Raw genomic sequence first — 57,671 nt, forward strand, 5'->3', positions numbered from 1 at the left:
TGCCGCGCGACGGCCTGTGCGTGTCCAGCCAGGTCGGCTGCGCCGTTGGCTGCCAGTTCTGCATGACGGGCCGCGACGGCTTGATCCGGCAAGTCACCAGTGGCGAAATCGTGGCGCAGGTAGTCCTGGCGCGCACCATGCGCCCCGTGAAAAAAGTCGTCTTCATGGGCATGGGCGAACCGGCGCATAACCTGAACAATGTGATGGAAGCGATCGAGCTGCTGGGCACCGAGGGCAATATCGGCCACAAGAACCTGGTGTTTTCCACGGTGGGCGACCCGCGCGCCTTCGAGCGCCTGCCGCAAGGGAGAGTCAAGCCGGCACTGGCGCTGTCGCTGCATACCACCAAGCCGGAGCTGCGCGAGCAGTTGCTGCCGCGCGCGCCCAGGCTGTCGCCGCGCGAACTGGTGGACTTTGGCGAGTCGTATGCGCGCCTGACCGGCTACCCGGTGCAGTATCAATGGACCCTGATGGAGGGCATCAACGATGGTGACGATGAAATGGACGGCATCGTGGCGCTCTTGCAGGGCAAGTACGCCGTGCTCAACATGATCCCGTATAACACCATCGATGACTTGCCGTTCAAGCGTCCCAGCTGGGAAAAGGCGCGCGCCATCGCCGCCGCCCTGCATGCGCGCGGCGTGCTGACCAAATTGCGCGATTCGGCCGGGCAGGACGTGGAGGGCGGCTGCGGGCAGTTAAGGGCGCGTGAAGCCAAGGGCAAGAAAGTGATCGAGATACACGCAGCGTAAAACCGGGGTCAGCGGCGTAGGTCGGATTAGCGGGAACCGCGTAATCCGACATTGCGAGGCCAACAATGGTGTCGGATTACGCTCCGCTAATCCGACCTACCCGGCTCACACCCCACCGAGCAAATCGTTTTCATTCAGGATCGCAAACGCGATCTCGGGGTGCGCGGCCAGGCAGCGCCGCACGGCGGCCGGGATGGCGGCGCGCGTCTTGCGGCACAGGCCCGGTTGCTCCAGCAGGCGGATCTGGAAGCCGCGCACGGTGCGCACTTCGCCGCCGCCCGGCGCGATCTGCAATTGCACGCCCAGGTTGCTCTTTAGTAGTAGTTGCAGCTTTTGCAACTGCGCATAGGTGGCGATGCCCTCGATGTGCGCCAGCAAACGCTTTTCTTCCGTCAGGTTCAGGCGCAGGATGGACAGATCCGCCTGCGCATCGTCGAGCAGGCGCTCGCGTTCGCAGTCGCACAGCTGCGGCGGACACTCTTTGCGGACTTCAAAATCGACGATGCGCATGCTGGTGTTCCAGTGACATTCCAATGGCGATGCCGGATGAATCCAGTATCATCCGCCACCTGGCGCCTGTCAATCAGCGCGGACTGACGATCAGGCGCCAGCGGATGGCACCTTGCTCGCTGCTGTGCTGATGGTGGTTTTGCGGTGGCATGATGTGGCCTTCCGTCGACACGATCTCGTGCGCGCAGCCGTCGCAGCGGTAGATGCCCGAGTACGGCACGGCTTCTCCGGGCGAGGTCAGTTCATCGAAACGCGGGTGCATCGAGCGGGCCACGTAGCTGGGGTTTTTGTAGTCGGCCATGGAATCGTCGGTAAGTGGAAAATGTCCCCATTCTGGCACACAATCGTGTACGGCCTTGACCGCGTGTCTTGGTGCGCGCGCGGCCCTGTGTTGTAATGTTGCTCATTCCATTTGAACACGCAAGGCCATGAGAACCCGCATCAAGATCTGCTGCATCGCTTCCATCGACGAAGCGCAACTGGCCATTGCCGCCGGCGCCGACGCGCTGGGCCTGGTGGCGGCCATGCCGTCCGGCCCCGGTCCGATTCCCGACGCGTGCATCGCGCAGATCGCCGCCTGGACGCCGCCACCCGTGGCCACGTTTCTGCTGACGTCCGAGACGACGGCGCAAGCCATCGCCGAACACGTGCGCGCCACGCAGCCATCGACCGTGCAGATCGTCGGGCATATCGACCCGCGTGAAGTCGAGGAACTGGCGCGCCTGCTGCCGCATGTGCGGCGCGTGCAGGTGATCCATGTGGAAGGGCCCGAGGCTTTGGCGCTGATTCCCGCCTACGCACCCCATGTGCATGCCTTTTTGCTCGATTCCGGTCGCCCTGGCGCGCCGGTCCCGGAGCTGGGAGGCACGGGCCGCACGCACGACTGGTCCGTCAGTGCGCGCTTCGTGCGCGCCAGTCCCCGTCCCGTATTCCTCGCCGGCGGCCTCGATGCCAACAACGTGATGGAGGCGCTGCGCCAGGTGCGGCCCTACGGCATCGACCTGTGCTCGCGCGTGCGCACCGATGGCAAGCTCGATGTCATGAAGCTGGCCCTGCTGATGGCGGCCGTGCGCGACGTGGATGCGGCGCTGTATGCGGAAGGTTAATCCGTCGTTGCCAATGCGTTCATCTCGCGCACAAACGCTTCCGTAAACGCGGCCACCATGCCGCTGGCCGCGCGCGGCGAGATCAGGCCGACGACGGAATGCGACTCCTCGTCGGGCAGCGCAATGAAACGCACGCCGGGCGGCGCCACCAGGCGCATGCTGTCGGGGACGATGGCGATGCCCATGTTGGCCTCGATCAGGTTCAGCTGCGAGGTCTTGCGCGACAGGGCGCGCGCCGCCTTCGGAAAGAAACCCTGCGCCAGGCACAGGCCCGCCACCAGGTAGCTGAGGCCGCCGCGGTCCTTGTGCGGGATCGAGACGAACGCCTCGTCGCGCAGGGCGGCGATCGTCGTGCGCTGCAGCGCGGCCAGCGGCGAGGCCGACGACACGGCCACTACCAGCTTTTCCGTAAACAGTTCGCGCACGACGATATTGGCATGCTTGCGCAGGGTGGGCAGGCGCACCAGGCCCAGGTCGGCGCGGCCTTCCTCGATGTCAGCCGCCTGATTTTCCGACGAGCCTTTCGACACGTCGAGCGTAACACCGGGAAACTGCGCCAGCAGGCGGTTCAGCACGGCGCCGATGGCGGGCGTGAGGGTGACGGAGCTCGAATGCAGCAGGCGGATGATGCCTTGCGCTCCTTGTCCCACGTGGCGCGTCTGGCGCACGGTTTCATCGATGTCTTCGAGGATGCGCTTGGCCCGTTCATAAAATATCTGTCCCGCGGGCGTCAGTTCGATATGGCGCGCGTCGCGCGTCAGCAGCAAGGCTTGTACTTCGGTTTCCAGCTCCTTGATCTGCCGGCTCAGGGCTGACTGCGCGATATACAGCTTTTCCGCCGCGCGCGAGTAGCTGCCCGCATCGACGACTTCGACAAAATAGCGGAACTGTCTGATGGAAATCAATCGTATGCCTTTTCGAGATCGCTGACTGCCTGATTTGATATTGGCCTTGCCCCGGCGTTCAGGCTACAGTGGATTGCTCTGCTGTCACTGCAAAGGAAAGACCATGCTGGAATTGATCGGGGTGCTGGGACTGCTCGTCAGTATTATCGCAAAACTGATTTTCGTCCAGATCGGCGCGGCGGGAAATGGCAAGGAAGATTAATAGGCGAGGCTTGCCACGTAGGGGGCTGGCAAGGGTAAAGCCTGCCAGCGGCAGGCTGGCGCGGCCCCGTTCCATTCGGCCAGTTGCAGGCCGCAGTACTTGAGCGCCGCCTCGCGCGCCGTCCACGCCTGCGCCAGCCGCCGCGGGCGCTGTGCATCGGGGCAGGCGGCCAGTTCCTCGGCCACCTGCGGCCCCAGGTAATCGCGCGCCAGATTCGCCCAGTCGGGAACGTCCTGCACGCGCATCACGTCGATGCCGACGGCGCCGTGCAGGTGGATGGCAGCCAGCGACATGCCTTCGTCATGGGTCAATGACAAACCTGCCACGCGACCGGCCAGCAGCAAACGGGGAGGAGCACCCGGCGTCGACTCCACCGAAATCGATTCGATATCCACCTTCAGCCACTGCGCCGCCGCTGTCCGCAAGGCGGCGCGGATGCGCTGGCGGGCCTCCAAGCGCGGCAGGACGGCGGCGACGCCGATCACCAGCATGCCTTCGCCCGACCACAGCACGGTGGCATCCATCAGCTGCGATCAGCTACGCAAAGGTGCCGCCGGGCAGCCGGCCCAGTTGCTGCCGGCGGGGATATGCTCACCTTTCATCACCAGGGTCAACGGTCCCAGGCGCGCATTGTCGCCTACCTTGGCGCTGTACAGCACGGAGCTGCGCGGGCCCATGTAGACGCGCCGGCCGATGTCCACGTGGTCGATCTTCATCACGCGGTCTTCGAACAGATGCGTCTGCGGGCAGGTCAGCGCATTCAATTCGCTGTAGTCGCCGATATGCACGCAGTCGAATTCCGTAATGTCCGTCGTGTCCATATAGACGCCGCGGCCGATCTTGCAGCCGAACAGGCGGAAAGCCAGCGGCAGCCACGGCGTGCCGCGCAGGTAGCGCATGAAGTTGGGCACGGCGATGCCTTCGTACAGATTGGTCACGCCTTCGGAAATCCACACGAACGGCGTCCACATGGGCGCCGCGTGCTTGCGGTAGCGTCCCAGCAGCAGCCACTTGAACAGCACCACCACTAAAAAGTTACCGATGCCGTAGGCGATGCCGGCAATGGCCAGGTCGCCCACCACTTCGCCCCAGCGCCCGGCGCCGGCGATCGGCATCACGTCCAGCACCAGGGTGTAGCCGACGGCGATCACCACCGCGTGCGGCGCGACGATGCGGAACGCTTCGATCAGGCTGCGGCCCAGGCGGCGCAGGATGGACGGCTTGAAGGTCAGGTGCTCGGCAAAACCGCTGACCTGTTCGCGCGCAGGCAGGTGCATCGGGGGAGAACCGAGCCAGGTATCGCCGCTGTGCATCTGCTCATTGCGCGGCGCATGCGTATGCACGCCGATCAGCACGTGCTCGGGCAGGGTGGTGCCGTCCGGGATATAGCTACCGTTGCCGACAAAGCTGCGGTGCGAGATGACGGTGGGGCGCATGGTCATCCAGCCGCCGTCGATCTGCTCGTCGCCCAGCATGACGGCATCGGCGATGAAGGTGTCGTCGCCCAGGGTCAGCATGTCGGGCACTACGCCCAGCGCCGTGGAAATCTCGGCGCCCTTGCCCACCTTGGCGCCCAGCAGACGGTACCAGTACGGTGCGTACACGGTGGCGTAAATGCCGTGCAACACGTTCAGGCTCGATTCCTGGATATGGCTGACCAGCCACTTGGCGCAATAAATATTGCTGTGCACGGGCGAGCTGCCCGGCTTCAAGCGGGGCAGTGCGCCCCAGCGGATGGCGGCCGACAGCAGGGCCGTCAGCACGATCAGCACGGCGCTGGCGGGGAAGGCCAGCAGGAAGTAGCGGGCCAGCTGGGTCGTCACGTCGCGGCCCTGCAGCCACGGCATCATTTCGCGTTCGTCGAACCAGTCGATCAGCACGAAGCTGGGGAAGACGGGCATGAAGAACAGCACGGCGATGAGAACCATGCCGAAGCAGAAGAACAGGGTTTCGCCCGTCAGGCGCAGGCGCGAGACGGCGGGGCGCGGCGGCTGGCTGGCCCGGTCGTAGGGGCCGATGTCGCGCGCGGGCGAACCGGTCCAGACCCTGCCCGCCGGCACGCTCACGCCATCGGCCAGCGCGGATTGTCCCTCCAGGTGGCCGAAGGCGCCTACGCTGGTATTGCCTTCCAAAATCGCGTAAGAGCTGATGCAGGCATCGTCGCCGATGCTGATCTGGCCCAGCAGCAAACGGCCCCGTTCCACGCGGGCGTTTTCAAAATTGACGGCATTGCCGACGCTGACGTTGTCGCCGATGGACAGCAGGTCGGGCGCGCGCAGGGTCATCGAGCCGATGACCACTTCCTTGCCCACTTTCGCGCCCAGCGCACGAAGCCACCAGCTGTTCAGCGACGAGCCGCTGAGCAGATACGCGGGCGCCGATTCGACCAGGCGGTCGGCCAGCCACCAGCGGTAGTAGGTGACGCCCCACAGCGGATAGCTGCCCGGTTTCAAACGCCCGGCAATCAGCCACTTGCCGGCAATCGCGATGGCAAATTCGGCCAGGGTGGCGAGCAAGAACACGACTATCGAGGCGGCGATGGCGCGCGGCACGGTATCTCCCGTGTCGCCCGTGAAGAAGTGGTAGGTGAAAAACGGCGCCATCCACTGCGCCATGCGCAGGGTGACGAGGCCCGGCACGGCCGCCGCCTGCGCCGCGCCGCACAGCCAGCGCTTCATGGCCGATGGCGGCGTCCACTCCGCTTCCGGCGTGGCCAGCGCGGGCGCTTCATTCAGCACGGCGGCGATCTTGCCGATCTGGCGATTGTGATAAATGTCGCGCACCGTCATGTGGGCGTAAGCTGGATTGGCGCGCAGGCTTGACGCCAGGCGCGCGGCCAGGAAGGAGTGGCCACCGAGGTCGCTGAAGAAGTCAAACTGGCGCCGTATCGGCTGGCCCGGGAACAGTGTCGCCAGCGCCGTGAACAGGGCCGCTTCGGCCGGCGTTTCCGGCACGTCCGATTCGCCCGCCTCGCCGGCCGGCGGCGTCGAGAGCGGCATGGCCTTCAGCGCTTTTCTGTCGATCTTGCCGGAGGTGAGGCGCGGCATCAGCGGCAGCAATTCGAAGCGGCCCGGCACCATGTAGGGCGGCAGATGCAGGTTCAGGGCCGCGCGCAGGGTCTTCGCCACCAGGGCATCGTCGGGTGCATCGTCGCTGCCGACGATGTAGGCCACCAGCTGGTCGATGCCATCATCCTTGCGCAGCAAGACGGCCACCGTGCCCACGCCGGCCTGCTGCGCCAGCACGGCCTCGATCTCGCCCAGCTCCACGCGAAAGCCGCGTATCTTCACCTGATCGTCGGCGCGCCCCAGGCACAGCACCTGGCCATCAAGATCGATGCGCGCCAGGTCGCCCGTGCGGTACAGGCGCGCGTCATCCTCGCTGGTCGCCCACGGATTGGGCAGGAATTTTTCCAGCGTCAGGTCGGGCCGGCCCAGATAACCTTCGGCCAGGCCGGGGCCGATGATGCACAGCTCCCCCGTCTCGCCGCGCGGCAGCAGAACCAGCGGACGGTTTTCTCCCGGCTCGGCTACCTGCAGCACCAGCAAGCCATAGTTGGGCAGCGGCGTGCCGATGGTGACGGGTTCACCGGGCCGCAGGCGCGCCAGGCTGCACGAGACGGTCGCTTCCGTGGGGCCATAGGTGTTGAACATGGCGCGGCCCGGGCGCGACCAGCGCTCGACCAGGGACTCGGGGCACATCTCGCCGCCCAGGTTGATCAGGCGCAGGCTCGGTACTTCCTCGGCGAACAGGGCCAGCAGGGTCGGCACGGCATGCAGCACGGTGACGTGGTTGGCTGCCAGTGCGCGCGGCAAGGCTTCCGGGTCGCCCGAGATTTCCTTCGGCCCCAGCCACAGGGTGGCGCCCACCAGGTAGGCGATCCAGATTTCCTCGAACGACATGTCGAAGGCGACGGAAAAGCCCTGGTAGACGGTGTCGGCTTGCGCCACTTCCAGCACGGCGTTTTCGCTGCGCAGGAAGTGGCAGATGCTGCGCTGATTGATCAATATGCCCTTGGGTTTGCCCGTGGAACCCGACGTGTAGATCACATATGCGGGGTGTTCGGGCAGGACGGTTGCGCGCGCGGGCAGCAGTTCGCCCGGTGCGGCGGGGGCCAGCAGGCTTTCCGCCGTCCAAACGGGGCGCACGATGCCAGCATCAAACAGGCGCGGCGCGAACTGCGCGCAGCTGACGACGCCAAAGCCGTTGGCATCATCCAGGCATACCTGCAGGCGTTCCACTGGCGTGTCTTCATCGACGGGCAGCCAGGCGGCGCCCGCCTTGGCGATGGCAGCCTGCATCAGCAGCAGAGGGGCGCCGCGCGGCAGCCACAGACCCACGATGTCGCCGGGCTTGACGCCGGCCGCCACCAGGCGCGACGCGGCCAGGCCAGCCTGCGCATCGAGTTCCGCATACGTGATGCGGCGCTCGCCGTCGATCAGGGCGATTTGTCCGGGACAGCGGCGGGCCGTTGCCTCCAGCAGGTCGGCCAGCACTTCCTCGCGCAGCAGATCCGGTCGCGGCGGGCCGTACAGGATGTCGGCGTGGGTGGAAGGGGTGCCTGGGCTGACTGCGGTGAAATCGTTCATGGATAACGCTTATCTGTAATGCGGTGTAAGGAATCTGACGGGCTGCGCATGGCGCGCGGCACAGTTGATACCTTACAGCACGCCAGACATTTCAGCGTTGTAGAACGGGTAATTTTTCGGGGCTTTCGGCAATTATGTGACTGCAGGATCAACTGCCATGGTTACGGAAGGTAAAACGGGGAAACATGGCGCCGATTTGCGCCACCGTGCTCGCCGCCGGATAGCCGTGCAGGGGGCGGCCTGCCAGTGCCATATCCAGGCAGCCTTCGGCGCGGAACTGCTGCAGCACGTAGTTGTCGACGCCTTTCGCGGCCAGGGTGGTGGCCAGGGCCAGCAGCTGTTCGTCCGGCAGCAAGTCCGGGTGGGTGGTGGTGCGGCATTCGTAGGCCACGCCGCTGGCGAGGATGGCGTCCAGGCAGGCGCGCGCGGGGTCGCCGCTGCCGGCCACGCGGGTCACATGACGATAGTCGGCAAACGGCGCCTTGATGTCGAAGCCCACCCAATCGACCAGGGGCAGCACTTCCTGCAGGCGCTGCGGATAGATGCAGGCCGTGTGCAGGCCGACGCCGAAACCCAGTTCCCTGACGTCGAGCATGGCACGCGCCAGCGCCGGGTCCATGCACGCCTCGCCGCCGCTGAAGACGACGGCGTCGACCAGGCCCACGCGGCGGCGCAGCCAGGTCAGTACGTCCTGCCACGGCATGGTGCCCTGCGGCGTGCGTGCCTGCAAATGCGGATTATGGCAATAGCCGCAACGCCAGGGGCAGCCCTGCACAAAGACCACGGCGGCCAGCTTGCCCGGGTAGTCGGTGGCGGAAAAGGGCGTCAGGCCGCCCACTTTCAACTCAGCCACGGCAGGCGGGCTGGCCAACCCGGGCGCTCGCTTCCATGAAGTACTGGCGCTCGTGGAATTCGCCCTGCTTGCCGATGTTGAACGAGGCGACGGGGCGGTGGTAGCCCATTACGCGCGTCCAGATTTCGCAGCGCTGGCGTTCGGTGTCGAGCAGGGTGATGGCGGGAGTGAAGTCGGGACGTGCGTTCATGTTGTTTCCTCAAGTGATGGAACAGGGTGGGCGTGCTTGCGGGCGATCAGTTCCGCGTCGCAGATGGGGCAGAATTCATGTTTGCCGGCCAGGTAGCCGTGGCGCGGGCAGATGGAAAACGTGGGCGTGACCGTGATGTAGGGCAGCGAAAAGCGGCTCAGCGCGCGTTTTACCAGTTCGCGGCAGGCATTCGCGTCCGACAGCGCTTCCGTCATGTACAGGTGCAGCACCGTGCCGCCCGTGTACTTGCGCTGCAGCGCGTCCTGCAATTCTAGCGCCTCGAACGGGTCGTCCGTATGGCCCACGGGCAGTTGCGACGAGTTCGTGTAATACGGGTTGTCGACGGTGCCGGCCTGCAGGATGGCCGGATAGCGCTTGCGGTCTTCGCGGGCAAAGCGGTAGGTGGTGCCCTCGGCCGGCGTCGCTTCCAGGTTGTACATATGTCCCGTCTCTTCCTGGAATGCCACCATGCGCGCGCGCACGTGGTCGAGCAGGCGTATCGCCAGCGCATGGCCCTCGGCGGACGTGATGTCCCAGGCGTCGCCGCTGAAATTGCGGATCATTTCATTAATGCCGTTCACGCCCAGCGTGGAAAAGTGATTGCGCAGCGTGCCCAGGTAGCGCTTCGTGTAGGGGAACAAGCCTTGCTGCATCAGTTCTTCGATGGTGCGGCGCTTGATTTCCAGGCTGGTCTTGCCCAGCTCCAGCAGGCGGTCCAGGTCGGCCATCAGTGCCGCTTCGTCGCCGCGCCACAGGTGGCCCAGGCGCGCGCAGTTGATGGTCACCACGCCCAGGGAGCCAGTCTGCTCGGCGGAACCGAACAGGCCATTGCCCCGTTTCAGCAGTTCGCGCAAGTCCAGCTGCAAGCGGCAGCACATGGAGCGGATCATGTTCGGCTTGAGTTCCGAATTGATGAAATTCTGGAAGTAGGGCAGGCCGTAGCGGGCCGTCATCTCGAACAGGCGTTCCGCATTTTCGCTATGCCAGTCGAAATCCTCGGTGATGTTGTAGGTGGGGATGGGAAAGGTGAAGACGCGGCCCTTGGCGTCGCCCGCCATCATGATCTCGATGTAGGCGCGGTTGATCATGTCCATCTCCGCCTGCAGCTCGCCATAGCTGAAGTCCATCTCCTGGCCGGCGATGACGGGAATCTGCTCGCGCAGGTCGTCCGGGCAGACCCAGTCGAAGGTGAGGTTGGTAAACGGCGTCTGCGTGCCCCAGCGCGATGGCACGTTGAGGTTGAAGATCAGCTCCTGCATGTACTGGCGCACGTCTTCGTAGCGCAGGCTGTCCTTGCGGATGTAGGGCGCCATGTAGGTGTCGAAGGAGCTGAACGCCTGCGCGCCGGCCCATTCGTTTTGCAGGGTGCCGAGGAAATTGACGATCTGGCCGATGGCGCTCGACATGTGTTTCGGCGGGCCCGATTCGATCTTGCCCGGCACGCCATTCAAGCCTTCATGCAGCAGGGTGCGCAGCGACCAGCCGGCGCAATAGCCGGCCAGCATGTCGAGGTCGTGGATGTGCAGCGCCGCTTCGCGGTGCGCCGCGCCCACTTCCGGCGGATACACCTGGTCCAGCCAGTAGTTGGCGATGACCTTGCCCGACACATTGAGGATCAGGCCACCCAGTGAGTAACCCTGGTTGGCGTTGGCGTTGACGCGCCAGTCGCGCCGCTCCAGGTATTCATTGATGGACGCGGCGACATCGACCTGGCCGCGTGTGGGGGAAACTGCATTCGTCGTCATGAAACCTCCAATAAACACAACATGCGGTGTTTTTATGAAGGTTATCCACTAAATGTAGTGCCGTCAAAGGTGGCGTGCAAGCGATTCGCGGATACTTGATCCAGGTGAAAAAACCACCTCAGCCGGTTTTGTTCCAGCGCGTTTCGCGCAGGATCAGCCAGCTCGCGCAAAAGAACGCGGCGCCGCAGGCGGCGATGCTGGCGACGGAGGCGGGCAGTACGTGGGCCCAGATTTCCAGCGGCGTATAGGTGCTCCAGCTGGCCACGCGCGCGTCGAACGTGACGTAGTTCGCCAGCAGCCAGTAGATGGCCAGCAGGCCCGTGCAGATGGCGGCCTGACGCAGCAGCGGCAGTTGGCGGCGCGCGAACACGGCCAGCAGGAACAGCAGCAGCACGCCCGGATAGGCGCCCAGCACTTCCGGCGACAGCACGGAGATGGTCCCCGCGTCATAGCCATCGGCCGGACCGGCCCACTGCACTTGCAGCGCGGTGAGGAACAGGGTCAGAAGGAAAATCAGCAGCGGTTTGCGGGTCATGGTGGGCAATCGACGAGGGAGGAAAGTGGGGCATTTTACAGCCAGGTCAAGCAAGTTGAAGGCGCGCCAGCCATGCATGCATTCCTTCACCTGCGTCAAGGACTGGGCAGCATGGGCGGGGCTATAGTCTGCACCCTGAGCCGATACAGGACTGTGAACATCATGATGCTTGAAGCAACCACCGCCACCCGCGTGGCCGGACCGCTGGAACTGGTCTGCCCCGCCGGCAGCCTGCCTGCCCTGAAAGCGGCTGTCGACAATGGCGCCGACACCGTTTACCTTGGCTTTCGCGACGCCACCAATGCGCGCAATTTCGCGGGCCTCAATTTCGATGAGAAGGCCATCGCCGAAGGCGTGCGCTACGCCCATCAATATGGACGCAAGGTGCTGCTGGCGCTGAACACCTATCCGCAGCCGCACAACTGGGCCGTGTGGCGCAGTGCCATCGACCGCGCGGCTGAGGCCGGCATCGACGCCATGATCGTCGCCGATCCGGGTCTGATGGCCTACGCGGCCCAGCACCAGCCGCAGCTGCGCCTGCACCTGTCCGTGCAGGGCTCGGCCACCAACTACGAAGCCATCAATTTTTACCATGAACACTTCGGCATCGCCCGCGCCGTGCTGCCGCGCGTGCTGTCGATGGCGCAGGTGGAACAATTGATCAGCAAGACGGAAGTCGAGATCGAAGTGTTCGGTTTCGGCAGCCTGTGCGTGATGGTCGAAGGGCGCTGCGCGCTGTCGTCGTATGCGACGGGCGAGGCGCCGAACACCCACGGCGTGTGCTCGCCGGCCAAGGCCGTGCGCTGGCTGGAAACGCCGGACGGTCTGGAGTCGCGCCTGAACGGCGTGCTGATCGACCGCTACGCACCCGGTGAAAACGCCAGCTACCCCACCCTGTGCAAGGGGCGTTTCGAAGTCAATGACGAAGAGTATTACGCGATCGAGGAACCGGCCAGCTTGAATACCCTGGCGCTGCTGCCGCAACTGATCGCCATGGGCGTGCGCGCCGTGAAAATCGAAGGGCGCCAGCGCAGTCCCGCCTACGTGGCCCAGGTCACGCGCGTGTGGCGCGAAGCGATCGACGCCTGCCGCGAAGGCAATCCGCGCTACGCCGTCAAGCCGGGCTGGATGGCGGCCATGGACAAGCTGGCCGAGGGCCAGCAGCACACTTTAGGCGCCTACCACCGCTCCTGGAAATAGCAAAACCTACTGCGCGTCCCGGGGCGCGGCCTGCGATGCTCACTGTGCTCTAGCACAGCTGCGCTTCTCGGCCTCGCCGCGAGCCGCTCGCTACGGTTTTGTAACTTAAAAAATACTGGAAAAGGCATGCTAAAACTATCGTTGGGCCCCTTGCTGTACTACTGGCCGCGCGCCACCGTCTTCGAGTTTTACCAGCAGATCGCCGGCAGCGCCGTCGATATCGTGTATCTGGGCGAAACCGTGTGCTCGCGCCGGCATGAGCTGCGCCTGGCCGACTGGCTCGATATCGCCGACATGCTGGCCGCTGCCGGCAAAGAGGTGGTGCTGTCGACACAGGCGCTGATCGAGGCGGGCGCCGAACTGGCGACCCTGCGCCGCATCACGGGCAATGGCCGCTATACGGTCGAAGCCAACGACATGGGCGCCGTGCATTGCATGGAAAAGGGCGCGCCCTTCGTCGCCGGCCCCCATTTGAACCTGTTCAATGGCCCCAGCCTGCAACTGCTGGCGCGCCTGGGCGCGCGGCGCTGGGTGATGCCGCTGGAAATGGGGCAGACGGCGCTGGCCGAGATGCAGCGCCAGAAACCGGAAGGGCTGGAGACGGAAGTGTTCGCCTACGGCCGCATGCCGCTGGCGTTTTCCGCGCGCTGTTTCACGGCGCGCAACCGCAACCTGCCGAAGGACGATTGCGGCTACAGCTGCCTGGAGGAGCCGGACGGCTTGCTGCTGCGCACGCGCGACGAGGTGCCCTTCCTCGTACTGAACGGCACGCAGACGCAGTCTGCCCTGGTCTACAACCTGGTGCGCGAACTCGACGCCATGCGCGACATGGGCGTGGCGGTGGCGCGCATCAGCCCGCAGGCCATGCATACGGAACAAGTCATCGCCATCTTCGACCGCGCCCGCCGTGGCCAGGTCAGCGGTGTGGGCGCGCAGGCCCAGCTGGCGGCCTGCCAGCCGGCCGGCGCCTGCGACGGCTACTGGCACGGCCAGCCCGGCATGGAACAGCACGCCGCTCATTGAATGCATCGAAAGGAAGCACCATGCAAGATCAACTGGAAAGATTGCCCATCCCGGCCAAGCCCGCCATGAGCAAGCCCGCCATGTCGTACCGGCTGCCCGAACCGCTGGCCGAATTGCTGTCCAAGCTGCCGCCGTATCCCGCCTCCTGGCTGTTCGTGCAAGGCCTGAACCGCTTGCTGGCACCGCAATTGCCCGACGATGTGCGGCGCAGCCTGGAGGGGCGCAGCCTGCGCCTGCGCCTGATCGACGCGGGCATTGCCTTCGATTTCGAGTGGCAGGGCACGGTGTTCGTGGCCGAGCGCTATGTGGACGTGCCGGACCTGTGCATCGCCGCCAGCGTGCATGACCTGATGCTGCTGGCGCGGCGCCAGGAAGATCCTGACACGCTGTTCTTCAGCCGTCGTTTGAGCCTCGAAGGCGATACGGAGCTGGGTCTGCTGTTCAAGAATACGCTCGACGCCATCGAGCTGCCGCCGTTCGATTTACAGGCGCTGGGACCGCGCCGCGTGCTGGCGCATCTGCGCGACCGGGGCGCGCGGGAAGGCTGAGCGGAGCAGGGGGAGCGAAGAATTGCCGGAGCCGGCGTTCAATGGCGGCAGTGGCCGCAGGCGCCGCTGCAAGACGGCAGTTGTTCCTCGTCGGAGGCCTCGCCCATGAAGCCGGCATCGTTGACGGCGGCCAGCAGGCGCTCCTGTGTGGCCAGCCGTTCGTCAAATTGCACCGTGGCGCCGTGGCGCGCCAGCGAGACGCACACGGTGGCCACGCCCGTGACGGCCTCGAGCGCGCCTGTCAGCCTGTCGGCGCAGCCTTCGTGATCCATCCCGATAATATTCAAGCGTGCTGTCTGCATGGGTTCCTCTTGTTTTTCAGATAAAAAAACAGCGTAGGCGAGCGGTGCGCATGCCGTCCAGAGCAGCACGCAAGATTTATTTTCTATTTGCGGTTTTATTGATCTGGATTAATTTCAACCGCTCCTGGTCAGCCTGAAACAGCTGTCGCTTGATACACAGTTGCCCTATTCCAGTCGACAAGCGTGCTCTGCTGCGCGATACTGTCATTCTGTTAAGAACGCTATGAAAGCGCTGGAAAGGAGGGCCATGCAACGCCGCCCCCTGCTCAAACTTGCCGCCCTGTGGCCGTTGGGCGCGGCCGCCGCCAGCACGTCGCCGCCGCTGCCGCTCGTGTATCCGCGCCATCAGGCATTCAATGATCCGCAGCAAGGCTATGTGACGGCTTTGCTGCAACTGGCGCTGGCGCGTTCGGGCCAGGCGTATGCGTTGCGCCGTTCCGAATTGCGCATGGTGCAGACGCGCGCCATGCAGGAAATAGCCACCGCGTCGGGCAGCGTCGATGTCGTATGGGCCATGACGAGCCGAGAGCGCGAAACGCAATTGCTGCCGGTGCGCATCCCCATCGACCGTGGCCTGATCGGCTGGCGCGTGGCCCTGATCCAGGCGCGTCAGCCGCAGTTGCTGCGCGCTGTGCGCAGCATCGCCGCCCTGGCGCGGCTGTCTGCCGGCCAGATGCGCGACTGGCCCGACTCCGCCATCCTGCAAGCGAATGGCTTGCGGCTCGACACCTCGAGCACCTACGAAGGCCTGTTCCGGCAACTGGCGGCAGGGCGCATCGATTACTTTCCCCGTTCCGTGATCGAGGCGCAAAGCGAGCTGGCCAGCCACGCGCAATTGCCGCTGGCGCTAGACACCCACCTGGTCATCCGCTACCCGGCCGCGCTGTACTTTTTTGTTGGCAAGCAGCGGCCGGAACTGGCACGCCATATTGAAATCGGACTGGAAAGCATGCTCGCCGATGGCAGTTTCGCGCAGCTGTTCCAGCAGCATTTTGGCCGTCTCGCAGATGGCCTGAAGCTGGCCCATCGCTACACGCTGGAACTCGCCAATCCCGACTTGCCGGAAGAGACGCCGCTGGCGCGCAAGGCACTTTGGTATCGTCCAAATCATTACTAGTGGTTTTGTTGATCGGTGTCAAACTACCGCTTCAATCGTGCGCAGGATGTTTGATGAAACGCAAGGCTAGTTCAATAGAACACCTGTTGACACTTGTAAAATTTTCACCGAACATGATTCCTCGTAACAACATTTCCCCGGTACGGGCCTTCAGGGCCGGTGCTGCGTGGACTCCTGTACGCCCGTTCATCCGCCAGCGCCTGCCAGCCCGAGAACGGGTAACCAACCGTCTCTTTTCGAAGGTTTGCTCATGCTCGATTCGATCGCGTCGGTATTGCACCAGGTGCCAGAACTGGCCTTGTTCCTGGCGTTGGCCCTGGGCTATGCGCTAGGGCAGATACGCTTCGGTCCCATCCAGCTGGGCGGTGTGTGCGGCACCCTGATCGCCGCGCTGCTGATCGGCCAGCTGGGCATCACCCTGGACGCCAGCGTCAAAAATGTCTTCTTCATGCTGTTCATCTTTGCCCTCGGCTATGCGGGCGGTCCCCAGTTCTTTGCCAACCTGAATGCCAAAGGCTTGCGCTTGGGCATACTCTGCCTGATCGAAGTGGTGGTGGTACTGGCGCTGGTGCTGCTGGCCACGCGTTTCCTGGGCCTGGACCAGGGCACGGCGGCCGGCATGATGGCGGGTGCGGCGACGGAATCGGCCGTCGTCGGCACGGCTACGGATGCCATCTCGAAACTGGCGCTGCCGGCGGCGCGCATCGCCGAGCTGCAAGCCAACGTGGTCACCGCGTATTCCATCACCTATATTTTCGGCCTGATCGCCATCGTCATCGTCACCAGCCAGATTTTCCCGCTGTTGTTGCGGGTCAACCTGCGCGAGGAAGCGGACAAGCTGTGGGAAAAGATGGGCGGCGCGCAGGCCGAAGGCGACGGGGTGCAGGCCACGCCGGAAATGGTGGGCCGCGCCTACCGCATCAGCCGCGGTGCAGGACGCCGCCTCGATGCCTTGCAGCACATTTTTGCGGGCCGCGCCAGCATCACGCGCGTGCGCCGGCACGGCAAGGTGCTGACCCTGGAACCGGCACTGCGCCTGCGCGCCAACGATGAAGTGCTGGTGATCGGCCACCGTCCCGCGCTGGTGGCGGCCGAAGCCGTCCTGGGCGAAGAATTTGCCGACACGACAGGCTTGAACATGGCCGTCTCGGCCGTCGAAGTGGTGCTGCAGCAGGCGGCCCTCGTGGGCCAGCCCCTGCGCCAGCTGGCCTTGCCCTCCGGCGTGCATGTGGCGGCCGTCGTGCGTGGCGAGCACAGCATGCCGCCCCTGCCGGACCTGGCCCTGCAGCGCGACGACGTGCTGCGCCTGTATGGCACGAAGGACGGGCGCGAGCTGACCACGGCGCTGGCCGCCATCGGCAAGCGCGTACCCACCGGGGACCGCAGCAATATCGTCTACGCCAGCATCGGCATCGTGCTCGGTGTGTATATCGGCGGCTTTACCGCCAGACTGGGCGGCATCCCGTTTTCGCTGGGCACGGGCGGCGGTGCCTTGCTGACGGGTCTGGTGTTTGGCTGGTACCAGGCGCGCAAGCCGGGCATGCAGGGCATCCCCTCCAGCGCGCTCGACATGATGAAGGATATCGGCCTGGCCACCTTCATCGCCTGCGTGGGGCTGGCGTCGGGCCCGCAGGCGATCGACTTGATCCGTCAGTACGGCCTGTCGCTGCCGCTGATGGGCGTGCTCATCGCCGTCGTTCCCGCCTCGCTGTCGTTGCTGGTAGGCCACTTTTTCCTCAAGCTGGAAGCGCCCGTGCTGCTGGGCGCCATCGCCGGCCAGCAGTGCAGCACGCCGGCCCTGTCGGCTGTGCAGAACGCGGCCGGCAACTCGACGCCCTTGCTGGGCTACACGATCACGTATGCGATCTCGAACGTGGTGCTGCCTCTGCTGGGGCCGCTCATCGTGGCCCTTGCCGGCTCCGTCCACGCGTGAAGCACGCAAGAGCACACGCAGTAAAGAATTCCTTCAACACGAAAGGCGGTCTGTATGGAATGGTTGCATGAGTTATTCAAGAAGTCGCCCGAAATTGCCTTGTTTCTCTCCCTGGCAGTGGGTTACTACATCGGCAAGATCAAGTTCGGCTCGTTTCAGCTGGGCGGGGTCGCCGGTTCACTGCTGGTGGCGGTACTCGTCAGCCAGGTAGGCGTGGCCATCGATCCCGGCGTCAAGTCGGTACTGTTCGCCCTGTTCATTTACGCGGTCGGCTACGAAAGCGGGCCGCAGTTCTTCAATTCCCTGGGACGCCAGTCGGTGCGCGAAATCATCCTGGCGGTCGTGCTGGCCGTGACGGCGCTGCTGACGGTGGTCATCATGGCCAAGGTCTTTGGCCTGGACAAGGGCCTGGCGGCCGGCGTGGCGGCGGGCGGCTTGACGCAATCGGCCATCATCGGCACTGCCGGCGATGCGATCACCAAGCTGGGCCTGGCGGCCGACGAGGTGGCGCGCCTGCAGGGCAACGTGGCCGTCGGCTATGCCGTGACGTACGTGTTCGGCTCGTTTGGGGCCATCATCGTCTGCGTCAATATCTTGCCGAAACTCATGGGTCGCACCATCCGCGAAGATGCGATCAAGGCGGAAACGGCGCTGCAGGCGGGCGTGCAGGTGCTGGGACCTGGCCAGACGCCGGCCGCGCCTGACCTGATCGGCCGCATCTACGATGTGGGCCCCGGTGCCGGGCGCTCGGTGGCGGAGATCGAAAGCGCCCATCCGAACACGGCCATCACCATCGAGCGCGTGAAACGCAATGGCCAGATCATCGACGTCAGCCCGGACCTGGTGCTGGCGGCCGACGATATCGTGCTGCTGGTGGGCCGGCGCGAAGCCATGCTCAGCGTCTCTTCCCAGCTGGGCAAGGAATTGCTGGCCGTCGAAGGCATGGAACTGGTGATGCAGCGTCGCGACATGGTGCTGACCAACAAGGCTTACCACAACAAGACGGTGGGCGAGATCCGCAGCGCGACAGCGCCCGGCGTACGTCACGGCATCTTTGTCGTGCAGCTGAGCCGCATGGGCAAGATCTTGCCCATGCAATCGGAAACCGTGGTGCAGACGGGCGACGTGGTGACCATTTATGGCGCCGAGCAAGACGTCAAGCGCGTGGCAGCTGAAGTGGGTTACATGATCGTGCCGAGCGCCAAGACGGACTTCGTCTACATGGGCGCCGGCCTCGTCGTCGGCCTGCTGGTGGGCTTGCTGGTGGCGCGCATCGGCTCGATTCCGCTGACACTGGGCAGCGGCGGCGGCGTGCTGCTGTCGGGCCTGGTATTCGGCTGGTTCCGCGCCAAGCGCCAGACCTTTGGCTACATGCCCAGCGGCGCCGTGCAAATCCTGAAAGACCTGGGCCTGGCCGGTTTTGTTGCCGTCGTCGGCCTCACGTCCGGCCTGCAAGCCGTGCAAACCGTGCGCGAACACGGCCTGACCCTGTTTGGCGTGGGCGTGGTGGTGACCATCTTGCCGATGATCTTGACCATGCTGATCGGCCGGTACATCTTGCGCTATGACAACGTGGCCATCTTTGCGGGCGCCTTGTCCGGCTCGCGCAGCGCCAATCCCGCCTTCGGCGAAGTGTTGAACGCGGCGCAAAACTCGATTCCCACCGTACCGTTTGCCATCACGTATGCCTTGGCCAACGTTTTCCTGACCTTGCTGGGGCCGCTGATTGTGGCCTTCGTCTGAGTCTGCTGTATGTGCAAGAACCTTTGCAAGAACCCTCAAAATTATCAGTCTGATAAGGAGTAGCAAAAATGGATTTCAGTAACCCCGCCAAACTCGCCCTGTTGAGCCCCTTCGAACTGAAGGATGCGCTGATCCAGACGGCCAAGCAAAGCAACCGCCTGATGCTGAACGCGGGCCGCGGCAACCCGAATTTCCTGGCCACTACGCCACGCCACGGCTTCTTCCAGTTCGGCCAGTTCGCCATGACGGAAGCGGAGCGCTCGTATGTCTACATGGATGACGTGGGCGGCTTTCCCACGCGCGAGGGCATCGAGGCGCGCTTTGAAATTTTCGTGCGTAAACACGAAGGCAACCCGGGCGCGCATTTCATCGAGGCGGCCGTGTCGTATGTGCGCGACCAACTGGGCCTGAGCGCGGGCGACTTCATCTATGAAATGTGCGAAGCGATTCTAGGCTGCAACTATCCCGTGCCTGACCGCATGCTGCGCCTGTCCGAGAAAATCGTCGGCCAGTATATCCACCGCGAAATGATCGGCGACCATCCGTTCATCGGCAATTTCGACATGTACGCCGTCGAAGGCGGCACGGCGGCCATGACGTATCTGTTCTCCAGTCTGAAATCGAACCACATCATCCAGGAAGGCGACACCATCGCGCTGGGCATGCCGATCTTCACGCCGTACATCGAGATTCCCCAGCTCAATGACTACAAGCTGAACACCGTGCACATCGATGCGCCGCAATCGAACAATTGGCAATTCACCAAGAAGGAGCTGGACAAGCTGCTGGACCCGAAAGTCAAAGCTTTCTTCCTCGTCAACCCCAGCAATCCGCCTTCCGTCAAGATCGATGACGAGACCCTGGAATACATCGCCAAGATCATCAAGAAGCGCCCGGACCTGATCATCCTCACCGATGACGTGTATGGCACTTTTGCCGACAATTTCGTCTCGCTGTTCGCCATTTGCCCGTTCAACACCATCCTCGTGTATTCGTTCTCGAAATACTTCGGCGCGACGGGCTGGCGCATGGGCGTGGTGGCCACGCATGAAAACAATGTGCTCGACGACAAGATTGCCAAGTTGCCGGAAACCATCAAGAAGCAGCTCGATGCGCGCTATCACTCGATCACCACGGAGCCGCGCCAGCTGAAATTCATCGACCGCCTGGTGGCCGACAGCCGCACGGTGGCGCTGAACCACACGGCCGGCCTGTCCACGCCCGTGCAGGCGCAGATGACCCTGTTCTCGCTGTTCTCGCTGATGGATGAAGAGCAAAAGTACAAGCAGTCGATGAAGCGCATCGTGCTGCGCCGCAAGGAAGCGCTGTACCGCGAACTGGGCTTGCCGATGGTGCACGACGCCAATTCCGTGCGCTACTACCACCTGCTGGACATGGAGTCTTTGGCCGCGCAGATGCATGGCGTGGAGTTTTCGCAGTGGCTGCTGAAAAAACTCAAACCGAACGAAGCCTTGTTCCGCCTGGCCGAGGAAACGGGCGTCATCCTGTTGCCGGGCCGCGGCTTCGGCACCACGCATCCGTCCGGCCGCGTGTCGCTGGCCAACCTGAACGAATACGACTACGCCAACATCGGCCGCGCCATCCGCAACATGGCGTCCGAGTTCTTTGCCGTGTTTGAAAAGGAAAAGGGCGGCAAGAAAGCGAAGAAGTAAGCCGCTAGCCGCTTAGTCTGAGTAAAACGGGCGCCCCGCAAGAGGCGCCCGTTTTTGCATGCCAGCGCCAGTAACCAACAGTGCAGCCTGGAATGGACATCCGTGGATATAATTGCTATTGTGAAAGTATAAACATGGCAACCCCGTGCTTTCCCCTCATTCATTGACTGGACGCTCCATGGGCAGATTGCAAGGACACTTATCATTATTGCTGGCGAGCACGCTGGGCGCGGCCATGCCCGCCCTGGCGGAACCGCTGACATTCAACGAAGCGCTGCAGCAAGCGGCCAAGGCTTCGGGCGCCGTGCAGGGCGCCGCGCTCGACGTGCGCGCAAAAACACTGAAGGCCGAAGCCTTGTCGAATATCGACGGCCCGTCCGTGGACTTGACGGCGTTTCGCGGCCGCTTGTCGACCGATTTGAGCATCGATACGAGCGGCTTGTCCGGCGTGGTGGGCGGTATCGAATCCGTGCTGCCGCCGATTCCCGGTTTGCCCACGCCGCACATTCCCAATTCCCTGAACCGTGAAGTGGTGACGGACCTGACCTCGTTCGGTTTGCTGGGCATGTGGCCCATCTACACGGGCGGGCGCCTCGATGCCGTCAAGGGCCTCGCTTCCAGCCTGACCCTGGCCGCACAGGCCGAGCACACGGAAGCGGAAGAACAGCTGGCCACCCTGGTGGCGCAGCGCTATTTCCAGTTGCTGCTGGCTAAACGCGTGGTGGCCGTGCGGGCCGAAGTGACGGCCGGCGTGACGCAGCACCAGCGCGACGCGGCCAAGCTGGAAAAGGGCGGCCTGATTTCGCGCGCGGAACGCCTGCGCGCCGACGTGGCCCTGGACAGCGCCCGCAGCGAGGAAGCGCAGGCGCGCAGCGACGAGGAAATCGCACAAGTGGCGCTCGACCGCTTGCTTGCCGTCAACTCGCAAGTGCTGCCCAGCACGCCGCTGTTCGTTAACAGCTTGCCGGTCGGCACCTTGCAATCGTTCATCAGCACGGGCATGCGCGAAAATGCGAACTGGAAAAAGATCGACAGCAAGCGCGTGCAGGCCGAGCAAGCCTTGAAGCTGCATGGCAAGGAATATGCGCCCACCGTCTTTGCCATCGGTAATTACAATTTGAATCGCGGCAGCGAAAAGCTCGTGCGGTCGAACTGGGCCATCGGCCTGGTCGTGTCCGTGCCGCTGGTGCACCGCATCAATACGGGCAAGATGATCGCCGCCGCCAAGCTCGACCAGGAGCGCGTGGAAGTGGTGGCGCGCCAGGCCGAGCGCGACATTCCCACCCTGATCGAGAAGAACTGGCGCGCGCTGGAAAACGCCCGTATCCAGTATCTGTCCACAGCCTCGTCGGTGGAACTGGCACGCGAAAATATCCGTTTGCAAACGGTGGCCTTCCAGCAAGGGCAGGTGACGTCGCTGGAAGTGGTCGATGCGCGCCTGAACCTGGCCAAGGTCGAGACCCAGCGCGCGCAGACCGCCTATAACTATGTGATGGGGCTGGCGCAATTGCTGGAAGCGACGGGCGAGACGCAGCGCCTGGGCAGCCTGGCCGCGGCGGCCGATATCCAATTACCTGTGGACAGCAAATAATGAGTACCTCCAAAAAACCATTGGCCATAGTCGCCGGCATCGTTATCCTGGGCTTCGTCGGCTGGGGCTTGTACCAGGCATTCCAGCCGCAGCGCCTGCCTTTGCAGGGGCAGATGGATGCGCAGGAAGTCAATGTCTCGTCGAAAGTGCCGGGCAGGGTGGGCGAGCTGTACGTCAAGCTGGGCCAGACGGTGCCGAAAGGTGAGCTGCTGTTTCAGCTGACGAGCCCGGAAGTGGATGCGAAGATCGCGCAAGCGACGGCCGCCACTCAGGCAGCCGATGCCGTGGCGCAAAAGGCGCAAGCGGGGGCGCGTCCGGAAGAAGTCGCCGCGGCGAAAGCCAATTGGGAACGGGCGCAAACGGGGGCGACCATCGCCAAGACTACCTACACCCGCGTCAACAATATGTACGAGCAAGGCGTGATCGCCCAGCAGAAACGTGACGAGGCGCAAGCGCAATGGCGCGCCGCCGACCAGTTGGCGCAGGCGGCCCGCGCGCAATACGACATGGCGCAAAAAGGCGCCCGTCCGGAAGACAAGACGGCCGCCGCCGCCCAGGCGCGCCAGGTGGGCGCCGTGCTGACGGAAGCGCAGATCGCCCTGGCCGAAACGAAGATCGCCGCGCCGGTGGCGGGCCAGGTCAGCAAGATCCAGATACAGCCCGGCGAACTGGCGCCGCAAGGTTTCCCCGTGATTACTCTGGTTAACCTCGACGATGCCTGGGCCGTGCTGCAGGTGCGCGAAGATGAAATGGCGGCGTTTGGCATGGGCAGCACGCATACGGCCAACGTGCCGGCGCTGAAACAGCAAGTGAGCTTCAAGGTCAGCTCGGTGGCCGTGCTGCCCGATTTTGCCACGTGGCGCGCGGCCCGTCCGGGCGGCACGGATTTGCGCACGTTTGAAATCCGTCTGCGCCCGGCCATCAAGGTCGATGGCTTGCGTCCGGGCATGTCGGTCGTGTTTCCACCGCTCTGATACGCGATGAGCGAAGCGGATAAAGGGCCGGTTTCTACGCTGGCGCGCGAGTGGGCGCGGCTGCGCGGCGATTTTTGGGATCTGGGCATGCTCAGCTGGATTCCTGTCGTGCTGTGCGGCCTGTTGTGGCTGGTGTTTTCCGCCGGCATCGCGCGCGACATGCCCATCGTCGTCATCGATAACGACAACTCCACCCTGTCGCGCCAGCTGACGCGCTGGCTCGACGCTTCGCCCGGCATTGCCGTGGCGGCGAAAGTGGCGTCCAGCGACGAAGCCCTGCACCGCTTGCGCGAACGCACGGCGTTTGGCTATCTGGTCATTCCGAACGATTTCGAACAGAAACTGCTGGGCGGCCGCCAAGCCACTGTGCAATGGCTGTACAACGCGCAGTTTTCCTCGCACGCGGGCGCCTTGCTGCGCGATGTGCGCACGGTCAGCACGACCTTGTCGGCCGGCATCGAGATGACGGCGCGGGTGAAAAAGGGCATGTCGGGCGTGCAGGCGGCGGCCCAGTTCGAACCGATCCGTACGACACTGAACAGTCTATACAATGAAAACACCAGCTATGAAGCGTTTCTGACCCTGGCCCTGATGCCGGCCATGCTGCAGATTTTCATCGTCGTCGCCGTCGTCACGAGCATCGGGCGTGAATTGCGCGACGGCACGGTGCCCCAATGGCTGGCCTCGGCCAATGGCAGCTGGCTGCGTGCCGTCGGCGCCAAGCTGCTGTTTCCCCTCATCGCCTATTGTGCGCTGGCGCTGCTGTACTTGCTGTTCTTCAGCCTGGTGCGGGACTGGGCCGTGGCGGGCAGTTTGCCGGCCTTGCTGCTGAGTATGTTGCTGCTGGTGCTCGCTTACTGTGGCCTGGCCACCCTGCTGATCGCCGCCACCCTGTCGCTGCGCCTGGCCCTGTCGGGCGCGGCCTTCATCACGGCGCCGGCCTTCGCGTTTGCGGGCCAGGCCTTTCCCTTGATGGCCATGCCGGCGCCGGCGCGCGCCTGGGCGGAAGCCTTGCCGCTCACGCATTATCTGCAACTGCAAACGAAATACTGGCTTGCCGGCGCGCCATGGCGCTATGGCGTGCAGGAAATGCTCATTTTGGCTGGCTTTGCCGCCGGCTGCGGCGCCGTGGGTGTATTCCTGCTGGCGCGCCGCGCGAATGCGCCTGCGGCATGGGGGCGCGCATGAACAGTTGCTGGCCCGCCTTTCTCGCCACCTGGCGCGCCATGCTGACGGACAAGGGCGCGCTGACCTTGCTGTTCATCGGCGGCATCATCTATTCGTTTTTCTATCCGCTGCCGTACTCGACGGAAATCGTCCAGCGCGTGCCCGTGGCGGTCGTCGACCAGGACCGCAGCGCCATGTCGCGCCAGTTGACGCGCTTCGCCATGGCCCATCCTTCGTTGCAAGTCGTGGCCGTCACGCCGGACTTGCCCGTCGCGCAAGATTTATTGTGGCGCGACCAGGTCATGGGCGTCTTGATCCTGCCCGACGGCTTGCAGACGGACGTGCTGGCCGGCCGCGCCGCCCATGCGCAAGTGGCGGGCAATGGCTTGTATTTGATGCTGAACAAGGTGGCCCTGAATGGCCTGGCCGAAGTGGTGGGCACCGTGTCGGCAGGGATCGAGCTCAAGCGTCTGGGCGCGGGCACGCCGTCGGCCGTGCAGGCCAGCCAGCAGCGCTCGCCCATCGCGTTTGACGCCGTGCCCTTGTTTAACGTCAAGGAAGGCTATGGCGCGTATGTCGTGCCGGGCGTGGCGACCTTGATCGTGCAGCAGACCTTGCTGATCGGCATGACCATGTTGTTCGGCACCTGGTATCAGCGCAAGAGCTTTCCGATAGCGGGTCAGCGCACGGCGGGCGGCTATGCGGGCATGCTGCTGGCCTTTGCCTGCGTGGCGTTCCTGAACTGCTGCTATTTCTTCGGTTTCGTCTTCTGGTTCCAGGATTACCCCCGTGGCGGCAACTTTGGCGGCATGCTCTTGCTGCTGGTGCTGTTTTCCCTGGCGGAAGCGGCCTTCGGCATGCTGCTGGGCATGCTGTTCCGCACGCGCGAACGGGGCACGCAGCTGATGATCGCCACCTCGATGCCGATTCTGTTCCTGGCGGGCCTGACTTGGCCTGTCTCGTCCATGCCCATCGTGCTGCAATGGTTGCGCTGGCTGCTGCCGTCCACGGCCGGCATCCAGGGTTTTGTCGCGCTCAATCAGATGGGCGCGTCGCTGCATGAAATCCGCCATGAAGTGGCAGGCTTGCTGGCCTTGCTGCTGGCCTGCGTGGCGCTGGGCTGGTGGCGCTGGCGCAAGCTGGACGAAACCATTGTCGATTTGAACAAGGCGTAATGGGAACGATATGCAATAATTTCATTTCCCTCACGTTGTCTGTACATTATGTCAGCCTTTAATTTGTTCCAGCGCCTGTCCCAAGCCCCCACCAAGCCCAAGGCCGCTCCCGCCGCGCGGCAGTTCGACGTGGCGGATTTGTACCAGGGACCCATCGCGCTGGGCGCAGAAGGCGAGGCGCAAGCGCGGCCGTTCGATGAAAAGCTGCGCCAGGCGTATTTCTGGATCGTTAACCACGCCATCATCAGCCCCCATTACGATATCGAGTACAACGATGGCCCGTCGCAGACCTACTCCGTGGGCGACAGCCGCCGCACCCTGAATCTGCCGTCGGCGCAAAGCTATTCCAGTTTTATCTTGCTGCCGCTGCTGACGTTCGCCACGCGCCGCAAATGCCTGTTTGTCGGCGGGCCGGGACGGGGCAAGACGGCCAGCGCCTTGCTGATGGGCGTGTTGGCCGGCTCCACCGTCAAGGAAGTCAAGCGCGCCATGCAGCACGGCCACCCGCAAATGACGGTGGCCGATTTGCTCGGCAATCCGCTGCCGGCGGACCTGGTCAACGCGCAAAGCATGGACGATATCCGCATCGCCTGGCGCGCCTGGCTGGGCATGCGCGTGAAAATCGTCGATGAATACAACCGCATCCCCACGCGCACGCAAAGCGCGTTGCTGACCGTCATGGGCGACAATTACGCTGAAGTGCTGAACCACATTTACGAGTGCCCGGAAGCGGCCTGGTATCTGACGGCCAACGACGACCAGGGCGGCGGTACCTATCAGGTGATCGAGGCGCTGCGCGACCGGGTCGACGTGACCGTGCAGGCGCTGGCCTTCAATCCGCGCTTTTTGAATGAGCTGCTGCTGCGCGTGGAAGAAAACGTGCGCCCCGAAGAGCTGGTGCCGCCCGATATCATCTTCACGGAAGGCGAGGTGGATCAAATAGGCGAGGCGATCCGCCAGGTAGGCATACCGGACGCGGTGCGCCGGCGCCTGGAGTTTTTTGCCAGCCAGTTCGAGCTGTTCGAGACGGCCGGCGGCCAGTTCGAATACATGACCAAGGATACGGCCCGTTTGGCCGGTGCCGACCGGGGCGCCGCGCAGGCGGCCGATAATGGGCGCGACCGCCTGAAAGACCTCGGTTGCCAGACCCTGAATGGCATTTCCGTGCGCACCCTGATGGCGCTCATGATCTATGCCAAGGCCATGGCGTATTTTCGCGGTAACGGTGACGTGGAGCTGGAAGACTTGCGCCAGGTGCTGCCCTTCGTCCTGCATAACAAGCTGCAGCCGGACCCGGACGCGCCATTCTTCGCGCTGCCGGAAAACGCCGCCTACCGCAGCGACAGACTGGGCTGGCTGCGCCGTTTGTTCGATTTGTCGAACGATGAATTCAACCGCCTGGACCTGGACCGCGATGACCCGGTGGGCGTGCTGTCGGCCGAATTCGACCTGGGCCTCGATGGCGTCAGCGAGCGCGAGACCCTGGCGCGCCTGAACCGCATTGAAAAGCTGATCGGCGAACGCACGAAGGGCAGAAAACTGTATGGCCCCCTGTACGACGATTTGCTGAAACTCAAATACCTGCATCAGCGCTATACGAATTACCGCAGCTGGCTGCGTTCGCAATGAGTGTCCTGCATTGTCAAGGCGTCCTGGAAGCGCTGGCGCTACTCAATAGTGAAGCGAGCGACCTGTGTGCGAGCTACGAGTTGCAGCGCCTGCCCGATGCGCCCGATCTCGCCACGGCGCTGGGCTTGCGCGTCGAAGATTATGCCCTGAACGTCATCGAACCCGCACGCGACTTGCCGGCGGCCTTGTGGCACCTCCGTGCGGCGCCGTGCGGGCGCGCGCACCTGGAACAAGTATGCCAGCGCTGGTTTTTCTCGTCGCGGCACATGCAGGTGGCGCCACCCGGGCGCTTCCGCGCGCAGCTGGTGGCCGCGTTCCTGGCGTCGCTCGACGATGCGCTGGGCGGATTTTCCCTGCACGCCGTGACGATGACGCCGCCCTCCGGTTTCTGGTATGCGATTCATTGGGACGAGATCGCGTTCGAACTGGGGGATGAACGCTATCTGCTGCACTTTTCGCACAGCGACTGAGGAGTGGCGATGATTTCTCCCGCCTTTGCCTCGATACTCGCCAGCGGCCGCGCCCAGTTCAATGCGCGCGCGGTGGAAGCGCGCCGGCGCTTTCCCTCGCTCGACATGGCCGCCTTCGGCGCCTTTTTGCACGATGGCGTCGATCCGCTGGTGGTAGCCGTGGCCGCCGCTGCGCCCGAGCGCGTGGGCAGCGCGACCCTGGCCGCCTACGACATGGCCCTGGAGCTGGTGGGCCACGGCCTGGCCGGTCCGGCCGCGAAAAACCCTTTCGTCAATACCGTCTGGCGCGAACTCGCGCCGCGGTTTTCTCCGCTGCTGGCGATGGCCCCCGTCGAGGTACTGGGCATGCTCAGCAACGCCGCCATCCACATAGCCTCCGTGGCCGGTGCGCGGCCCGCGCAGTGGCAGCGCGAGCTGGCTGCCCTGGCAGCGCAGATCGTCACGCTGGCGCAGCTGCGCGCCGTGGGTCAGGTGCTGGCCTGGCGCGCCGGTGTCGCGCATTTCCGCCAGGGCGCGCTGGCCGCCGCCGACACTTTGCCGCCCGCGCTGGCGCTGGCCGCCTTTGGCGAGCCCGGTGCGCAATGGCCGCAGGTGCGTGCGCAGTTGCTGGACTATCCCTGGCGCGGCAATGCCGAGGGCAGGGAGTTCGGTTCCTTTACGGGCCTGGGCGGTGACTTCGGTACGCCGCCGCAGGTGCGCGCCACGGTCGACGGCTTTGTCGTGTGCAGCGGCGAGCGCCATTACCTGCTGGTAGCCGATGCCTATGGCGCCGTGCTGCACAGCGCCACGGCGCAGGAGTTCGAGCAGGCGCAAACGGGCACGCCATCGTCCGTGCGCCTCGATGGCGCGACCGTGCATCTTGGCGCGCGCAGCATCGCGCTCGACCTGCCGGCCGGCGACATTGCGCTTGCCGCGAATGCGCACACGCTGGCCATCACGTCGCCGTGGACGCACGTGATCCGCCTGCTGCCGCTCGCATGAAGAACGCTGCCGACACCACCTTGATCGAGGCCTGGCGCGCCGCCTGGCCCGAGGCGCTGGCCGTGTGGAGCAAATTTACGCGCCTGCGCGACCCCAGCCTGTGCGCCAGCCATGTCGAGGCCAGCAAGCAGGGCTTGTCCGGCAGCTTCGCCATGATCCGCCTGCTGGACCAGAGCGTGGTGGTGGACCTGCCGCTGGTGACGGAACTGGGGCTGGACGACTATGCGCTGGAAATCCTCGCGCATGAAATCGGCCACCACATCCTCGCGCCGGGCAGCGCGAGCGACCAGTTCCGCCTGCTGGCGCGCATGCGCCGCGCCTTGCCGACCCTGGAGCAGCACGCGCCCATGGTGGCCAACCTGTACACGGACCTGTTCATCAACGACCGTTTGCAGCGCCAGGCGAATTTGCGCATGGCCGATATCTACCGCAAGCTGCAGCAGGGGCGCACGGCGCAAGCTGACGCCAAGAACAAGGCCAGCGGCGGCGTATGGACCCTGTACATGCGCATCTATGAAAACCTGTGGCAGCTGGAGAAGGGCGAGCTGGGTGGCGCCAATGTGGATGAGCGCCTGGACACGGACGCCTGGCTGGGCGCGCGCCTGATACGCGTGTATGCGAATGACTGGATGCTGGCGGCGGGCCGTTTCGCCACCTTGCTGCTGCCTTACCTGGTCGAGGATACGGACGCTCTGAACCCGAGTCGCTACCTGCTCGACACGCGCGACGCGGCCCGTGGCTGCCAGACCTATGGCGCGCAGCAGATCGAGGATGACGAGGAGGGCGGCGCCATCCATCCCGTGCACGACAAGCGCATTTCCGGCCTCGATGGCGAGGAGCCGCCGGCCGAGGCGGCTGCCAGATCGGGGGGAGGGCAACTGCGCGAACCGTTCGAGCTGGGTGACATTCTGAAGGCCTCGGGCGTGAACCTGAGCGACCATGAAATCGCCATCCGCTACTACCGCGAGCGGGCCTTGCCGCACCTGGTGGCGTTTCCCAGCCGCCCCGCGCCCGAATCGCAGGAGCCGCAGATGGAAGGGCTGGAAGCGTGGGAGATCGGCGATCCTTTGGCAGACATCGACTGGCTCCAGTCCGTGATGCAGTCGCCGCGCCCTGTGCCGGGCGTGACCACCGTGCGCCGCGTATATGGCCGCGAGCCGGCGCGTGCCATCGACGCCGTGCCCGTCGACCTGGACATGTATGTGGACAGTTCCGGCTCCATGCCGAACCCGCAGGCGCACACCTCGTTCCTGACCCTGGCCGGCGCCGTCATCGCCTTGTCCGCCCTGCGCGCCGGCGCGAAAGTGCAAGTGACCCTGTGGAGCGGCAAGAACGAGGTAATGCAGACGCCAGGTTTTGTGCGCGATGAAGACATGATCCTCGGCGTGCTGACGGAATTCTTTGGCGGCGGCACCTGCTTTCCCATCCACCGCCTGCGCCAGACGTATGCTGCCAAACGCGAACGGCCCGCGCACATTTTGATGATTTCCGACGATGGCATCACCACCATGTTCGACAACGATGAACTGGGCAACAGCGGCTGGGATGTTTCCGCCAAGGCGCTGGCCCAGGGCGGCGCGGGCGGCACCATGGCCTTGAACCTCGAGCGCGACTGGGATGGCGCGGCGGCCAACAAGTGGCTGCAGCAAACCTATGACGATTTAAAGCGCGCACGCCGCGAGCAGGGCTGGGATATCCACGCCGTCGAGCGCTACGAGGACTTGCTGGACTTTGCGCGCGCGTTCAGCCGGCGCCACTATATACAACCATGACATGCAGACTCCCGGACCCCACCTCGAAACCCTGACCCACCGCCTGGCCGACACCCCCGTCGAATTCCTCGCCGAGCCGCGCATCGCCGGTGTCGCCAACGCGCAGGCGGTGGCCGTTGCCGCGCTGGTCAACGACATTTTGCTGCTGCATGGCGCCCGTGCGCCGGCCGCGTCCTTGCAGGGTTTTATCGGCGCGCAGGTGAAGGCGGACCGCAACCGGCTGGCGCTGGCCATGATCCTGTGCTGGCTGCTGGCCGACGACTGGTTCATCGGGCAGCAGCTGCCGCAACCCGCCTTGCTGCAGGTGCTGGGCGAGGCGGCGCGCGAACTGGCCGCCAGTACGCCCGCCCACCAGTTCACGCAAGACCCCGAGCGGCGCGAGGAACTGGCGCGCATCGTGCTGGCGCGCCTGGGCTTTCGGCCGCGCGACGAAAGCGTGGCGCAGTCCACGGACAGGTTGTCCGCCATCAGCGGCACGGAGCGCCGCCGCCTGCTCGAAGCGAGCCGCCTGGCCGAGCAACGCGCGCGCGAAATCCGCGAGGCGCTGGCGAAAAAGGCGGCCGAGGAATCGGCCGACAAGTGGTCGCGCGAATGACGCTCGCTGGCAAACCTGACGTCAATCTGCCGGGCGGCGCCTGGGAATCTGACCGCGACTACTGTCCCACCCTGACGCCGGCGGGCGCGCGCATGCTGGAAAAACTGCGCGGCCATCCTTGCGCGCCCCAGTACCGCAACCGCAGCGGCAACAAGCTGCTGGCCGGGGAGGTCGAAGCGCTGCGCGCCTATGAGCAGGAAGTCATGCAGGCGGTAGTCGCTTGGAGCGCGGCCGCGCCGCCATCCTGGCTGCTCGATTTTCTCAAGGCGACTTACGCCACGGTGCCGTACTACCGCGCCTGCGGTTCGCCGCCTTCTCGCCTGGCGGACGTGGCGCCCATCAGCCGCGCCGAGCTGGCGCACGATATCGCCGCCTTCGTGCCCGACGAGGCGGATCTGGCGCGCATGATTAATTTCCAGACCACGGGCACCACGGGCCACCCGCTGCTGATCGCCTCGCATCCATTGGTGGCGGGGCGCTACCTGGCTTTCCACAAGCGCGCGCTGCGCCGCTTCGGCGTCACCCTGCGCCATGGCGCGGGCCAGGTGGGCGTCATGTTGCTGGGGCACCAGCGCCGCTGCTTCACCTATGTCTCCGTCACGCCGACGATGGACGAATCGGGCCTGGCGAAGATCAATCTGCATCCGGACGACTGGCGTCAACCTGAAGACCGTGCGCGCTATCTCGACGCCATGGCGCCCGAGCTGATCGCGGGCGACCCCATCTCGTTTGCCGAGCTGCTGACCCTGCCCATGACGCACAAGCCGGCCGCGCTGCTGTCGGTCTCGATGATGCTCTTGCCCGGCATGCGCGCGCGCCTGGAACAGCGTTTCGGCTGTCCCGTGCTTGACATCTATTCGCTCAATGAAGTGGGTCCCGTGGCCGTCTACGACGAGCAGGCGGGCGGCCACGTGCTGCTGCAGCACCGGCTGTATGTGGAAATCCTCGATAGTGCGGGCCAGCCCGTGCCGGATGGGACACGCGGCGAAATCACGGTGACGGGCGGTTTTAACTTTTGCCTGCCTCTGGTGCGCTACCGCACGGGCGATTACGCCTCGCTCGTGCATGGCCCGCACGGTCCCGTGCTGGTGGGCCTGGCCGGCCGCAGTCCCGTGCGCTATCGCACGGTCAAGGGCACATGGATCAACAATATCGACATCACGCATGCCCTGAAGCCGCTGGCCATCGCCCTGTACGGCGTGCACCAGCATGGCGATGGCAGCGTCGTGCTGCGCCTGGCGCCGGGCGCCATGCCGCAGGCTGACCGGGCGCGCACCTTGATGGCGCCCTTTTTCGGCGCCATCAAGGTCGAGACTTTGCTGGCGGAAGACAAGATCATTCAATACACCTCGGATTTGCGGGAAGCAGTGGCATGAACCTTTATAAACGCGGCCTCGTGGTGGGCAAATTCTGTCCGCTGCACCTGGGTCATGAATTATTGATACAGCGCGCCACGGACGCGTGCGAGGAACTGCTGGTGGTCAGCTACACCAGGCCTGAATTTCCCGGCCTGGAACCGGCGCGCCGGGAAACCTGGCTGCGCGCGCAGTTCCCGCAGGCCCATATCGTCGTGCTCGACGATGCGCGCCTGGCCGCCCTGTGCGCGGCGCGCGGCGTGCCTGCGCGTGCGCTGCCGCACAACGACGACGAGGGCGACGCGCATCGCCACTTCATGGGTTGGCTGTGCTGGACGGTGCTGGCGCTGCCCGTCGATGCGGTGTTCAGCAGCGAGGATTACGGTCCCGGCTTTGCGCAGGTGCTGGAACGGCAGTACGCGATGGGCGCGGTGGCGCATGTCAGCGTGGATCAGGCGAGAACGCTGGTGCCCGTGTCCGGAACGCGGGTCAGGCAAGACCCGCAGGCCCACAGCGCCTTCCTGTCGCCCGTCGTGCGCGCCGACTTTGTCACGCGGGTGTGCGTGCTGGGGGGCGAATCGAGCGGCAAGACGACCCTGGCCGCCGCGCTGGCAGTGCATTTCGATACCGGCTGGGTGGCCGAGTATGGCCGCGAGCTGTGGGAAAGCCAGGATGGCATTTTGCACTACGACGATCTGCTGAAAATCGGCAGGGAACAGCTCAAGCGTGAAGCTGCCGCTGCCGCACAGGCGCGGCGCTGGCTGTTTTGCGATACCTCGCCCCTGACCACGTATTTTTACTGCGTCGAAATGTTCGGCAGGGCCGAGCAGGAACTGGCGCATCTGGCCGAACATCGTTACGACCTGGTGCTGCTGTGCGCGCCCGACTTTCCCTTCATCCAGGATGGCACGCGCCGCGACGGCGATTTCCGCGCGCGCCAGCATGCGTGGTACAGGGACGAGCTGGCGCGGCGGGGGATCGCGTATGTCGATGTGTCCGGCACGGTCGCAGACAGGGTCGGGCAAGTCGCACAGTTGCTTGCGCGTAGGTCGGATTAGCGTAGCGTAATCCGACAACATTCTTGGCCATGTCCCTGGTGGCGTCGGATTACGCGCTTGCGCGCCTCGGCGGCCCCGCTAATCCGACCTACGCTGTTGTTACAGGGGCCGCACGGGAATGCAGATCTCGCAAGAGAATTCGCCGGTGGCCGGGTCCATTGCCGTGGCGGCGGAAAAGCGCTCGAAGCAGGGGCGCTCGTCCCACTGCAGGCCGCTGGCCGGCAGCCATTCGCGCGTCATGCGCGTCCACGTCTCGGCGATGGCGCTGGACGGCCCTTTGAACTGCGTTACCGCATAGCGCCCGCCGGGCAGGGTGGTGATGCTGGCCCGGCCACCCGCCTGGAATCCATCTGGCAAGGCGACGCAGGCGTCGTAGCGGCATTTGTCCGGCGGCGTGATGCTGGGATCGTCATGGCCGACGCCGTAGCAGGTGGCATCGGCCAGGCCGTGCGACTGCATCCACGGCGCGACGGTGTCGCGCCAGAAGGCGCCGATGGCGGGGCCGTAGGGGCCGATATGGCGCTGGCACGCCACGCTGGCGGGCGGCAGGTCGAGGATGGTAACTTGCATGGGAGTCTCTCTGTAAAATGGATTGGAGTACCCATGGTGCTGGAAGTTCGGCCCGTTTTCCTGATCCGCATTGCGCATGGCCTGATCCGGATTGCTATCTTGCCGGCGCTGGCGCATGGCCGTGAGCATGGACGCGTTTTTCGCGCCAACGCCGGCGCGCCAGGCTGTCGGGGTACAGCCGAATTTCAGTTTGAAGGCGCGCGCAAACGCTTCGCCGGAACCGAAGCCCGTCGCCAGGGCAATGTCCAGTATCGCTTCGTCGGCGCGGCAGGCCAGCCGCAAGGCGGCCGTTTCCAGGCGCCGGCGGCGCGCGTAGTCGCCCAGCGTCTCGCCCATCCATGCGGCGAACACGCGGTGAAAGTGGAAGCGCGAAAAATGCGCGACGTCGGCCAGTTGTGCCAGGTCCAGCGGCGTGTCGAGGTGGCGGTCGATATGATCGAGCACGGCATTCATGCGCCGCGCATATTCGGCGCGAAACTGGCCGCGGAACTGGTCAGATACCGGCTGCTCAGGGGGAGTAGGAGGAGAAGACATGCCGCCGATTATGGCATGAAGTCCCCTCCGTGCGGTTTGCAACAGGGCCTCCGGCCGCGTTCAAGGCCGGTGCCAGCTCGTTGTGCCAGTCGTCGATTTATGCCGGCAGTGATACATGGCCCGCTGGTCGGCTGCACAGTTCCAATAGCCAGGCGATCGAGCGATACGGGCGGCCCGTTTCGGACGAGAGCCCGATCTCGCAAGTGCGGTTGGTCGATACGCCGCAGCCGCAGCCGGCCGGCAGCTCGGCCTCGATCTTGCGCAGCGCGTGGCGGTTCAGTTCAGGCGCCGCGAAGCCCAGGTCGCCGCCGAAACCGCAGCAGCCCACGCTGGCCGGCTGCACGATCTGTTCGGCACAGGCGCTCATCACGGCCCGCAGTTTTTTGTCTGAACCGCTTTTTTGAACCGAGCAATTGATATGCAAGGCAATCGGGCCAGCCTGTTTGACCAGGCTGAGCTTGGGCAGCAAGGCGTCATGCGCAAATTCATGGAAATCGGACACGCTCAGGCGGCCGGCCATCTTTTGTTGCAGGCGCAGGGTGCAGGCGCTGGCATCGGTGACGATACGATAGCGCCCGTTTTCGGAGGCTTCGGCCAGTGCCGCTTCCAGCCGCATGGCGCTGGCATCGGCTTGTTCCGTCATGCCCTTGCTGGCCAACATCTGGCCGCAGCACAGTTGTTCGACGCCGCGCGGTAGCCGTGGCGCGTAGCCGGCGCGCTGCAGCAATGTCTGGATCACCTCGGGCAGCGGCGTTTCGCCGGCCTGATCCGGTCCAAAGATGCGGCTGGCGCAACTGGGGAAATACACCACCGGTTCGCCCGGGCCGGGAGCATGCTGCGTCACTTTGGCGGCGGCGCGCGGCATGCTGCGGCGCCAGGCACCGCCCGACACCGTGGCCAGCGTCCGTTCGCCGACGATGCCGGCGGCGCCATGCCCAAGCCGCAATCCCAGCCGCGCGAGCAGGGCGACGGCACCGAAATGGTCGCCGCTCCAGCGCCCGATACGGCGCGCCGCGCCGCTGTGCCGGCGGCCGCGCAAATCGCGCACCAGGGCGCCGGTATCGATGCCGACCGGGCAGGCGCTGGCGCACAGGCTGCAACCGGCGCAGGTGCCCAGTCCCATGTACACGTAGTCCTCGGCCAGTTTGCCGGGGGCCTCGCCGGCCAGTTCACGCCGCGACATTTCGCGCCAGGCGATGATGCGCTGGCGCGGCGACAGCGTGAGCTGATGCGAGGGACACTTCGGCTCGCAAAAGCCGCATTCTATGCATTTGTCGACCAATGCCGACGCGCTCGGCAGTGGCTTGAGATGCTCAAGATGGGCTGTGGGATTGTCGTTGAGGATGACGCCGGGATTGAGCAAGCCGGCCGGGTCGAAGCTTTGTTTGATGCGGTACATCAGGGCGGTCGCCTCGCGGCCCCATTCCAGCTCGACGAAAGGCGCCATATTGCGTCCGGTGCCATGTTCGGCCTTCAGCGAGCCGTGGTACTTGTTCACTACCAGGTCGCACAGCGCCTCCATCAGGCGGCGGTAGCGCTGCACTTCCTGCGCCTGGCCGAAATCCTGCGTGAATACGAAGTGCAGATTGCCTTCGAGCGCGTGGCCGAAAATGACCGCCTCGTGGTATGCGTACTGGCGCAACAAGGCTTGCAAATCGAGCGTCGCGGCGGCCAGCGAATCGAGCGGGAAGGCGACATCTTCGATGATGACGGTGGTGCCTGTCGCGCGCATCGCCCCCACGCTGGGGAAGATGCCCTTGCGTACGTTCCAGTAGATGTCGCATTGCGCCGGGTCGCCCGAAAAGCGCGCCGGTTCTATCGTGTCAAACGCTTGCAGCGCTGCCAGTGCCGCCGCCACGCCGCGTTCCAGGGCCGCTTCGTCGCCACCGCGTACTTCGATCAGCAGGGCGGCCGCGCCGGTGTCCAGTTGCCGCAGCATCGGCGGCAGGCCGGCCTTGTTCTCGACCGAGCGCAGCGCGGCGCGGTCGAGCAACTCCACCGCTGACACGGCCAGTGGCTTGAGCGCCAGCACGGCGGCGCAGGCGCCGCCGATGTCGGCGAAAAAAACCAGCGCGCTGGCCTTGTGCCGGTGTTCCGGCACGGTGTCGTAGGTGATGCTGGAAATGAAGCCGAGCGTGCCTTCCGAGCCTATCATCAGATGGCACAGGATGTCGATCGGATCGTCGAAGTCGACCAGCGCGTTCAGGCTGTATCCGGTCGTGTTCTTGATCTTGTATTTGCGCCGGATCAGGGCCGCCAGCGCCAGGTTTGCGCGCGTTTCCCGGCCCAGCTGCGCCAGCGTCGACAGCAGTGCGCCGTGACTGGCTTGAAAGGCGGCGACACTGAGCGGGTCGGCGCTGTCGAGGAGGGCGCCATCGGCCAGCATCACGCGCATCGCGCGCAGGGTGCGGTAACTGTTTTGCGAGGTGCCGCAGCACATGCCCGAGGCATTGTTGGCGGCGATGCCGCCGATCTTGCAGGTGGCGATCGAGGCCGGATCGGGGCCGATCTTGCGGCCCAGCGGCGCCAGGCGGCGATTCACTTCGGCGCCTATCATGCCCGGCCCCAGTCGCACGCTCAGCGCGCCGTCGTCCTGCGCATAGGTCGCGAAGCCGTCGCCCAGCAACACCAGGATGCCGTCGCTCACGGCTTGCCCGGACAGGCTGGTGCCGGCGGCGCGGAAGGTCAGGTGCATCTGATGCCGGCGCGCCACCTGCAGCACATGCGCCACGTCGGCCTCGTCTTCCGCCACGACGACCACCTGGGGCAGCATGCGGTAGAAACTGGCGTCGCTGCCCCAGCTCAGGCGGCGCAGTTCATCGGTGATGACGCGCGCGTCCGGCAAGCGTGCACGCAGCGCCGCGATCAAGGCCGGGTTCGGGGTGGTGGATGCGGTGTTCGATCGGTTCATGCTGGCGTACTCCTGTTTATTAGCTTCGGCAAGACAGAAGCCACTACCATCATGGCCTTGCCATGCTCATTGTTATCGCTGACATGCCAGCGCTTCCGTTCCGCACGGGCGTTCAGGACACCCGCTTGCAGCGCAGGGCCAGCAAATTGAGCCAGCGTTCCACGCCTTTCACATCGCTGCTGCACGATGCGTAGTCGGTGACCGTGCGCGCCGCGCGTTCAAGCAGTTGAATGTCCGCCTCGTGCTGGCGCGCCACATGCGGGTCTTCGAGAAACAGCACGCGGCGGCATTGGCGGTTCAGAATCAGCTCGGCAATTTGTGCATCGCCGCCCAGGGGGCCGCTGCGGAAAGGTCGCACCCAGTTGCGGCCGGCCTTTTCTCCCTTGATCTTTTGCGCCAGCTGATTGAGCAAACCGCCTGTGGTGCCGGTGGCGCAGCGCATCGCGAAGCTGTCCAGCAATGCGAAATGCCGCTCCGCCAAGGCCAGCATGCAGCCTTTCATCGCGTCGTGCGCAATCAGGGCGATGCTTTCATTGGCCAGGTCAAAGGTGGAATCGAGCGTCGCATCGGGCGCCGCGCCAACGGCCGCCGCTTCCAGTTCGAGCCACTCCCTGGCGCCGGCCAGGGTCGACAGGAATGGTTTGCCATGGATGACGCATTGACGTTTCAAGGCCAGCGCTTCGGGAAAATTGGACGACGGGTCAAGCGGGTCCATCAGGTAAATCACCGCGTCCAGCGCCTTGGCCGGATCGCTCTCGACGACGCGCGACACGAGCATCATCAGGCCACCTTCGCGGCCATATGGAAAGCGCTCGATCGACGGGTAGTGCGGCAGCAAACCGTGGCTCAGGATGGCGTCGAGGGTTCTGCCCACGACGACGAATTGCGGCTGCAGGTGGTTTTCGATCGCCGCCTGCCCACCCTGGAACAGGCGCACCAGGGCCGAGTCGGCGGCATCCTGATGCGCCCGGTTTGCAGCCAGACCGATTCTGTAGCGGGGGGAACTCAAGGGCATGATGGTTCGGCTTTCAAGGCGGCGCTGCGGGTGGCCCCGCGTCCGGAAAGGGCGCGAGGCCAATCTTTGTCACGGATCAGAGCGTGATGGCTGTTCCCAGTTGCTGCAGAAATTGCGCCAGCCATTGCGGATGCGCGGGCCATGCCGGCGCCGTGACGAAACCGCCATCGGTGACTGCCTGGTCCACTGCAATGTCGGCATAGTCGCCGCCGGCCAGGCGCACTTCCGGCGCGCACGCGGGATACGCCGCAATGCGTTTTCCGCGGATGACATCGGCGGCCACCAGCACTTGCGCGCCATGACAGATGGCCGCGATCGGTTTGTCGGCGGCGGCGAATTGGCGCACGATCTCGATCACGCGCGGGTTCAGGCGCAGATATTCCGGCGCGCGACCACCGGTGATCATCAGGGCGTCGTAGTTGTCCACCTCGACTTCGTCGAAGCTGGCATTGAGCGCAAACAGATGCCCCGGCTTCTCGGTATAGGTCTGGTCGCCCTCGAAGTCGTGAATCGCGGTCTTGATCTTGTCGCCGCTCTTCTTGCCCGGGCAGACGGCATGCACCGTGTGGCCGACCATCTGCAATGCCTGGAACGGCACCATCATTTCATAATCTTCCGCAAAATCGCCGGTCAAAAACAAGATTTTTTTCGCTGCCATGTGTGTCTCCTGGTGAAAGTGCCTGCTCCACGCCGCGTCGGCCGTGCGTTGTCATCCGTCCTGCATGGCAAGACGGTCCTGTACTGCAGACGCGGGGGAGTAGTGGAATTAAGATTTATAGTTGTACAGCAGTGCCGCCAGGACGGCGCCCAGCAGCGGGCCGACGACCGGTACCCAGGCATAGCGCCAATCGCTGTCGCGCTTGCCCGGGATGGGCAGAATCGCGTGCATGATGCGCGGACCGAAGTCGCGCGCCGGGCTCATCGCGTAACCGGTGGTGCCGCCGAGCGACACGCCGATGCCCAGCACCAGCAGGGCGACCGGCAAGGCACTCATGGCGCCCAGTCCGAAGCTCGGCGCCGCCATGTTCAGCACGGCAAACACGAGGACGAAGGTGGCGATCATTTCGGAAGCGAGGCTGCCGAAGGTGCCACGGATCGCCGGGCCGGTGCAAAAGACCGCCAGTTTGGTGTCGCCATCGGAGGTGGCCTCGAAGTGCTTGTAGTAGATGACCCATACCAGAAACGCCCCCATCATGCCACCGAGCATCTGCATGGCGACATAGGCGGGGACATTTGCCCAGGGAAATTTCCCGACCACTGCCAGCGCCACGGTCACCACCGGATTGAGGTGGCCGCCGCTGGCGGTGGCGGTGCACAGCACGGCGACAAAGACCGCCATCGCCCAGCCGATGGCGATCACGATCAGGCCGCTGTTGTGGCCCTTGGTTTTTTGCAGGATGACGTTGGCGACCACGCCATTGCCCAGCAGGACGAGCAAGGTGGTGCCGATGAATTCGGCGAATAAAGGATGCATGTGAAACTTCCAGTGAGGTGGCGGGGATGGGCTTGTGGTCGATCAGACCGCATCGGCCCAGGCTTTGCTGGCGTTGACAGCACGCTGCCATCCCTGTATGTGGCTCTTCACTGTGTTCGCGTCGAGCGCCGGCGTGAAACGGCGGTCCAGTTTCCATTGGTCCTGTATGTCGCTGACATCCTTCCAGTAGCCGACCGCCAGGCCGGCCAGATACGCCGCGCCCAGGGCCGTCGTTTCGGTGATTTGCGGGCGTACCACGTCCACGCCGAGCAGGTCCGACTGGAATTGCATCAACAAATCGTTGGCCACCGCGCCGCCGTCGACGCGCAATTCGGTGATCTTGCCGCCCAAGTCGGCTTCCATGGCCTTCAATACGTCCAGCGACTGGTAGGCGATGCTGTCGAGCGCAGCGCGCGCGATGTGGGCTGACGTGGTGCCGCGCGTCACGCCGAACAGCGTGCCGCGGGCGCGCGGATTCCAATGCGGTGCGCCGAGGCCGGCGAAGGCCGGCACCAGATAGACGCCGTCGCCATGCGGCACCGAGCGTGCCAGCTCCTCGATTTCAGAGGCGCTCTTGATGATGCCGAGCCCGTCGCGCAGCCATTGCACGACCGCGCCGCCGATGAAAATGCTGCCTTCGAGCGCGTAGTTGACTTGATCGCCGATCTGCCACGCGATCGTGGTGACGAGATTGTTCTTCGATTCGATCGGTTTGTCGCCCGTGTTCATCACCAGGAAGCAACCTGTGCCGTAGGTGTTCTTGACCATGCCTGGCTTGGTGCACATCTGGCCGAACAGCGCCGCGTGCTGGTCGCCGGCGATACCGGCCAGTGGCACGGCGGAGGCGAACAAGGTGGTTTTGGTGGTGCCGTAGACGGCGGAAGAAGGATGGACTTCCGGCAGCATGCTGCGCGGGATATCCATCATGGCCAGCAACTCGTCGTCCCATTTCAGCGTGTGGATATTGAACAGCATGGTGCGCGAGGCGTTGGTGACATCGGTGACGTGCAGTCCCTGCTGCGAGAGATTCCAGACTAGCCAGCTGTCGACAGTGCCGAAGGCGAGCTTGCCCTGGTTGGCGCGTTCGCGCGCCCCTGGCACATTGTCGAGTATCCAGCGGATCTTGGTTGCAGAGAAATACGAATCGATCGGCAAACCGGTTTTTTCCCGCACGATGGCTTCGAGGCCGCGGCCTTTCAGTTCATCGCAGAAATCGGCCGTGCGGCGGTCTTGCCAGACGATGGCGTTGTACACCGGGCGGCCCGTCTCGCGGTCCCACACGATGGTCGTTTCGCGCTGGTTGGTGATGCCGATGGCGGCGATCGATGCGCCATTCAGTCCCGCGTGCGTGACGGCTTCGGCGGCGACGCCGGCCTGCGTCGACCAGATATCCTGCGGGTCATGTTCGACCCAACCTGGCTGCGGATATATTTGCGGGAATTCCTTTTGCGCCACCGAGACGATGTTGCCGGCCCGATCAAACAATACTGCGCGTGAGCTTGTCGTTCCCTGATCGAGCGCAAGAATGTATTGGTCCTTCATCGCCATTTTCTGCATGTCTTCTTCTCCGTCTATAGTTGATTTTTTTTGCCGGTCTTTGCCGCGCCGGTCACTCGGTAAAACTGTCATCCCGTGTCCAAGGAGATGGCCCGGGCAAGGCAAAGCTGCCTGGCTCTCAGGCTAATTTTTTCAAGTGCTCATCTCAGGCATCGACATCTGTTTGATCCATTCCTCCAGACGCGCCACATGCCGCGGCTGGCAATACAAGCCGCATTTGGTTCTGCGCCAAAGGATGTCTTCGGCGCAGCGCGCCCATTCCACCTCAAACAGATAGCGCGCTTCCTGTTCGTACACGCCGGGCGTCAGCTCCTCGCCCAGATCCGTCATATTCTTTGCCGTGCCGAGCATGCGCCTGGCGCGGGTGCCGTAACAGCGCGCATAACGTTGCGCCAGCTTGCCCGGCAGCCATGGGTACTGGGCGTGCAGCTGTTGTGCAAAGCGCGCGAAGTCGATGTTCTCAACCAGTGCGTCCGCTTGCTGCAGGTCGCCGCCCGGCAACGGTGCCGAGGCGGTCCAGTCCGGTGCATCGACGCCCAGGCGCGGCTGCAGCATGGCCAGCGCTTCTTCCGACAGTTTCCGGTAAGTGGTGATCTTGCCGCCCCAGATATTGAGGAAGGGGGCGGTGTTCGGGTCGCATTCGAGCAGGTAGTCGCGCGTCACCGCCGAGGCGTTTTGCGCGCTGTCGTCGAGCAGCGGCCGCACCCCGGAATAGGTCCAGACCACGTCGCTCGGTGCAATCTGTTTGGTGAAGTAACGGTTGGCCACCTCGCACAGGTAGCTCACTTCGCCGTCGCTGATCGTCACCTTGCCGGGCGCGCCGGTGTATTCGAGGTCGGTGGTGCCGATCAGGGTGAACTCGTCCTGATAGGGAATGGCGAAGATGATGCGTTTGTCCTGGTTCTGGAAAATATATGCGTAGGGATGATCGAACAGGCGCGGCACGATGATGTGGCTGCCCTTGACCAGTCGCAGGCCGTGCGTATTGCTCACGCCCGAGGCGGCGTTGGCAAATTGCGCGGTCCAGGGGCCGGCGGCGTTGACGATGGCGCGCGCCGTCACCTCGATGCGGCCATGCTGCTCGCTCTCCAGTGTGGCGTGCCAGCCCTGGCCTTCCTGGCGTACCGCCGCGCAGCGGGTGCGGGTCAGGATGTTGGCGCCGCGTTCGCTGGCGTCCAGCGCATTGAGCACCACCAGGCGCGCATCGTCCACCCAGCCGTCGGAGTAGACGAAGCCCTTGCGGAAATCGCCTTTCAGCGGGCCGCCCGCCACGTGCTGGCGCAGCGACACGCCTTGCGAGGCTGGCAGGAAAGCGCGTCGCGCCAGATGGTCATACAGGAACAGTCCGGCACGGATCATCCAGGCCGGCCGTTGTCCGGCGTCGTGCGGCATGACGAAGCGCAGCGGCCACATGATGTGCGGTGCCGTGCGCAACAGCAATTCGCGTTCCTGCAAGGCCTTGCGCACCAGCTTGAATTCGTAATACTCAAGGTAACGCAGGCCGCCGTGTATCAGTTTGGTGCTGGCCGAGGACGTGTGCTGGGCCAGATCGTGCTGCTCGCACAGGATGACGCGCAAACCGCGGCCGGCCGCATCGCGCGCGATACCGACGCCGTTGATGCCGCCGCCGACGATTAAAAGATCACAGTCCTGTTGCGCTAGCTGCTTGATTGTCGATTGCATCATGATCCTGGAGGTGGTGATAGGCCGCTATGGGCTATAAAAAATGCATGGTTTCAGGTGTTTCTCATCCCGCTACGCAGTCGCTGCCATGCGCCTGCCTGCCACTGCCATGGGCGCATCCGGGCGTTCATGCGAACAGGAAGAGAACTGCGCTGAAGTGAAGAATAACGCGCTTTTTTTTTGTTTATTTTACGCACGTTCGAAAATTTAACAACATCTAATTATTCTTTTTTGTTCGTTTCGATTCGTTTTCGCAACACGAGCATATCGACCATGAGCGGCGGCGCATAGGCCAACTGCCCGCCACATGCCTGGAGCATGGGCGTTCGCCGATCATCAAACCCGGCAGGAGCAGCGCAGCAGGCGCCATGGCATAGGCGTGATATCAGGGGAGTCGGGGAGGGGGGATAAAGAGGTTCCGGGCTGGACCTGGGGGCGATCCAGTGCAACCATGGGGACGATGACAGACGCGTCGCTGGCGCTCTGCGTGAACGCCGGCTTGGCTTTACGGCTTGTAAGCACCTGTCCCGGCGGGGTCTGCATGCCTATGCCGGGACAGGCTTTCAGCCTGATTTCAAGCGGAGTCAGGCGGCGTTCAAGGCCTGCTCCAGGTCTTCGCGCAAGTCGTCGATATGCTCGATGCCGACCGACAGGCGCAGCATGTCTTCGGACACGCCGGCCTTGGCCAGTTCCGCCGGATTGAGCTGGCGGTGCGTGGTGGACGCCGGGTGGGTGGCCAGCGACTTGGCGTCGCCGATATTGACCAGGCGCGTGAACAGCTGCAGGGCGTCGAGCACACGGGCGCCGGCAGCGCGCGGATCTTCACCGTCGGCCAGTTTCAGGCCGAACGACAAAATGCCCGAGGCGCGGCCGTTCATGTATTTTTTTACCAGCGCGTGGTCCGGGTGGTCTTCCAGGCCCGCGTAATTGACCCACGCGACTTTCGGATGGTTCTTCAGGTGTTTGGCCAGGGCCAGCGTGTTGTCGCAGATGCGGTCCATGCGCAAGGCCAGGGTCTCGATACCCTGGATCAGCTGGAAGGCGGAGAGGGGCGAAATCGCCGCGCCCATGTTGCGCAGCGGGACGACGCGCGCGCGGCCGATGAAGGCGGCCGGGCCGAACGCTTCCGTGTAGACGACGCCGTGATACGACACATCCGGCTCGTTCAGGCGCTTGAAGCGTTCCTTGTGTTCGGCCCATGGAAATTTGCCGCTGTCGACGATGGCGCCGCCCACGGTGGTGCCGTGGCCGCCCAGGTATTTGGTCAGCGAATGGACGACGATGTCGGCGCCATGTTCGATGGGGCGGAACAGATAGGGGCTGGGCACCGTGTTATCGACGATCAGCGGGATGCCGTGCGCATGCGCGATTTCGGCCAGTTTGGCCACATCGGTGACATTGCCCAGCGGGTTGCCGATCGATTCGCAGAAGATGGCCTTGGTGCGCGCGTCGATCAGGGCGGCGAAGGTCTCGGGCTGGCGCGCGTCGGCGAAGCGCACTTCGATGCCTATCTGCGGCAGGGTGTGGGCAAACAGGTTATAGGTGCCGCCATACAGCTGGCTGGCGGAGATGAAATTGTCGCCCGCCTCCGCGATGGTCTGGATCGCGTAGGTGATGGCCGCCATGCCCGACGCCACGGCCAGCGCGGCCACGCCGCCTTCCAGCGCCGCGACGCGCTTTTCCAGCACGTCCTGCGTGGGGTTCATGATGCGCGTGTAGATATTGCCGGCGACTTTCAGGTCGAACAGGTCGGCGCCATGCTGGGCATTGTCGAAGGCGTAGGCCACCGTCTGGTAGATGGGAACGGCGGCGGCTTTGGTGGTCGGGTCGGGGGTATAGCCGGCATGCACGGCCAGGGTTTCGATTCTCATGTGGTCTCCGGTGTCGATGGTATGCGGTGGTGAAATCCGCAGCCATTGTGCCATGCGCCCGTTAGCCCGTTGCTACGCTTGATAGAATATTAAGTCATAAGCTAGTGCCGTCTTGATCTAAGTCATGCAGCTCCGCCGATCCGATGAAGCGTTCATGCGTGCCATGCTGGGCGCAGGCGAATGCGCCGCCGATGGCGCCGCGGCGCATGGCGGCATCGATGCCCGCACCATCGAGCCAGGCGTGCAAAAAGGCGGCCACGAACGAGTCGCCGGCGCCATTCGTGTCCACCACGGGCAAGTCCAGCTGCGCGCAGGCGAAATGGCGAACGTGGTCGCTGCCCCGTTCCAGCACATACGCGCCATCCGCGCCGGCCATGGCCACGACAAGCTGCGCGCGGCCTTGCGCGACAATCGCGCGCATGACGGCCTCCATGCGCTCGCCCAGCGCGGCCGTGCTGAGGAACACCAGATCGGCGCGCAGGGCAAACACCTTGTGGTGCGGGTTGACGCCATCCCAGTCGTGCAAATCGGTCGACACCGTGGTGCCGCACACCAGCGCATCGTCAAACAGTTCGGCCACCCAGCCCATGATGGAAAAATGCGCGTGGCGCGCCGGTCCCAGGTAGGGTAGATAAAAGGCGGCCGGCATGCGCACGTCTTCCGGATGGCGGCCGTCGTACAGCGACAGCCGGCGCCCCTGCGGGTCGACCAGGTTGACACTGCGCCGCGTGCCCGAGGGTTCGACGAGATGCGAAAAATCGAGACTGGTCTCTTTATAGCGCTGCAGGATGGCCGCGCCTTGCGCATCGTCGCCGATGAAGTCGATGAACTTGCAGCGCAAGCCCAGCGCATGGCAACCGAGCGCCACGCCATTGCCCGTGTGCGCCACATAGTCGCGGATGGGCGGCACGTGCAGCGAATCGGCCACGGGCAATTGCAGGTCCGGGACGCGCACGATGGTGTCGATGCCGGCGCCGCCGACCACTAAGATGTCATAGCTACTCATGGTGCTGCCTTTTCTAACAGGACGGTGCCGGCCGCGTTCACGGCGACGGCGCCATCTTTGACGATGTAGGTTTGGTGCGTATAGGCGTCGTGCAGCAGGGCGCCATCGGCGAATACGCCGTGCACCTGCAACGAGATGGCGCCCTTTGCTTCGGGCACGGCGATGACGGCGTCGTCCTTCATCACGCGGGCGAAGGCGTACGGCTTGTCGTTGATGAACCGATGCTCGCCGCGCGCCAGGGCAGGGTGGCGCAGCCGGAACTGGCCCAGCTTGCGCGCATGCGCAAGAGTTGCAGAGTCCATGGATGTCCAGTTCATGTCGGAGCGGGTGGCCTGCTGTTCGTCGCCGATGGGCGCCACGCCAGGCTGACGCGCGCTTTCATCGCCATAGAACAGCTGCACCCCGCCCGGCGCCAGCAGCAGCGCGGACAAGCCATGTTTCAATTGCTCGCGCGGGAACAGGCTGGTGTCGTGCGAGGAGATATACGACAGGATGTCGTAGCGGGGACTCTTGTTCAGCAAGCCCGCGTACTGGCGGTACACGCCATCGATGCTTTTCCAGTCGGCCCCGGCGCGATTCTGGAAATCGAAATTGATCATCGAGTCGAAACCGGCGTCATGCCAGCTGCTGCGCTCGGGGCCGTGGCCCCACGCTTCGCCCGTCATCCAGAACGGCGCGTCATCAATCTTTTGCTGCGGATGGCGTGCCTTCCAATCCTTGAGGGCATCGGTGGCGGCGGCGCGCAGGGCCAGCCAGCTGTTTGGTTCCACGTGCTTGATGGTGTCGGCCCTGAAACCGTCGACGCCGAATTCGCGCACCCAGTCGGCCAACCAGTGGACAAGGTAAGAACGTACTGTCGCATCGGGCAGGGCCACGGCGCGCGTGTCGGCTTTGCGCTGCAAAATCGGTGGCAAGCCCACGGCCTTGCCGCTCTCCGTGCGGAAGTCGGGCAGATACGCCAGCTGCATGGTGTAGTCGTCCTTGCCGCCGTCGGGATAGCCGGGCAAGCCGGCGCGCACCCAGTCCGGGCCCCACCACTGCGCGAATGCGAAGTTGTTGTAGTCGATGAAGCTGTGATAATCGCGCAGGCCGGCCTTTTCGTGGCCGGGCCACAGCACGGGCACCTTGTATTCGGCCAGGGTGCGCAAGTCCGCGTAGCCGGGGTGGTTCAGCACCACGTCGAACAGCACGCGGATGCCTTGCGCATGCGCCGTGTTGATCATCTCGCGCAATTCTTCGCGCGTGCCCATGTTGGCATCCATGGTGGTGTAGTCGAGCGCCCAGTAGCCGTGGTAGGCGTAGTGCCGGAATTGCTGCTTGCCGCCCACCACCCAGCCGTGTATCTGCTCGTACGGCGCCGTGATCCACAGGGCGTTGACGCCCAGTTCCTTGAAATAGCCGGCTTTGAGCTGCTGCGTGATGCCGGCGAGGTCGCCGCCGTGAAAGCTGCCGACATCGCCGCCTTGCGGGTCGGCGGCGCGGCCATAGGAATTGTCGTTGCCGGGATTGCCGTTGGCGAAACGGTCCGTGACGGCAAAGTAGACGATGGGGTTGTCAGCGAAGCTCCCTGCCTGCGCCGAAGCGCTGAGTAACAGGGCGGCCAGCGTAGTCAGGGTGCGTCGCATGGTCAGCCCTTCACGCCGCCAGCCGTCAGGCCGGAGATCATCCACTTCTGCGCCAGCAGGAACACGGCCGTGATGGGCAGGCCGGACAAGATGGCTGCCGCTGCGAAGTCACCCCACAGGTATTTTTGCTCGTACAGGAACAGTTTCGAACCGACGGCCAGGGTCAGGTTGTTCTGTTCATGCAGCAGTACGGAAGCGATCGGATATTCGATGATGGCGCCGATGAAGGACAGCAGGAAGACCACCATCAGGATGGGCACCGTCATCGGCAGCAGCACGTAGATGAACGCCTGCCATTGCGTGGCACCATCGACCTTGGCCGCTTCCTCGATTTCGATGGGAATGGTTTGATAGTAGCCCTTGATGGTCCAGATATGCAGGGCGATGCCGCCCGTGTAGGCCAGCACCAGGCTGCCGTGGTGGTCGATGCCCAGCCATGGCACGTAGTTGCCCAGCACATCGAAGATGGCGTAGATGGCCACCAGGGCCAGCACGGCGGGGAACATCTGCAGCAGCATCAGCGCGGACAGGGTCTGCGACTTGAAGCGGAACTGCATGCGCGCGAACGCATACGCACAGGTGGTCGACAGCAGCACGGTGACGGTGGCGCTCATGCTGGCCACCTTGATGGAATTCCACAGCCACAGCAGCACGGGGAAGTCCGGCTCGACCAGGGTGCCGTTGGGCGCCTGGTAAGACATGCCCAGCGCCAATCGCCAGTGCTCGAAGCTGATCTCGGGCGGGATCAGACTGCCCGAGGCGAAGTTGCCGGGACGCAATGAGATCGACAAGATCATCAGGAAGGGGAACATCACCAGCGCGATCAGCGCGATCACGGCGACGTGGGCCGCCAGGATGCGCCAGCGGTTGGAACGGTCGACAACGATAGCCATGGTCTGTCCTTTATGCTTTGTTCATGCGCGTCAGGCGCATGTTGACCAGCGAAATCGCGGCCACGAGGAAGAAGATCAGGGTCGAGATGGCGGCGGCCAGGCCAAAGTTCTGGCCGGAATCCTCGAACGCGATGCGGTAGGTGTAGGACACGAGCAAGTCCGTCGTGCCGGCCGGTAAGGTGGTGTCGAGGAAATCGGGACGCCCGCCCGTCAGCAAGCTGATCAGCACGAAATTGTTGAAGTTGAAACCCAGGCTGGCTACCATCAGCGGCGTCAGCGGCTTGATGATCAGCGGCAGGGTGATCTTGAAGAAATTCGTCAGCGGTCCCGCGCCGGCCAGGGCCGAGGCTTCGTACAGGTCCGACGGGATCGCCTTGATGAGACCCATGCACACCACCATCATGTAGGGGTAGCCGAGCCAGGTGTTGACGATCAAAATCATGGCCTTGGCCAGCGTGGTGTCCGAGAACCAGGCGGGCTTGATGCCGAACAGGGCGTCGAGCACCAGGTTGATCTCGCCAAAGTTGTTGTTGAACAGCCCCTTGAAGACCAGGATGGAGATAAAACCGGGCACGGCGTAGGGCAGGAACAGCAGGGTGCGGTACAGGCCGCGGAAGCGCAGCGCATCCCAGTTCAAGAGCACGGCCAGCACCATGCCCAGGCCCGTCGTGGTGGCCACGCTGATCAGGGCGAAAACGACGGTCCACACAAAAATGCGCAGGAAAGGGCCACGGAACGCTTCATCGGAGAAAATCTTCACGAAGTTGGCGAAGCCGACATTGACCTTGAAGCCCGGTTCCAGTTTCGTACCATCGGGCATTTCATAAAAGCCCGTCTTGAAGTTCGGTTTGATCAGTTCGCCCGTGGCGATCTTCTTCAGGGTTTTGTCGGGCAGCTGCTTGTAGACATGCGCGACGGGGCCGAATTCGCGCAAGCCCACCATGCGCAGCTCGATTTTGTTCGGCATGACCAGGGTGAGCTGTTTCAAATCCTTTTGCAGCGCGATGATGTCCTTGATGGGCAGCGGCGGGGCCAGCACGGGTGCCTGCACGGGGTCAGCCGGCGCCACTTCCACGGTCAAAGGTACGGCGCGCTTCAGGGCCAGCGGCTGTGTCAGCAGCACTTCGCCCGTGTCCGGGCTTTCCAGGCGCAAGCGGTATTCCTTGTTGTCGGGATGCACTGTCAGCGCGTAGCCCGTGCTTTCCACGCGCTGCGTCTCGTCCAGCAAATATTGCGTGGCCCGTTCATAGGTGAGCAGGTTGCGCGAACTGAAATTGGTAAAGCCGATCGACACCGTGTACACCATCGGCAGCAGCACGAAGACGATGACCGCCGTGATGCCGGGAAACAGATAACGGTAGGTATAGGCGCGCGGCGACGTGAAGACAAACGTCGTCAGGGTCAGCAAGCCGAGGAAAACGGCGGCCAGCATGGTCTGGCCGGAAATGTACAACATGAAGAGCAGATACAGACCCAGCGCCATGCTGATGGTCAATACCGTAGGGCCGATAAACTTGCGCACGATGGATACCTGTAATGATACGTAGGTCGGATTAGGCCCAAAGGGCCGTAATCCGACAACATTGTTGGCGGCACATGTCGGATTACGCGCTACACGCTAATCCGACCTACGCTCAAACAAAATATGGCTTAATTGGCGGTCGTAATCCGCTTCGCCGCCGCGTCCAGGCCATCCTTGGTGGTCTGGCGGCCTTGCGTAATGTTTTCCAGCGCCGATTGCATCGACGACCAGAAGCGGCCCATTTCCGGGTTGTTCGGCATCGGGCGGCCCGCTTGGGCGCTTTCCATCGTCGCCTGGATGTTCGGATTGGCTTTCAATTCCGCGAACAGCACTTTATTAGCTGGCGTACCCAGCGGGACATCGGCGTTGATGGTTTTCAGGCCATTGAGCTGCAGCATCTGGTTTTCCAGGAATTCCGTCGCCAGGTCCTTGTTCGGGCTGGCTTTCGAAATCATCGCACCCAGCACGCCCACGAATGGGGTGGCCGTCTTGCCTGCCACGGTAGGAATCGTTGCAACACCGTAATTGATCTTCGATTTGCGTGCGTTGTCCCACGACCAAGGGCCGTTGATCATCATGGCGATCTTGCCCTGGTTGAAGCCCGCTTCCATCTCGGCATAGCCGGCGCCCTTCGGCATGGCGCCGCTGTTGATCAGGCTCATCAGCGCATTCACGCCTGCTTGCGAGCCGGCATTGTTGACACCCGTCTTGGCCGCATCGTAGCGGCCATCGGACTTGACTTCAAACGGGAAGCCGCCGCCCGCGCCCAGCAAAGGCCAGGTGAAATAGGTATTCGTGTAATCCCACAGAATGGCTTTCTTGCCTTGTGCGGAGAGTTTCTTGTCCAGCGCGGCGATTTCCTCAAACGTCTTGGGCGGGTTCGGCACCAGATCCTTGTTGTAGACGAGGGCCACGGCTTCGATGGAGATCGGGTAACCCCAGGTCTTGCCGCCCACCGTGAAGGCGTTCCAGGCCAGCGGCAGGATGGCGGCGCGCGCTTCCTTGCTTGGCGTTACTGGTTGCAGCAAGCCGGCGTCGATCCAGCCGCCGATGCGGTCATGCGGCCAGATCCAGATGTCCGGGCCCTTGCCGGCGGCCGCTGCCTGCTGGAATTTGTTCGGCGCATCTTCCGGGTGTTCGACGACGACCTTGATGCCCGTCTTCTTGGTGAATTCCTCGCCGACCTTGGCCAGGCCCTTGTAGCCTTTGTCGCCATTGATCCAGATCAAGAGGGTACCTGCTTCGGCCGCGTGCGCCATGCTGACGGCGGCCAGGTTGCCGATGCCGGCCAGGGCGGCGGCGATCAGGGTGGTTTTGATGAAGCTGCGTTTCGGGTGCGTGAAGGACATGTCAATCTCCAGTATCTTTTTTTATGCTAAGTTTATGTTGAGTATCAAGGCTGAAACGATGCAACCAGGCCAGGCGGCGCCTGTAGCGCCTGGCCCCTTAAATTCGCAATCAGGTTCTGGTCTGGCCGTGCTCGTCGAACACGTGGACGCGCGCGGGCGCCACCTGCAGCGCCACGCTCTGGCCAATGGCCCAGTCCGTATCGGCATCGGCGCGCACCACCAGCGGCTCGTCGCCGCCCGGTACCTGTACATACAGATAGCTGATGTCGCCCAGTTTTTCCACCGCCTGCACGGTGGCCGTGATGGCGGCCGCAGCACCGGGCGCGCACGCCTGCACGTGTTCGGGGCGCGCGCCGATGGTGACTTGTGTGCCGCTGGCCAATGGCTGCGTCAACGCCGCCTGCAGCATGCCGCCCGCATTCGTGGCGATGGTGGCCACGCCGTCGACATAGCTGTGGATCTTGCCTTTGAGGAAGTTCATGCGGGGCGAACCGAGGAAGCCGGCCACGAACAGGTTGGCGGGATGATGGTACAGCTCCAGCGGTGCGCCCACCTGTTCGATGCGGCCCGCGTTGAGCACGACGATGCGGTCGGCCAGGGTCATCGCTTCGACCTGGTCATGCGTGACGTAAATCATGGTCGAGCGCAATTCGCGGTGCAGATTCGCCAGTTCGATGCGCATCTGCACGCGCAGCGAGGCGTCCAGGTTCGACAGCGGTTCGTCGAACAGGAAGACGTCGGGCTTGCGCACGATGGCGCGGCCGATGGCCACGCGCTGGCGCTGGCCGCCCGACAAGTCTTTTGGTTTGCGTTCGAGCAAAGGTTCGATGCGCAGGATTTGCGCGGCGCGCTGCACGGCGTCGGCGATTTGCACCTTGCTCATGCCGGCCAGCTTCAGGCCAAACGCCATGTTTTGCGCTACGCTCATGTGCGGGTACAGGGCGTAGCTCTGGAATACCATGGCGATGCCCCGTTTGGCGGGCGGCACGTCGTTCATGCGCGTCTTGCCGATGAACAAATCGCCGCCGCTGATTTCTTCCAGGCCGCAGATACTGCGCAGCAAGGTGGATTTGCCGCAACCCGACGGGCCCACGAAGACCATGAATTCGCCATCGGCGATCTCCAGGTCGATGCCGTGCAGGGTTTGCACGTCGCCATATGCCTTCTTCAGGCCTGTTAACTTCAGTCCAGCCATGTCGTCCTCGTTATCTCAATTTGGCCCCGCTGATGCGCGGGGCTCGTTATTGTAATTGGCGGCACGGCCGCCAAAGCCTGCGATTTACGCCAGGGTGCCGAACCAGCCGCCATGCGCAGGCAAGCTGATCTGCTGGCCATCTTTGCTGCCTGGCAAGCCGTGGCCGGCCAGGTCGGTCGCTGCTGCGGCGGCCGGCAAGTCAAACGTGACCGTTTCGGTGCCCAGGTTGAAGGCGGCCAGCACGGACGGGTGTCCCGGCAAGTCGCGGCGCAGGGCCAGCACGGGTTCAGGCGCATCGAAGAAAACGATGTCGCCGCGCAGCAATTGCGGCAGGGTGCGGCGCCAGGCGAGGATGTTTTGCGCAAAGGTCAAAGGCGAAGCGCTATCGCGCTCTTCGACGTCGACGGCGCGCGCCAGATGCTCGGGCGGCACGGGCAACCAGGGTTTTGCCGAACTGAAGCCGCCATGCGGCGCGTCAGCCACCCACGGCATCGGCGTGCGGCAGCCGTCGCGGCCCTTGAACTGGGGCCAGAACGGGATGCCGTACGGGTCTTGCAGCGCCTCGAAAGGAATGTCCGCTTCCGTCAGGGCCAGCTCGTCGCCCTGGTACAGGCACGGCGTGCCCTTCAATGCCGCTTGCACGGCCAGCACCACCTTGGCCAGCGAGGGCGACGGGTTTTGGCCGCCCCAGCGCGTCATGACGCGCACGCTGTCGTGGTTGCCCACGGACCAGGAAGCCCAGCCGTCGGCCACTTGCGCTTCGAATTCTTCCACCTGCGTGCGGATGTGCGCGGCGGAAAACTCCGCCGTCAGCAAGTTGAAACTGTAAGCCATGTGCAGCTTGTCGGCACCCGTGTAGGCGGCCATGGTGGCCAGCGCATTGTCGTCGCCCACTTCACCGATGGAAATGGCCTGGTATTCATCGAGTATGGCGCGCACGCGCTGCAGGTAGGCGATGTTTTCCGGCTGCGTCTTGTCGTACACGTGTGCCTGCATGCCGTACGGGTTGATGGCCGACACGCTGCTCGCATCGCGCTGCGCGGCTGGCGGATTGTCGCGCAGCAACTGGTCGTGATACGGGAAGTTGCAGGAATCGAAGCGGAAGCCATCGACACCGCGTTCGAGCCAGAAACGCAGGTTGTCCAGCTGCGCTTGCTGCACGGCCGGATTATGGAAATTCAGGTCGGGCTGGCTGGCGAGGAAATCGTGCAGGTAGTACTGGCCGCGGCGCGGCTCCCATTGCCAGGCGGAACCGCCGAACACGGACAGCCAGTTGTTGGGCGCCGTGCCATCGGGTTTCTGGTCGGCCCATACATACCAGTCGGCCTTGGCATTGTCGCGGCTGGAGCGGCTTTCCACGAACCACGGGTGGACGTCGGACGAATGCGACAGCACCTGGTCGATCATCACTTTCAAGCCCAGTTCATGCGCGCGCGCCACCAGGCGGTCGAAATCGGCCAGGGTACCGAACATGGGGTCGACGTCGCAGAAGTCGGCCACGTCATAGCCGAAGTCTTTCATCGGCGACGTAAAGAAGGGCGAGATCCAGACGATGTCGGCGCCCAGGGCGGCGATGTATGCGAGCTTGGAGGTAATGCCGGGCAAGTCGCCGATGCCGTCGCCATTGCTGTCGAGGAAGCTGCGTGGATAGACCTGGTAGATGACGGCACTGCGCCACCAGTCGGCGGGCAGGTGGGCGAGATTGTTCTGGATGGTCGGCATGAATGATTTCTTAAAAGTTGCCTGTAGCCTTGGCTATCAGGGCAGCGCTGCTGGTTGGTAGGCGAACGTCTTATTTTAAAATTCAAAGCGCTTTGGGTATGAAATGAGTATAGTTCAAAGCGCTTTGAAAAGTAAAGCGATACACGCGCCAGACATACGATTTTTTTATGAGGGTGATTCAGGACAACAATGCAGTACCGCCGGCCAGGTGGCCGGCGGCGTAAGGGAGGGGGAGAATGCCTAGTTCGGCACTGGTCCGGCCGACTCGCCCGGCAACAGTTCGCACGGCCACAGTTCCTGCAAGTCGGCGACGGGCGTGCCATCCATCAGGGCCAGCAGCATGTGGATCATCTTCGCGCCGGCGCCGCGCGGGTCGGGCTGGACGACGGTGGTGACGTTGTGGCCGGCCAGGGAATCTTCCATCACGCCCCAGACGATCAGCGACATCTCGCTGCCGATGGCGATGCCCGCGTCGAGCAGGGCGCGCACGGCGCCCACTCCCGACATGTGATTGTCGACGATGACGGCGGTGGGACGGGGCGAGCGGGCCAGCAGGCGCTGCATCGCCTGGTAGCCGGCGCGGCGGTCGTGCGCATTGTCGACCAGGTTGTCCGGATCGACGGCCAGGCCGCCCGCCTGCATGGCGTGCTGGAAACTCTCGACGCGCTGGCGCACGAAGTTCAGGTCCGGCGTGGCGCTGATCAGGCCGATGCGCTGGTGGCCCAGCTGCGCCAGGCGCTCGACGGCCAGGCGCATGCCCGCCTCGTTGTCGTAGTCGAACCAGGCGTGCGGCTGGTTCAGCTGCGTGCGGCCATGCGCGACAAACGGCATGCCTTGCTGCGCCAGGTAGGCGATGCGCTCGTCGTACGGTTTCGTGCGTCCGACGATCAGGCCATCGATGCGGCGGCCCTTGACCATGCGTTGATAGGTGTGGAATTCATTCGTGGCCGACGCGGGCGCGATCATCATGTCCATCTGCTGCGCTTCCAGCGCTTCCGACATGCCGCCCACGATGTCGATGAACATGGGGTCGGCCAGGTCGTTCGGCATCAGCGGGTAGATGATGCCGACGATATTCGTGCGTCCCACGGCCAGGCTGCGCGCCATGGGATTGGGACGGTAGCCGGCGGCCTGCGCGGCGGCCAGCACCCGTTCGCGCGTGCGTTCGCTCACTTCCGGATAGCCATTCAAGGCGCGGCTGACGGTGGTTTCGGATATTCCTAGCGTTTTGGCGAGATTTTTGAGGTTCATGGATGCTGCGTCTGGGGTGGATCGGGAGCGATGCAGGGTAGTTTATCTGATAAATGCCGGAATGATCAGGGGGATGACCAGCGGCGGCAGCGCCCAAAAAAATACGCGGGCAAACCCAGGGGCGCCCGCGCTAAAAGAGGATACTGCTGAATCACTACAGTGAAGCTGCCGGCCATCGCGTGCAGCGGCGAAATGGTGGATCCGGATATTCCTTGCCCCTGAAAAAGCGGGCGGTGTTGCTGCCAGTGGCAGGCGTCCAGGGACGCTTGCCAACGTTCTAGAGTCCCGCGCTTACCACCAGGATTCCACTTGGAAACCGACCGAGCTGCCGTTGGTCTTGCCACCAAACACGCCCGTCGAGGACAGTGCCGATTCGGCAGCGGCGGCCGACTGGGCTGCCTTGTTCCATTTGGCGTAGGTGTAGAAGGCGCGCAGCACGGGGCGCGACCAGAAGCTGTTGCCGGCCGACAGTTGCGGGGCAATGGTCAGCTTGGTCAGGTTGCGGCTTTCGCCGCCTTCCGGCTTGACGATGTCGTGGCCCAGTTCCACGGCCAGGCTGTAGTTGTCCGTGAAGTGGTAGACGGGGCGTGCGCCGATCGAGGTCCATTTGCTGCTGACGCCCGCCGTTTCCTTGTCTTCGTAGACGAAGGTGCCCATGCCCGACCAGGCGCCTTTTGGCTGGATCATGATCTGTTCCGTCAGGCGCACGACCTTGTCATCCTTGCCGGCGCCCAGGCTGAAGCCGCCCGTGTTGGCGGCGCTGCCTTTGCCATACTGCAATGCCACCTTGTTGAAGCCGCCCAGCAGATTGCCCTGCGTGTGCATGATGGTCAGCAAGTGGCCGCTGGCGATGGGAGCCGCGCCTTGCGCGTTGCGTTTCTGATTGAATTGCAGGCCCAGCGTCAGTTCACCGTCCGGGTTGACCTTGATGCCGGAAAAGCGCAAGTCGTGGGACAGGCCCATGCGCTTGCTGTCGCCGTCGTCGGCCGTGCGCACGATGGCGTAGGCCAGCTTGGCGGCGCCCAGGTCGATGTTTTCCAGGCCGGCGCCCGGGCCGCTGTTATTCCAGAAGTAGTAATCGGTGATGTGCACGTCCTGGCGGTCGTAGTAGCGCTTGCCGACCCAGGCGCGCGCTTCGGCGAAGGCGCCCGTGCCGATCTTGTCGGCCACCACGTTCATTTCGCGCCACGACGGGTCCGATTGTTCCCAGTCCTGATTCTGGTTGACGGAAAACGCCACCAGGGTGTTGATGCGGAAGGTGGTGCCGTTGGCTGCCTTGAAGGCTTCGCCGCCGAATTTCAGCTCGCCGTAGGTTTCGCACTCATTGCCCAGACGATACTTGGACGAGGCGCCGGCCAGGCCGAAACAGGCTTCCTTGCCGCCTTCGCTGCTGGTGCCGAAGCCCGAGCGGATGTAGCCGCCGAAGTCGATCGGCAGGGCAGCCTGGGCAGCCGAAGCGCTCAAGGCCAACGCCACGGCGGCAGGCAAAGTTTTCAAGAAATGTTTGTTCATTGCGTCTCCAGTGTTTTTATAGGTGTGGGATCGGTGCGCATAACTTCGCACAACCAAAGCGCTTTAGTTATGTTTCAAAGCGCTTTGAGTATAGTTCAAAGCGCTTTGATCAGTAAACTAGTTTTGTTCTTTGAATTCTTCTTAAACTTTTGAGGTGTTGCGGAGAAACATCAAAGGCGGGCGGCGGCGCGGGGGCGCCGCCGTGTACGGCAAGAGAAACTACGATGGCGAATTATTGCTGTGCCTTGCAGGCGGGCAGGGCGGCCGTGTCCGTTGCGGCAGGGGCAG

At 63.9% G+C, this 57,671-nt stretch carries 48 protein-coding genes (2 of these 48 cut by a window edge); 20 read left to right on the top strand and 28 right to left on the bottom strand.

All coding sequences use genetic code 11. The features are described from left to right. A protein-coding gene (locus FJQ89_RS00265) for an RNA methyltransferase (protein WP_141168571.1) crosses the window boundary here: on the top strand, positions 1-752 show its 3' portion. The gene continues 277 nt to the left of window position 1, outside the view; only the last 752 of its 1,029 coding nucleotides appear in the window; the start codon falls outside the window, past its left edge; it ends in the stop codon at positions 750-752. Between the two features lie 105 nt (positions 753-857). Here the strand turns inward: FJQ89_RS00265 and FJQ89_RS00270 are convergent, their stop codons facing one another. After that, the gene (locus FJQ89_RS00270; RefSeq protein WP_116743927.1) at positions 858-1,262 is read right to left on the bottom strand and encodes a hypothetical protein; all 405 of its coding nucleotides are present in this window, start codon (positions 1,260-1,262) and stop codon (positions 858-860) included. A gap of 73 nt (positions 1,263-1,335) precedes the next feature. Next, positions 1,336-1,563, bottom strand: a complete 228-nt coding sequence (locus FJQ89_RS00275; RefSeq protein WP_071078121.1) for a hypothetical protein — start codon at positions 1,561-1,563, stop codon at positions 1,336-1,338. 127 nt (positions 1,564-1,690) lie between these two features. Between FJQ89_RS00275 and FJQ89_RS00280 the strand changes: the two genes are divergently transcribed. Then, positions 1,691-2,368 (top strand): phosphoribosylanthranilate isomerase, encoded by a 678-nt coding sequence (locus FJQ89_RS00280; protein ID WP_141168572.1) that lies wholly within the window; start codon positions 1,691-1,693, stop codon positions 2,366-2,368. On the opposite strand, the gene FJQ89_RS00285 is transcribed toward FJQ89_RS00280, so the two are convergent. From FJQ89_RS00285 to FJQ89_RS00315, 7 genes are all read right to left on the bottom strand, one after another. Next, the gene (locus FJQ89_RS00285; RefSeq protein ID WP_141168573.1) at positions 2,365-3,273 is read right to left on the bottom strand and encodes a LysR family transcriptional regulator; all 909 of its coding nucleotides are present in this window, start codon (positions 3,271-3,273) and stop codon (positions 2,365-2,367) included. The two genes, FJQ89_RS00280 and FJQ89_RS00285, sit on opposite strands and share 4 nt — an antisense overlap. A 198-nt stretch (positions 3,274-3,471) precedes the next feature. Further along, positions 3,472-3,999 carry a 4'-phosphopantetheinyl transferase family protein gene (locus FJQ89_RS00290; RefSeq protein ID WP_141168574.1) on the bottom strand — a complete coding sequence of 176 codons (528 nt, stop codon included), beginning with the start codon at positions 3,997-3,999 and terminating at the stop codon, positions 3,472-3,474. Between the two features lie 9 nt (positions 4,000-4,008). Then, complete coding sequence (locus FJQ89_RS00295) at positions 4,009-8,064, bottom strand: Pls/PosA family non-ribosomal peptide synthetase (protein ID WP_141168575.1); 4,056 nt, start codon at positions 8,062-8,064, stop codon at positions 4,009-4,011. Positions 8,065-8,212: 148 nt separating this feature from the next. Then, on the bottom strand, positions 8,213-8,917 hold the full coding sequence (locus FJQ89_RS00300) for an anaerobic ribonucleoside-triphosphate reductase activating protein (RefSeq protein WP_423245180.1): 705 nt from the start codon (positions 8,915-8,917) through the stop codon (positions 8,213-8,215). Beyond that, on the bottom strand, positions 8,910-9,107 hold the full coding sequence (gene nrdD / locus FJQ89_RS28530) for an anaerobic ribonucleoside-triphosphate reductase (protein WP_141168576.1): 198 nt from the start codon (positions 9,105-9,107) through the stop codon (positions 8,910-8,912). Before nrdD ends, FJQ89_RS00300 begins: the two co-directional genes overlap by 8 nt. Then, on the bottom strand, positions 9,104-10,852 hold the full coding sequence (locus FJQ89_RS00310) for a ribonucleoside triphosphate reductase (protein ID WP_141168577.1): 1,749 nt from the start codon (positions 10,850-10,852) through the stop codon (positions 9,104-9,106). The genes nrdD and FJQ89_RS00310 overlap by 4 nt, the downstream gene beginning before the upstream one ends. A 118-nt stretch (positions 10,853-10,970) precedes the next feature. Further along, positions 10,971-11,387, bottom strand: coding sequence for a hypothetical protein (locus FJQ89_RS00315; protein ID WP_096234812.1), 417 nt, complete (start codon positions 11,385-11,387; stop codon positions 10,971-10,973). A gap of 162 nt (positions 11,388-11,549) precedes the next feature. Between FJQ89_RS00315 and ubiU the strand changes: the two genes are divergently transcribed. From ubiU to ubiT, 3 genes are all read left to right on the top strand, one after another. Continuing rightward, positions 11,550-12,587 carry a ubiquinone anaerobic biosynthesis protein UbiU gene (ubiU, locus tag FJQ89_RS00320; protein ID WP_423245181.1) on the top strand — a complete coding sequence of 346 codons (1,038 nt, stop codon included), beginning with the start codon at positions 11,550-11,552 and terminating at the stop codon, positions 12,585-12,587. Positions 12,588-12,713: 126 nt separating this feature from the next. After that, positions 12,714-13,610, top strand: coding sequence for a ubiquinone anaerobic biosynthesis protein UbiV (gene ubiV / locus FJQ89_RS00325; RefSeq protein WP_141168578.1), 897 nt, complete (start codon positions 12,714-12,716; stop codon positions 13,608-13,610). A gap of 20 nt (positions 13,611-13,630) precedes the next feature. After that, a complete protein-coding gene (ubiT, locus tag FJQ89_RS00330) occupies positions 13,631-14,158 on the top strand; it encodes a ubiquinone anaerobic biosynthesis accessory factor UbiT (protein WP_141168579.1) in 528 nt (175 codons plus the stop codon). A 38-nt stretch (positions 14,159-14,196) separates the two neighbouring features. Here ubiT and FJQ89_RS00335 read toward each other — a convergent pair whose 3' ends face one another. Further along, positions 14,197-14,460, bottom strand: coding sequence for a heavy-metal-associated domain-containing protein (locus tag FJQ89_RS00335; protein ID WP_071078113.1), 264 nt, complete (start codon positions 14,458-14,460; stop codon positions 14,197-14,199). A 247-nt stretch (positions 14,461-14,707) separates the two neighbouring features. On the opposite strand from FJQ89_RS00335, the gene FJQ89_RS00340 reads away from it, so the two are divergent. From FJQ89_RS00340 to FJQ89_RS00410, 15 genes are all read left to right on the top strand, one after another. After that, positions 14,708-15,577 carry a substrate-binding periplasmic protein gene (locus FJQ89_RS00340; protein WP_141168580.1) on the top strand — a complete coding sequence of 290 codons (870 nt, stop codon included), beginning with the start codon at positions 14,708-14,710 and terminating at the stop codon, positions 15,575-15,577. Positions 15,578-15,827: 250 nt separating this feature from the next. Continuing rightward, the gene (aspT, locus tag FJQ89_RS00345; RefSeq protein ID WP_141168581.1) at positions 15,828-17,510 is read left to right on the top strand and encodes an aspartate-alanine antiporter; all 1,683 of its coding nucleotides are present in this window, start codon (positions 15,828-15,830) and stop codon (positions 17,508-17,510) included. Between the two features lie 54 nt (positions 17,511-17,564). Continuing rightward, a complete protein-coding gene (aspT, locus tag FJQ89_RS00350) occupies positions 17,565-19,253 on the top strand; it encodes an aspartate-alanine antiporter (protein ID WP_141168582.1) in 1,689 nt (562 codons plus the stop codon). A 68-nt stretch (positions 19,254-19,321) separates the two neighbouring features. Then, the gene (locus tag FJQ89_RS00355; RefSeq protein ID WP_141168583.1) at positions 19,322-20,926 is read left to right on the top strand and encodes a bifunctional aspartate transaminase/aspartate 4-decarboxylase; all 1,605 of its coding nucleotides are present in this window, start codon (positions 19,322-19,324) and stop codon (positions 20,924-20,926) included. A 178-nt stretch (positions 20,927-21,104) separates the two neighbouring features. Continuing rightward, positions 21,105-22,517 carry a TolC family protein gene (locus tag FJQ89_RS00360; RefSeq protein ID WP_243136322.1) on the top strand — a complete coding sequence of 471 codons (1,413 nt, stop codon included), beginning with the start codon at positions 21,105-21,107 and terminating at the stop codon, positions 22,515-22,517. After that, on the top strand, positions 22,517-23,491 hold the full coding sequence (locus FJQ89_RS00365; protein ID WP_141168584.1) for an HlyD family secretion protein: 975 nt from the start codon (positions 22,517-22,519) through the stop codon (positions 23,489-23,491). The genes FJQ89_RS00360 and FJQ89_RS00365 overlap by 1 nt, the downstream gene beginning before the upstream one ends. Before the next feature lie 6 nt (positions 23,492-23,497). Further along, positions 23,498-24,679: an ABC transporter permease gene (locus FJQ89_RS00370; RefSeq protein WP_141168585.1), complete on the top strand. Its 1,182-nt coding sequence runs from the start codon at positions 23,498-23,500 to the stop codon at positions 24,677-24,679. Continuing rightward, positions 24,676-25,833: an ABC transporter permease gene (locus FJQ89_RS00375; protein ID WP_141168586.1), complete on the top strand. Its 1,158-nt coding sequence runs from the start codon at positions 24,676-24,678 to the stop codon at positions 25,831-25,833. Before FJQ89_RS00370 ends, FJQ89_RS00375 begins: the two co-directional genes overlap by 4 nt. Before the next feature lie 48 nt (positions 25,834-25,881). Beyond that, a complete protein-coding gene (locus FJQ89_RS00380) occupies positions 25,882-27,462 on the top strand; it encodes an AAA family ATPase (protein WP_141168587.1) in 1,581 nt (526 codons plus the stop codon). Continuing rightward, the gene (locus FJQ89_RS00385) at positions 27,459-27,932 is read left to right on the top strand and encodes a hypothetical protein (RefSeq protein ID WP_141168588.1); all 474 of its coding nucleotides are present in this window, start codon (positions 27,459-27,461) and stop codon (positions 27,930-27,932) included. The genes FJQ89_RS00380 and FJQ89_RS00385 overlap by 4 nt, the downstream gene beginning before the upstream one ends. Before the next feature lie 9 nt (positions 27,933-27,941). Next, a complete protein-coding gene (locus FJQ89_RS00390) occupies positions 27,942-28,913 on the top strand; it encodes a hypothetical protein (RefSeq protein WP_141168589.1) in 972 nt (323 codons plus the stop codon). Further along, positions 28,910-30,685 (top strand): vWA domain-containing protein, encoded by a 1,776-nt coding sequence (locus FJQ89_RS00395; RefSeq protein WP_141168590.1) that lies wholly within the window; start codon positions 28,910-28,912, stop codon positions 30,683-30,685. The genes FJQ89_RS00390 and FJQ89_RS00395 overlap by 4 nt, the downstream gene beginning before the upstream one ends. Before the next feature lies 1 nt (position 30,686). Beyond that, entirely contained in the window at positions 30,687-31,280 is a 594-nt protein-coding gene (locus FJQ89_RS00400) for a hypothetical protein (RefSeq protein WP_141168591.1), read from the top strand. Then, the gene (locus FJQ89_RS00405) at positions 31,277-32,656 is read left to right on the top strand and encodes a phenylacetate--CoA ligase family protein (RefSeq protein ID WP_141168592.1); all 1,380 of its coding nucleotides are present in this window, start codon (positions 31,277-31,279) and stop codon (positions 32,654-32,656) included. Before FJQ89_RS00400 ends, FJQ89_RS00405 begins: the two co-directional genes overlap by 4 nt. Beyond that, on the top strand, positions 32,653-33,693 hold the full coding sequence (locus FJQ89_RS00410; protein ID WP_141168593.1) for an AAA family ATPase: 1,041 nt from the start codon (positions 32,653-32,655) through the stop codon (positions 33,691-33,693). Before FJQ89_RS00405 ends, FJQ89_RS00410 begins: the two co-directional genes overlap by 4 nt. Before the next feature lie 99 nt (positions 33,694-33,792). On the opposite strand, the gene FJQ89_RS00415 is transcribed toward FJQ89_RS00410, so the two are convergent. The 18 genes from FJQ89_RS00415 to FJQ89_RS00500 form a co-directional block, all read right to left on the bottom strand. Then, positions 33,793-34,797, bottom strand: a complete 1,005-nt coding sequence (locus FJQ89_RS00415) for an AraC family transcriptional regulator (RefSeq protein ID WP_205704542.1) — start codon at positions 34,795-34,797, stop codon at positions 33,793-33,795. A gap of 97 nt (positions 34,798-34,894) precedes the next feature. After that, positions 34,895-37,708: an FAD-binding and (Fe-S)-binding domain-containing protein gene (locus tag FJQ89_RS00420; protein WP_141168594.1), complete on the bottom strand. Its 2,814-nt coding sequence runs from the start codon at positions 37,706-37,708 to the stop codon at positions 34,895-34,897. A gap of 112 nt (positions 37,709-37,820) precedes the next feature. Next, positions 37,821-38,723, bottom strand: a complete 903-nt coding sequence (locus FJQ89_RS00425) for a methylglyoxal synthase (protein ID WP_141168595.1) — start codon at positions 38,721-38,723, stop codon at positions 37,821-37,823. A gap of 76 nt (positions 38,724-38,799) precedes the next feature. Continuing rightward, complete coding sequence (locus tag FJQ89_RS00430) at positions 38,800-39,381, bottom strand: DJ-1/PfpI family protein (RefSeq protein ID WP_141168596.1); 582 nt, start codon at positions 39,379-39,381, stop codon at positions 38,800-38,802. Positions 39,382-39,489: 108 nt separating this feature from the next. Next, positions 39,490-40,197, bottom strand: a complete 708-nt coding sequence (locus FJQ89_RS00435; protein ID WP_099759773.1) for an MIP/aquaporin family protein — start codon at positions 40,195-40,197, stop codon at positions 39,490-39,492. A gap of 42 nt (positions 40,198-40,239) precedes the next feature. Further along, complete coding sequence (glpK, locus tag FJQ89_RS00440; RefSeq protein WP_141172547.1) at positions 40,240-41,739, bottom strand: glycerol kinase GlpK; 1,500 nt, start codon at positions 41,737-41,739, stop codon at positions 40,240-40,242. 147 nt (positions 41,740-41,886) lie between these two features. Continuing rightward, the gene (glpD, locus tag FJQ89_RS00445; protein WP_243136323.1) at positions 41,887-43,440 is read right to left on the bottom strand and encodes a glycerol-3-phosphate dehydrogenase; all 1,554 of its coding nucleotides are present in this window, start codon (positions 43,438-43,440) and stop codon (positions 41,887-41,889) included. Positions 43,441-44,021: 581 nt separating this feature from the next. Further along, a complete protein-coding gene (locus FJQ89_RS00450; RefSeq protein ID WP_099759772.1) occupies positions 44,022-45,308 on the bottom strand; it encodes an O-acetylhomoserine aminocarboxypropyltransferase/cysteine synthase family protein in 1,287 nt (428 codons plus the stop codon). Between the two features lie 94 nt (positions 45,309-45,402). Further along, positions 45,403-46,314 (bottom strand): carbohydrate kinase family protein, encoded by a 912-nt coding sequence (locus tag FJQ89_RS00455; RefSeq protein ID WP_141168597.1) that lies wholly within the window; start codon positions 46,312-46,314, stop codon positions 45,403-45,405. Next, entirely contained in the window at positions 46,311-47,939 is a 1,629-nt protein-coding gene (locus FJQ89_RS00460) for an alpha-amylase family glycosyl hydrolase (RefSeq protein ID WP_141168598.1), read from the bottom strand. The genes FJQ89_RS00455 and FJQ89_RS00460 overlap by 4 nt, the downstream gene beginning before the upstream one ends. Positions 47,940-47,941: 2 nt before the next feature. After that, complete coding sequence (malG, locus tag FJQ89_RS00465) at positions 47,942-48,832, bottom strand: maltose ABC transporter permease MalG (protein WP_099759769.1); 891 nt, start codon at positions 48,830-48,832, stop codon at positions 47,942-47,944. Positions 48,833-48,842: 10 nt separating this feature from the next. Further along, on the bottom strand, positions 48,843-50,354 hold the full coding sequence (gene malF, locus FJQ89_RS00470; protein ID WP_141168599.1) for a maltose ABC transporter permease MalF: 1,512 nt from the start codon (positions 50,352-50,354) through the stop codon (positions 48,843-48,845). Between the two features lie 128 nt (positions 50,355-50,482). Then, positions 50,483-51,703: a maltose/maltodextrin ABC transporter substrate-binding protein MalE gene (gene malE, locus FJQ89_RS00475; protein ID WP_205704543.1), complete on the bottom strand. Its 1,221-nt coding sequence runs from the start codon at positions 51,701-51,703 to the stop codon at positions 50,483-50,485. Positions 51,704-51,812: 109 nt separating this feature from the next. Continuing rightward, positions 51,813-52,898 carry an ABC transporter ATP-binding protein gene (locus FJQ89_RS00480; protein ID WP_141168600.1) on the bottom strand — a complete coding sequence of 362 codons (1,086 nt, stop codon included), beginning with the start codon at positions 52,896-52,898 and terminating at the stop codon, positions 51,813-51,815. A gap of 84 nt (positions 52,899-52,982) precedes the next feature. Continuing rightward, positions 52,983-54,620 carry an alpha-amylase family glycosyl hydrolase gene (locus FJQ89_RS00485; RefSeq protein WP_141168601.1) on the bottom strand — a complete coding sequence of 546 codons (1,638 nt, stop codon included), beginning with the start codon at positions 54,618-54,620 and terminating at the stop codon, positions 52,983-52,985. 240 nt (positions 54,621-54,860) lie between these two features. Beyond that, positions 54,861-55,871, bottom strand: a complete 1,011-nt coding sequence (locus FJQ89_RS00490) for a substrate-binding domain-containing protein (protein WP_141168602.1) — start codon at positions 55,869-55,871, stop codon at positions 54,861-54,863. A 291-nt stretch (positions 55,872-56,162) separates the two neighbouring features. Further along, entirely contained in the window at positions 56,163-57,383 is a 1,221-nt protein-coding gene (locus FJQ89_RS00495; RefSeq protein WP_141168603.1) for a maltoporin, read from the bottom strand. Between the two features lie 232 nt (positions 57,384-57,615). After that, positions 57,616-57,671, bottom strand: the 3' end of a protein-coding gene (locus tag FJQ89_RS00500) for an MFS transporter (protein WP_141168604.1). The gene runs 1,486 nt beyond the window's last position; the window shows 56 of its 1,542 coding nt (coding positions 1,487-1,542); its start codon lies beyond the right edge, outside the window; it ends in the stop codon at positions 57,616-57,618.

The organism is Janthinobacterium tructae (assembly GCF_006517255.1).
GTDB classification, from domain to species: domain Bacteria; phylum Pseudomonadota; class Gammaproteobacteria; order Burkholderiales; family Burkholderiaceae_D; genus Janthinobacterium; species Janthinobacterium tructae.

What these genes read in the sequence shown, in the direction of transcription:
- FJQ89_RS00270 (WP_116743927.1), bottom strand. Translation starts at nt 1,262, where the DNA reads ATGCGCATCGTCGATTTTGAAGTCCGCAAAGAGTGTCCGCCGCAGCTG.
- FJQ89_RS00275 (WP_071078121.1), bottom strand. Translation starts at nt 1,563, where the DNA reads ATGGCCGACTACAAAAACCCCAGCTACGTGGCCCGCTCGATGCACCCG.
- FJQ89_RS00280 (WP_141168572.1), top strand. Translation starts at nt 1,691, where the DNA reads ATGAGAACCCGCATCAAGATCTGCTGCATCGCTTCCATCGACGAAGCG.
- FJQ89_RS00290 (WP_141168574.1), bottom strand. Translation starts at nt 3,999, where the DNA reads ATGGATGCCACCGTGCTGTGGTCGGGCGAAGGCATGCTGGTGATCGGC.
- FJQ89_RS00295 (WP_141168575.1), bottom strand. Translation starts at nt 8,064, where the DNA reads ATGAACGATTTCACCGCAGTCAGCCCAGGCACCCCTTCCACCCACGCC.
- nrdD (WP_141168576.1), bottom strand. Translation starts at nt 9,107, where the DNA reads ATGAACGCACGTCCCGACTTCACTCCCGCCATCACCCTGCTCGACACC.
- FJQ89_RS00310 (WP_141168577.1), bottom strand. Translation starts at nt 10,852, where the DNA reads ATGACGACGAATGCAGTTTCCCCCACACGCGGCCAGGTCGATGTCGCC.
- FJQ89_RS00315 (WP_096234812.1), bottom strand. Translation starts at nt 11,387, where the DNA reads ATGACCCGCAAACCGCTGCTGATTTTCCTTCTGACCCTGTTCCTCACC.
- ubiU (WP_423245181.1), top strand. Translation starts at nt 11,550, where the DNA reads ATGATGCTTGAAGCAACCACCGCCACCCGCGTGGCCGGACCGCTGGAA.
- ubiV (WP_141168578.1), top strand. Translation starts at nt 12,714, where the DNA reads ATGCTAAAACTATCGTTGGGCCCCTTGCTGTACTACTGGCCGCGCGCC.
- ubiT (WP_141168579.1), top strand. Translation starts at nt 13,631, where the DNA reads ATGCAAGATCAACTGGAAAGATTGCCCATCCCGGCCAAGCCCGCCATG.
- FJQ89_RS00335 (WP_071078113.1), bottom strand. Translation starts at nt 14,460, where the DNA reads ATGCAGACAGCACGCTTGAATATTATCGGGATGGATCACGAAGGCTGC.
- FJQ89_RS00340 (WP_141168580.1), top strand. Translation starts at nt 14,708, where the DNA reads ATGCAACGCCGCCCCCTGCTCAAACTTGCCGCCCTGTGGCCGTTGGGC.
- aspT (WP_141168581.1), top strand. Translation starts at nt 15,828, where the DNA reads ATGCTCGATTCGATCGCGTCGGTATTGCACCAGGTGCCAGAACTGGCC.
- aspT (WP_141168582.1), top strand. Translation starts at nt 17,565, where the DNA reads ATGGAATGGTTGCATGAGTTATTCAAGAAGTCGCCCGAAATTGCCTTG.
- FJQ89_RS00355 (WP_141168583.1), top strand. Translation starts at nt 19,322, where the DNA reads ATGGATTTCAGTAACCCCGCCAAACTCGCCCTGTTGAGCCCCTTCGAA.
- FJQ89_RS00360 (WP_243136322.1), top strand. Translation starts at nt 21,105, where the DNA reads ATGGGCAGATTGCAAGGACACTTATCATTATTGCTGGCGAGCACGCTG.
- FJQ89_RS00365 (WP_141168584.1), top strand. Translation starts at nt 22,517, where the DNA reads ATGAGTACCTCCAAAAAACCATTGGCCATAGTCGCCGGCATCGTTATC.
- FJQ89_RS00370 (WP_141168585.1), top strand. Translation starts at nt 23,498, where the DNA reads ATGAGCGAAGCGGATAAAGGGCCGGTTTCTACGCTGGCGCGCGAGTGG.
- FJQ89_RS00375 (WP_141168586.1), top strand. Translation starts at nt 24,676, where the DNA reads ATGAACAGTTGCTGGCCCGCCTTTCTCGCCACCTGGCGCGCCATGCTG.
- FJQ89_RS00380 (WP_141168587.1), top strand. Translation starts at nt 25,882, where the DNA reads ATGTCAGCCTTTAATTTGTTCCAGCGCCTGTCCCAAGCCCCCACCAAG.
- FJQ89_RS00385 (WP_141168588.1), top strand. Translation starts at nt 27,459, where the DNA reads ATGAGTGTCCTGCATTGTCAAGGCGTCCTGGAAGCGCTGGCGCTACTC.
- FJQ89_RS00390 (WP_141168589.1), top strand. Translation starts at nt 27,942, where the DNA reads ATGATTTCTCCCGCCTTTGCCTCGATACTCGCCAGCGGCCGCGCCCAG.
- FJQ89_RS00395 (WP_141168590.1), top strand. Translation starts at nt 28,910, where the DNA reads ATGAAGAACGCTGCCGACACCACCTTGATCGAGGCCTGGCGCGCCGCC.
- FJQ89_RS00400 (WP_141168591.1), top strand. Translation starts at nt 30,687, where the DNA reads ATGCAGACTCCCGGACCCCACCTCGAAACCCTGACCCACCGCCTGGCC.
- FJQ89_RS00405 (WP_141168592.1), top strand. Translation starts at nt 31,277, where the DNA reads ATGACGCTCGCTGGCAAACCTGACGTCAATCTGCCGGGCGGCGCCTGG.
- FJQ89_RS00410 (WP_141168593.1), top strand. Translation starts at nt 32,653, where the DNA reads ATGAACCTTTATAAACGCGGCCTCGTGGTGGGCAAATTCTGTCCGCTG.
- FJQ89_RS00415 (WP_205704542.1), bottom strand. Translation starts at nt 34,797, where the DNA reads ATGTCTTCTCCTCCTACTCCCCCTGAGCAGCCGGTATCTGACCAGTTC.
- FJQ89_RS00420 (WP_141168594.1), bottom strand. Translation starts at nt 37,708, where the DNA reads ATGAACCGATCGAACACCGCATCCACCACCCCGAACCCGGCCTTGATC.
- FJQ89_RS00425 (WP_141168595.1), bottom strand. Translation starts at nt 38,723, where the DNA reads ATGCCCTTGAGTTCCCCCCGCTACAGAATCGGTCTGGCTGCAAACCGG.
- FJQ89_RS00430 (WP_141168596.1), bottom strand. Translation starts at nt 39,381, where the DNA reads ATGGCAGCGAAAAAAATCTTGTTTTTGACCGGCGATTTTGCGGAAGAT.
- FJQ89_RS00435 (WP_099759773.1), bottom strand. Translation starts at nt 40,197, where the DNA reads ATGCATCCTTTATTCGCCGAATTCATCGGCACCACCTTGCTCGTCCTG.
- glpK (WP_141172547.1), bottom strand. Translation starts at nt 41,739, where the DNA reads ATGAAGGACCAATACATTCTTGCGCTCGATCAGGGAACGACAAGCTCA.
- glpD (WP_243136323.1), bottom strand. Translation starts at nt 43,440, where the DNA reads ATGATGCAATCGACAATCAAGCAGCTAGCGCAACAGGACTGTGATCTT.
- FJQ89_RS00450 (WP_099759772.1), bottom strand. Translation starts at nt 45,308, where the DNA reads ATGAGAATCGAAACCCTGGCCGTGCATGCCGGCTATACCCCCGACCCG.
- FJQ89_RS00455 (WP_141168597.1), bottom strand. Translation starts at nt 46,314, where the DNA reads ATGAGTAGCTATGACATCTTAGTGGTCGGCGGCGCCGGCATCGACACC.
- FJQ89_RS00460 (WP_141168598.1), bottom strand. Translation starts at nt 47,939, where the DNA reads ATGCGACGCACCCTGACTACGCTGGCCGCCCTGTTACTCAGCGCTTCG.
- malG (WP_099759769.1), bottom strand. Translation starts at nt 48,832, where the DNA reads ATGGCTATCGTTGTCGACCGTTCCAACCGCTGGCGCATCCTGGCGGCC.
- malE (WP_205704543.1), bottom strand. Translation starts at nt 51,703, where the DNA reads ATGTCCTTCACGCACCCGAAACGCAGCTTCATCAAAACCACCCTGATC.
- FJQ89_RS00480 (WP_141168600.1), bottom strand. Translation starts at nt 52,898, where the DNA reads ATGGCTGGACTGAAGTTAACAGGCCTGAAGAAGGCATATGGCGACGTG.
- FJQ89_RS00485 (WP_141168601.1), bottom strand. Translation starts at nt 54,620, where the DNA reads ATGCCGACCATCCAGAACAATCTCGCCCACCTGCCCGCCGACTGGTGG.
- FJQ89_RS00490 (WP_141168602.1), bottom strand. Translation starts at nt 55,871, where the DNA reads ATGAACCTCAAAAATCTCGCCAAAACGCTAGGAATATCCGAAACCACC.
- FJQ89_RS00495 (WP_141168603.1), bottom strand. Translation starts at nt 57,383, where the DNA reads ATGAACAAACATTTCTTGAAAACTTTGCCTGCCGCCGTGGCGTTGGCC.